The 56,950-nt window shown below is 72.0% G+C and carries 47 protein-coding genes and 5 pseudogenes (2 of these 52 only partly in view); 23 read left to right on the forward strand and 29 right to left on the reverse strand.

All coding sequences use genetic code 11. From position 1 onward, the window contains the following. A protein-coding gene (gene katG / locus P2424_RS00790; protein ID WP_276473873.1) for a catalase/peroxidase HPI crosses the window boundary here: on the reverse strand, nt 1-1,182 show its 5' portion. 1,032 nt of this gene lie to the left of the window's left edge; the window shows 1,182 of its 2,214 coding nt (coding positions 1-1,182); its start codon is at nt 1,180-1,182; its stop codon lies beyond the left edge, outside the window. Between the two features lie 189 nt (nt 1,183-1,371). On the opposite strand from katG, the gene P2424_RS00795 reads away from it, so the two are divergent. Further along, complete coding sequence (locus P2424_RS00795) at nt 1,372-1,791, forward strand: Fur family transcriptional regulator (RefSeq protein WP_078534806.1); 420 nt, start codon at nt 1,372-1,374, stop codon at nt 1,789-1,791. A 46-nt stretch (nt 1,792-1,837) separates the two neighbouring features. Here P2424_RS00795 and P2424_RS00800 read toward each other — a convergent pair whose 3' ends face one another. The 3 genes and pseudogenes from P2424_RS00800 to P2424_RS00810 all read right to left on the reverse strand — a co-directional run bounded on the left by P2424_RS00800 (nt 1,838) and on the right by P2424_RS00810 (nt 6,435). After that, nucleotides 1,838-4,138, reverse strand: coding sequence for a PI-PLC domain-containing protein (locus P2424_RS00800; protein ID WP_276473874.1), 2,301 nt, complete (start codon nt 4,136-4,138; stop codon nt 1,838-1,840). Nucleotides 4,139-4,463: 325 nt separating this feature from the next. Next, nucleotides 4,464-5,388 (reverse strand): annotated as a pseudogene (locus P2424_RS00805) (AraC family transcriptional regulator). Nucleotides 5,389-5,508: 120 nt separating this feature from the next. Further along, nucleotides 5,509-6,435, reverse strand: a complete 927-nt coding sequence (locus P2424_RS00810) for an NADP-dependent oxidoreductase (RefSeq protein WP_276478773.1) — start codon at nt 6,433-6,435, stop codon at nt 5,509-5,511. Between the two features lie 283 nt (nt 6,436-6,718). Between P2424_RS00810 and P2424_RS00815 the strand changes: the two genes are divergently transcribed. The 4 genes and pseudogenes from P2424_RS00815 to P2424_RS00830 all read left to right on the forward strand — a co-directional run. Beyond that, nucleotides 6,719-7,318, forward strand: a complete 600-nt coding sequence (locus P2424_RS00815) for a TetR/AcrR family transcriptional regulator (protein ID WP_276473875.1) — start codon at nt 6,719-6,721, stop codon at nt 7,316-7,318. Between the two features lie 110 nt (nt 7,319-7,428). Then, complete coding sequence (locus P2424_RS00820) at nt 7,429-9,666, forward strand: MMPL family transporter (protein WP_276473876.1); 2,238 nt, start codon at nt 7,429-7,431, stop codon at nt 9,664-9,666. 567 nt (nt 9,667-10,233) lie between these two features. Then, nucleotides 10,234-11,106: a glycoside hydrolase family 16 protein gene (locus tag P2424_RS00825; RefSeq protein WP_276473877.1), complete on the forward strand. Its 873-nt coding sequence runs from the start codon at nt 10,234-10,236 to the stop codon at nt 11,104-11,106. Nucleotides 11,107-11,173: 67 nt separating this feature from the next. After that, nucleotides 11,174-11,331 (forward strand): annotated as a pseudogene (locus P2424_RS00830) (IS5/IS1182 family transposase); the annotation flags it as partial. 74 nt (nt 11,332-11,405) lie between these two features. Here P2424_RS00830 and P2424_RS00835 read toward each other — a convergent pair. The 3 genes and pseudogenes from P2424_RS00835 to P2424_RS00850 all read right to left on the reverse strand — a co-directional run bounded on the left by P2424_RS00835 (nt 11,406) and on the right by P2424_RS00850 (nt 13,809). Next, nucleotides 11,406-11,717 carry a helix-turn-helix transcriptional regulator gene (locus P2424_RS00835; protein WP_276473878.1) on the reverse strand — a complete coding sequence of 104 codons (312 nt, stop codon included), beginning with the start codon at nt 11,715-11,717 and terminating at the stop codon, nt 11,406-11,408. Nucleotides 11,718-12,403: 686 nt separating this feature from the next. After that, nucleotides 12,404-12,574 (reverse strand): annotated as a pseudogene (locus P2424_RS00845) (alcohol dehydrogenase); the annotation flags it as partial. Then, nucleotides 12,565-13,809 (reverse strand): RNA-guided endonuclease TnpB family protein, encoded by a 1,245-nt coding sequence (locus P2424_RS00850; protein ID WP_276473880.1) that lies wholly within the window; start codon nt 13,807-13,809, stop codon nt 12,565-12,567. The gene P2424_RS00850 and the pseudogene P2424_RS00845, both read right to left, overlap by 10 nt. Before the next feature lie 23 nt (nt 13,810-13,832). Here P2424_RS00850 and tnpA point away from each other — a divergent pair, with 23 nt between their 5' ends. Further along, nucleotides 13,833-14,261 carry an IS200/IS605 family transposase gene (gene tnpA / locus P2424_RS00855; RefSeq protein ID WP_276473881.1) on the forward strand — a complete coding sequence of 143 codons (429 nt, stop codon included), beginning with the start codon at nt 13,833-13,835 and terminating at the stop codon, nt 14,259-14,261. 67 nt (nt 14,262-14,328) lie between these two features. On the opposite strand, the pseudogene P2424_RS00860 reads toward tnpA, so the two are convergent. Next, nucleotides 14,329-15,066, reverse strand: a pseudogene (locus P2424_RS00860) (zinc-binding dehydrogenase); the annotation flags it as partial. A gap of 477 nt (nt 15,067-15,543) precedes the next feature. On the opposite strand from P2424_RS00860, the gene P2424_RS00865 reads away from it, so the two are divergent. The 3 genes from P2424_RS00865 to P2424_RS00875 all read left to right on the forward strand — a co-directional run bounded on the left by P2424_RS00865 (nt 15,544) and on the right by P2424_RS00875 (nt 19,277). Next, the gene (locus P2424_RS00865) at nt 15,544-17,028 is read left to right on the forward strand and encodes a uracil-xanthine permease family protein (RefSeq protein ID WP_276473883.1); all 1,485 of its coding nucleotides are present in this window, start codon (nt 15,544-15,546) and stop codon (nt 17,026-17,028) included. A 102-nt stretch (nt 17,029-17,130) separates the two neighbouring features. Beyond that, nucleotides 17,131-18,570, forward strand: coding sequence for an amidohydrolase family protein (locus tag P2424_RS00870; RefSeq protein WP_276473884.1), 1,440 nt, complete (start codon nt 17,131-17,133; stop codon nt 18,568-18,570). Beyond that, nucleotides 18,567-19,277: a sulfite exporter TauE/SafE family protein gene (locus tag P2424_RS00875; RefSeq protein ID WP_276473885.1), complete on the forward strand. Its 711-nt coding sequence runs from the start codon at nt 18,567-18,569 to the stop codon at nt 19,275-19,277. Before P2424_RS00870 ends, P2424_RS00875 begins: the two co-directional genes overlap by 4 nt. Nucleotides 19,278-19,283: 6 nt before the next feature. On the opposite strand, the gene P2424_RS00880 is transcribed toward P2424_RS00875, so the two are convergent. Next, nucleotides 19,284-20,333 (reverse strand): LacI family DNA-binding transcriptional regulator, encoded by a 1,050-nt coding sequence (locus P2424_RS00880; protein WP_276473886.1) that lies wholly within the window; start codon nt 20,331-20,333, stop codon nt 19,284-19,286. Nucleotides 20,334-21,245: 912 nt separating this feature from the next. Between P2424_RS00880 and P2424_RS00885 the strand changes: the two genes are divergently transcribed. Next, the gene (locus P2424_RS00885) at nt 21,246-22,097 is read left to right on the forward strand and encodes an AfsR/SARP family transcriptional regulator (protein ID WP_276473887.1); all 852 of its coding nucleotides are present in this window, start codon (nt 21,246-21,248) and stop codon (nt 22,095-22,097) included. A 78-nt stretch (nt 22,098-22,175) separates the two neighbouring features. Here the strand turns inward: P2424_RS00885 and P2424_RS00890 are convergent, their stop codons facing one another. Further along, nucleotides 22,176-22,634, reverse strand: coding sequence for a nuclear transport factor 2 family protein (locus P2424_RS00890; RefSeq protein ID WP_276473888.1), 459 nt, complete (start codon nt 22,632-22,634; stop codon nt 22,176-22,178). Nucleotides 22,635-22,846: 212 nt separating this feature from the next. On the opposite strand from P2424_RS00890, the gene P2424_RS00895 reads away from it, so the two are divergent. Then, a complete protein-coding gene (locus P2424_RS00895) occupies nt 22,847-24,460 on the forward strand; it encodes an AMP-binding protein (protein ID WP_276473889.1) in 1,614 nt (537 codons plus the stop codon). Beyond that, complete coding sequence (locus tag P2424_RS00900; protein WP_276473890.1) at nt 24,457-25,233, forward strand: enoyl-CoA hydratase/isomerase family protein; 777 nt, start codon at nt 24,457-24,459, stop codon at nt 25,231-25,233. Before P2424_RS00895 ends, P2424_RS00900 begins: the two co-directional genes overlap by 4 nt. Nucleotides 25,234-25,312: 79 nt before the next feature. Here the strand turns inward: P2424_RS00900 and P2424_RS00905 are convergent, their stop codons facing one another. From P2424_RS00905 to P2424_RS00915, 3 genes are read right to left on the reverse strand one after another with little or no spacing between them, the layout of a single operon-like run. Next, nucleotides 25,313-26,512 carry a thiolase family protein gene (locus P2424_RS00905; RefSeq protein WP_276473891.1) on the reverse strand — a complete coding sequence of 400 codons (1,200 nt, stop codon included), beginning with the start codon at nt 26,510-26,512 and terminating at the stop codon, nt 25,313-25,315. Then, the gene (locus P2424_RS00910; protein ID WP_276473892.1) at nt 26,509-27,255 is read right to left on the reverse strand and encodes a class I SAM-dependent methyltransferase; all 747 of its coding nucleotides are present in this window, start codon (nt 27,253-27,255) and stop codon (nt 26,509-26,511) included. The genes P2424_RS00905 and P2424_RS00910 overlap by 4 nt, the downstream gene beginning before the upstream one ends. Nucleotides 27,256-27,290: 35 nt before the next feature. After that, a complete protein-coding gene (locus tag P2424_RS00915; RefSeq protein ID WP_276473893.1) occupies nt 27,291-28,091 on the reverse strand; it encodes an SDR family NAD(P)-dependent oxidoreductase in 801 nt (266 codons plus the stop codon). Between the two features lie 187 nt (nt 28,092-28,278). On the opposite strand from P2424_RS00915, the gene P2424_RS00920 reads away from it, so the two are divergent. The 6 genes from P2424_RS00920 to P2424_RS00945 all read left to right on the forward strand — a co-directional run bounded on the left by P2424_RS00920 (nt 28,279) and on the right by P2424_RS00945 (nt 35,387). Next, nucleotides 28,279-29,550 carry a beta-ketoacyl-[acyl-carrier-protein] synthase family protein gene (locus P2424_RS00920; protein ID WP_276473894.1) on the forward strand — a complete coding sequence of 424 codons (1,272 nt, stop codon included), beginning with the start codon at nt 28,279-28,281 and terminating at the stop codon, nt 29,548-29,550. Continuing rightward, nucleotides 29,547-30,785: a ketosynthase chain-length factor gene (locus P2424_RS00925; RefSeq protein ID WP_276473895.1), complete on the forward strand. Its 1,239-nt coding sequence runs from the start codon at nt 29,547-29,549 to the stop codon at nt 30,783-30,785. Before P2424_RS00920 ends, P2424_RS00925 begins: the two co-directional genes overlap by 4 nt. Nucleotides 30,786-30,885: 100 nt before the next feature. Then, entirely contained in the window at nt 30,886-31,134 is a 249-nt protein-coding gene (locus P2424_RS00930; RefSeq protein WP_276473896.1) for an acyl carrier protein, read from the forward strand. Between the two features lie 61 nt (nt 31,135-31,195). Further along, the gene (locus P2424_RS00935) at nt 31,196-32,224 is read left to right on the forward strand and encodes an acyltransferase domain-containing protein (RefSeq protein WP_276473897.1); all 1,029 of its coding nucleotides are present in this window, start codon (nt 31,196-31,198) and stop codon (nt 32,222-32,224) included. Between the two features lie 60 nt (nt 32,225-32,284). Next, nucleotides 32,285-33,676, forward strand: a complete 1,392-nt coding sequence (locus tag P2424_RS00940) for an FAD-binding oxidoreductase (RefSeq protein ID WP_276473898.1) — start codon at nt 32,285-32,287, stop codon at nt 33,674-33,676. A 124-nt stretch (nt 33,677-33,800) separates the two neighbouring features. Continuing rightward, nucleotides 33,801-35,387, forward strand: coding sequence for a benzoate-CoA ligase family protein (locus P2424_RS00945; protein ID WP_276473899.1), 1,587 nt, complete (start codon nt 33,801-33,803; stop codon nt 35,385-35,387). A gap of 49 nt (nt 35,388-35,436) precedes the next feature. Here the strand turns inward: P2424_RS00945 and P2424_RS00950 are convergent, their stop codons facing one another. The 5 genes from P2424_RS00950 to P2424_RS00970 all read right to left on the reverse strand — a co-directional run bounded on the left by P2424_RS00950 (nt 35,437) and on the right by P2424_RS00970 (nt 39,822). Then, entirely contained in the window at nt 35,437-35,829 is a 393-nt protein-coding gene (locus tag P2424_RS00950; protein ID WP_276473900.1) for a nuclear transport factor 2 family protein, read from the reverse strand. 22 nt (nt 35,830-35,851) lie between these two features. Further along, nucleotides 35,852-37,423, reverse strand: coding sequence for a phenylalanine aminomutase (D-beta-phenylalanine forming) (locus P2424_RS00955; protein ID WP_276473901.1), 1,572 nt, complete (start codon nt 37,421-37,423; stop codon nt 35,852-35,854). Between the two features lie 208 nt (nt 37,424-37,631). Further along, nucleotides 37,632-37,868, reverse strand: coding sequence for a ferredoxin (locus P2424_RS00960; protein ID WP_276473902.1), 237 nt, complete (start codon nt 37,866-37,868; stop codon nt 37,632-37,634). Further along, nucleotides 37,865-39,070 (reverse strand): cytochrome P450, encoded by a 1,206-nt coding sequence (locus P2424_RS00965; protein WP_276473903.1) that lies wholly within the window; start codon nt 39,068-39,070, stop codon nt 37,865-37,867. The genes P2424_RS00960 and P2424_RS00965 overlap by 4 nt, the downstream gene beginning before the upstream one ends. A gap of 134 nt (nt 39,071-39,204) precedes the next feature. Beyond that, nucleotides 39,205-39,822 (reverse strand): TetR/AcrR family transcriptional regulator, encoded by a 618-nt coding sequence (locus P2424_RS00970; RefSeq protein WP_276473904.1) that lies wholly within the window; start codon nt 39,820-39,822, stop codon nt 39,205-39,207. A gap of 75 nt (nt 39,823-39,897) precedes the next feature. Between P2424_RS00970 and P2424_RS00975 the strand changes: the two genes are divergently transcribed. After that, complete coding sequence (locus P2424_RS00975) at nt 39,898-41,379, forward strand: MFS transporter (RefSeq protein ID WP_276473905.1); 1,482 nt, start codon at nt 39,898-39,900, stop codon at nt 41,377-41,379. 70 nt (nt 41,380-41,449) lie between these two features. On the opposite strand, the gene P2424_RS00980 is transcribed toward P2424_RS00975, so the two are convergent. Continuing rightward, a complete protein-coding gene (locus tag P2424_RS00980) occupies nt 41,450-41,932 on the reverse strand; it encodes a hypothetical protein (protein ID WP_276473906.1) in 483 nt (160 codons plus the stop codon). 649 nt (nt 41,933-42,581) lie between these two features. On the opposite strand from P2424_RS00980, the gene P2424_RS00985 reads away from it, so the two are divergent. After that, the gene (locus P2424_RS00985) at nt 42,582-43,304 is read left to right on the forward strand and encodes a hypothetical protein (RefSeq protein ID WP_276473907.1); all 723 of its coding nucleotides are present in this window, start codon (nt 42,582-42,584) and stop codon (nt 43,302-43,304) included. A gap of 103 nt (nt 43,305-43,407) precedes the next feature. On the opposite strand, the gene P2424_RS00990 is transcribed toward P2424_RS00985, so the two are convergent. From P2424_RS00990 to P2424_RS01020, 7 genes are all read right to left on the reverse strand, one after another. Continuing rightward, the gene (locus P2424_RS00990; protein WP_276473908.1) at nt 43,408-43,830 is read right to left on the reverse strand and encodes an OsmC family protein; all 423 of its coding nucleotides are present in this window, start codon (nt 43,828-43,830) and stop codon (nt 43,408-43,410) included. Between the two features lie 357 nt (nt 43,831-44,187). Next, nucleotides 44,188-46,566 (reverse strand): glycosyl hydrolase family 18 protein, encoded by a 2,379-nt coding sequence (locus tag P2424_RS00995; RefSeq protein ID WP_276473909.1) that lies wholly within the window; start codon nt 46,564-46,566, stop codon nt 44,188-44,190. A gap of 174 nt (nt 46,567-46,740) precedes the next feature. Next, nucleotides 46,741-48,003, reverse strand: coding sequence for a cytochrome P450 (locus P2424_RS01000; protein ID WP_276473910.1), 1,263 nt, complete (start codon nt 48,001-48,003; stop codon nt 46,741-46,743). Continuing rightward, nucleotides 48,000-48,569 (reverse strand): ATP/GTP-binding protein, encoded by a 570-nt coding sequence (locus P2424_RS01005; protein ID WP_239501925.1) that lies wholly within the window; start codon nt 48,567-48,569, stop codon nt 48,000-48,002. The genes P2424_RS01000 and P2424_RS01005 overlap by 4 nt, the downstream gene beginning before the upstream one ends. Before the next feature lie 31 nt (nt 48,570-48,600). After that, a complete protein-coding gene (locus tag P2424_RS01010) occupies nt 48,601-48,966 on the reverse strand; it encodes a DUF742 domain-containing protein (protein ID WP_276473911.1) in 366 nt (121 codons plus the stop codon). Further along, on the reverse strand, nt 48,963-49,367 hold the full coding sequence (locus P2424_RS01015) for a roadblock/LC7 domain-containing protein (RefSeq protein ID WP_019359768.1): 405 nt from the start codon (nt 49,365-49,367) through the stop codon (nt 48,963-48,965). The genes P2424_RS01010 and P2424_RS01015 overlap by 4 nt, the downstream gene beginning before the upstream one ends. Nucleotides 49,368-49,371: 4 nt before the next feature. Beyond that, nucleotides 49,372-50,922 carry an ATP-binding protein gene (locus tag P2424_RS01020; protein ID WP_276473912.1) on the reverse strand — a complete coding sequence of 517 codons (1,551 nt, stop codon included), beginning with the start codon at nt 50,920-50,922 and terminating at the stop codon, nt 49,372-49,374. Nucleotides 50,923-51,725: 803 nt separating this feature from the next. Between P2424_RS01020 and P2424_RS01025 the strand changes: the two genes are divergently transcribed. Both P2424_RS01025 and P2424_RS01030 read left to right on the forward strand, forming a co-directional pair. Further along, the gene (locus P2424_RS01025; RefSeq protein ID WP_276473913.1) at nt 51,726-53,378 is read left to right on the forward strand and encodes a hypothetical protein; all 1,653 of its coding nucleotides are present in this window, start codon (nt 51,726-51,728) and stop codon (nt 53,376-53,378) included. Between the two features lie 518 nt (nt 53,379-53,896). After that, nucleotides 53,897-55,207: an MFS transporter gene (locus P2424_RS01030; RefSeq protein WP_276473914.1), complete on the forward strand. Its 1,311-nt coding sequence runs from the start codon at nt 53,897-53,899 to the stop codon at nt 55,205-55,207. Between the two features lie 131 nt (nt 55,208-55,338). On the opposite strand, the pseudogene P2424_RS01035 reads toward P2424_RS01030, so the two are convergent. Together P2424_RS01035 and P2424_RS01040 are read right to left on the reverse strand one after the other, a co-directional pair. Next, nucleotides 55,339-55,485, reverse strand: a pseudogene (locus P2424_RS01035) (SDR family NAD(P)-dependent oxidoreductase); the annotation flags it as partial. Nucleotides 55,486-55,669: 184 nt separating this feature from the next. Further along, nucleotides 55,670-56,230, reverse strand: a complete 561-nt coding sequence (locus P2424_RS01040; protein WP_276473915.1) for a carboxymuconolactone decarboxylase family protein — start codon at nt 56,228-56,230, stop codon at nt 55,670-55,672. A 79-nt stretch (nt 56,231-56,309) separates the two neighbouring features. On the opposite strand from P2424_RS01040, the gene P2424_RS01045 reads away from it, so the two are divergent. Then, nucleotides 56,310-56,645 (forward strand): helix-turn-helix domain-containing protein, encoded by a 336-nt coding sequence (locus tag P2424_RS01045; RefSeq protein WP_276478774.1) that lies wholly within the window; start codon nt 56,310-56,312, stop codon nt 56,643-56,645. A 128-nt stretch (nt 56,646-56,773) separates the two neighbouring features. Here P2424_RS01045 and P2424_RS01050 read toward each other — a convergent pair whose 3' ends face one another. Further along, on the reverse strand, nt 56,774-56,950 hold the final stretch of the coding sequence (locus tag P2424_RS01050) for a TIGR03086 family metal-binding protein (RefSeq protein ID WP_276473916.1). It continues 432 nt past the right edge of the window; 177 of the gene's 609 nt are visible here — the last part of the coding sequence; its start codon lies off the right edge, out of view; the stop codon is at nt 56,774-56,776.

The raw sequence follows: 56,950 nt of genomic DNA on the forward strand, positions 1-56,950 counted from the left end.
GGAGATCTGCTCGTAGACCGGGTCGAAGCGCAGCGCGAGGTCCGTGGTGAGCATGGACGGGGCGATCTTCTTCGACGTGTCGTGGGCGTGCGGAACGGTGCCGTCGCCGGCGCCGTCCTTGGGCCGCCACTGCTGGGCCCCGGCCGGGCTCTCGGTCAGCTCCCACTCGTAGCCGAAGAGGTTGTCGAAGAAGGCGTTGCTCCACCGGGTGGGCGTGGCGGTCCAGGTCACCTCCAGGCCGGAGGTGATGGCGTCCGCGCCCTTGCCGGTGCCGAAGGAGTTGCGCCAGCCCAGGCCCTGCTCCTCCAGCGAGGCGGCCTCGGGGTCGGCGCCGACGTGGTCGGCCGGGCCCGCACCGTGGGTCTTGCCGAAGGTGTGGCCCCCGGCGATCAGGGCGACGGTCTCCTCGTCGTTCATCGCCATCCGGCGGAACGTCTCCCGGATGTCCCGGGCCGCCGCGACCGGATCCGGGTTGCCGTTGGGGCCTTCCGGGTTGACGTAGATGAGGCCCATCTGGACCGCGCCGAGCGGGTTCTCCAGCTCCCGGTCGCCCGTGTAGCGCTCATCGCCCAGCCAGATCGTCTCCGGGCCCCAGTACACGTCCTCCTCGGGCTCCCAGACGTCCGCGCGGCCGCCGGCGAACCCGAAGGTCCTGGCCCCCATGGACTCCAGGGCGACGTTTCCGGCCAGGATCAGCAGGTCGGCCCAGGAGAGCCGGCTGCCGTACTTCTTCTTGACCGGCCACAGCAGCCGGCGGGCCTTGTCGAGGTTCGCGTTGTCCGGCCAGCTGTTGAGGGGGGCGAACCGCTGCTGGCCCGCCCCGGCGCCACCGCGCCCGTCGCTGATCCGGTAGGTGCCCGCGCTGTGCCAGGCCATCCTGATGATGAAGGGGCCGTAGTGGCCGAAGTCGGCCGGCCACCAGTCCTGCGAGGTGGTCAGCACCTCGGCGATGTCCTGCTTGACGGCCGGCAGGTCGAGGCCCGCGAAGGCTTCGGCGTAGTCGAACCCGTCGCCCAGCGGGTCGGCCACGGCGGGGTTCTTGGCGAGGATCTTCAGATTCAGCCGGTCGGGCCACCACTGGCGGTTCCCGCCGCCCTGTGTCGGGTGAGGGGCGCGCGCGACCGGACAGCCCGCGTCCTCCGCCTTCGCGTCCACGACGATCGCCTCATGATTGTCAGACATGGGATCCCTCCGGATTCGGCGGACCACGGCCCAGGAACTGCCCGACGACGACGGTCTTTTCCTGCTGTGTCCTGCCCCTTGGCTGTCGCTGGAGCCGATCCTACGATGGACGAATTCCAAGTCAATACGACAACCACTCCGGGAATTCCCTCCGGCGGCGGGCTGTCGGGTGATGAATGGACTGGTGGCATGAGTGACCTGCTGGAACGGCTTCGCCGACGCGGCTGGCGGATGACCGCCCAGCGCCGGGTTGTCGCCGAGGTACTCGACGGCGAACACGTCCACCTCACCGCGGACGAGGTACTGGCACGCGCGGCCGCCCGGCTGCCGGAGATCTCCCGCGCGACCGTCTACAACGCCCTGGGCGAGCTGGTGCTGCTCGGTGAGGTCCGCGAGGTGGCCACCGACGGCCGCGCCAAGCGCTACGACCCCAACGCGCACCGGTCACACCACCATCTGGTGTGCTCCGACTGCGGCACCATCCGGGACGTCCACCCCGATGGCGACCCGCTGGCCGACCTGCCGGCCTCCGAGCGGTTCGGGTTCACCGTCTCCGGTGCCGAGTTGACCTATCGGGGCCGGTGCCCCGACTGCGCCGCCCGGGCCTGAACCGGCGCCGCGCCGAGCGCAGCCGGCCGGCGCCGGATCGGGAAGCTCAGGGGCGCCGCCGCATGTTGAGGGTCTCGACGGCGGCTGCCGCGTCGCCGAGATTGGCGAAGTCGACGGCGACGAAGTTCACCGGGTGGTCGCGCTCGGCCTCGCAGCGCCGGGCCCGGTCGAGGACGAACCCCTTCGCGTTGACCTCCCGCGCGTCGATCCGGCTCCCCCCGCCGCTGGTGATGAAGTGGTTCATCAGGAAGAGCCGCTTGCCCGTCCCGCCCCGGTTGGGCGCGCACGACATCCTCTCCGGGGAGGAGAAGGCGTAGGGCGTCTCCATCCCGTACCGGTAGAAGTTCCGGTACCAGGGCGCGGGCCCGTCCGCATGCTCGGCGAAGACCACCAGGCGCTTGTCGTCCTCGATCATCTCGCCCAGTGTCGGCCACTCCGCCTTCGGGTCGTCGTCAGGGGTGAACAGCAGCTCCTCCAGACCGGCTTTCCGGAACGCGGACTCCGTCTGCTCTCCGGTGATGCCGTCCTGCACGATCAGCGTCACGACCTCCGCCGGATGCTCGTCGAGCCAGGCGCGGATGTCGCGGAGGGTGTCGACGAGCGGGATGGCACCGCCGCGGCAGACGGCATGGCACAGCCACAGGCCCGGTTGGGTGGGGGTGGCCTCGTCGATCAGCCCGGTGATCTTGTCGCGCATCTCCGGGGCGAACTCCGAGACCTTCAGCCGCTCGGCGATCTGGTCGGGACGCTCCCAGGTGTGGGTGTCCAGCAGCAGCGCCCGGGCGCCGTTGTCGAGCTGGGCGGTGATGTCGCCGTCCTGGAGGGGACTGATGAAACGGTCGGCGGTCGTCGACATCGAGTTGTGGGTGGCGACGTAGGCGGCCTGGTCGTAGCGCAGCTCGCAGGCACGGGCCGAGCCGTTGCACAGGTCCTGCTCGGAGCCGGAGCCGCTCGCGGCGGCCGGGACGAAGGTGACCCCCAGCACCACCGCGGTGGTGGTGACCGCGGACAGTCCGGCCAGCACCCCGGTGCGGCCCCGGGTGGACAGCGACTGCGCGGCCCGGGGCCGCCGCCGTACGTAGGAGAGCGCCGCCAGCAGCACCCCGACGGCGACCGGGGTGAGGGCCGCGGAGGCTCCGGCGGCGGTGAGGGTCTCCAGCGCGGTGCTCTCCAGGTCCTCCACCAGCACGGCCAGCGAGGGCGGCCACGAGCCGGGCGCCGTCCCCCACAGGCCGTCCGCCTTCCACTGCACCAGCCGGAAGAGGCCGGCCGTCAGCAGACCGCCCGCGACCATGCTCCAGCCGACCGCACGCAGCCTGCGCAGCCGGCGGCGCGGTCCGGTGAGCCACAGGAAGGCGACGGACAGTGCGCCGACGGCGACGGCAAGCGGGTAGACCCATCCCAGCGCGAGCCGGGTGAAGCCGCGCGCCTCCTCCAGCGGCCCGGTGTACACGCCTCCGCTGTCCAGGTCCTTGACGACGTCCCACCGCCCGCCCTCGGTGATGCGCAGCAGTTCCTGCTCACCCTCGTCGGCTCCGACGCCCGCGCGTCCGCCGATCACATGCGGGCCGACCGCGGCCAGCGCGGTGGCGACGTCCCCCACTCCGAGTGCGCCCTCCACCTGCGGGCGCAGGGCGGTGCGCTGTCCCTCCGGCACGCCGGAGAGCAGCAGCTTGCTGAGGTCCCGCACGGCCCGGTCGCTCAGGTCGACGGTGGGCAGGTCGGCGGGGCGCCGTCCGGCGGCGACGTCGTCCAGCGCCGCGTCGATGCGCTTCACGGCGGCCGGGAAGTCGGCCTTGTCGCGGCCCTGCGCCTGGGAGACCAGACCGCCGAGGTACACCTCGGCGAGCTTGTCCATGTTGGCAAGTACCGGAGAGAGGTCGACCGAGACCGAGAGGGTGTCCTTCTCACCCCGGAGATAGCTGGTGACCTCGGCGATCTGCTCGTCGGTGAGCTCGCGCACGGTCGCCGGGGGCAGGACGGTCTTGAGGTTCGCGGTCACCACGGACTCGGGCACCGGCAGGCGTGCCAGCAGGCTCCGGGTGACCGGCTGGGCCTCGGGGGCGACGAGCACTTCGTCGTAGAGCCGGTCGTAGGCCCGCTCCTCGTCCAGGACGTGCTGGTAGTAGCCGCGGTCCAGGACTGTGTTGCGCAGCGTGCCCACCGTCGCCAGCGCCGTCACGCACAGGGCCGCCAGCACCGCCGCCAGCGGTCGTACGACGCGCACCCAGCGCGCCCGGCGCCATGCGCCGGGTCGCGCGGCGGTCTTGGCCCGGCCGGTCGCCGAGTCCGGCTCCTCGTGGCCTCGTTGCGTGTCCGGGGCAGTGTCGTGCGTATTGCGCGGCACCCGTACTCCTGGGGTCGTGAGCTGTTCGTGCGGGCTCGGGCGCGGCCCGGGCGCGGTGCGCCGCCGCGGTGCGGGGCGGCGGCGCGGGGAGCCGCGAGCAGGCTATGCGCGGCGGAGGCGGGCGCGTTCCCCGGACCGTGCGGGGACCGGACGGGTCGTCGCGGGCGGTGGCTACGGGCGGGCTGCCGGAACGCGTCATGGCTGTCGTCTACCCCGGGGGCGCGGCGCCATGGCTCCGGCCACCCGGACGGTCCGCCGCAGGCACCGGTCTTCCGCGGCCGGGGCGCCCGGCCGCGGGAGTGACGGGTTGCTTCCCGGCAGTTCCTCAAGCCACGCACACCTCGCGGCGGTAGCGGCCGGGGGCCTGCCCGTAGGCCCGCTTGAACGCCTTGGCGAAGGCGTATTCGGAGCCGTATCCGGTACGGGCGGCGACCGTGGTCAGCGGTGCCGCCGAGTCGCGCAGCAGACGCGCCGCGGTCATCATGCGCCAACGGGTGAGGTAGGCCATGGGTGGTTCGCCGACCAGTGCGGAGAAGCGGCGGGCGAAGGCGGCGCGGGAGAGACCCGCGCCGGGCCAGCGTCTCCACGGTCCACGGCGCCGCCGGGTCCTGGTGGAGGGCGGAGAGGGCGGGGGCGACGGCGGGGTCGGCGAGCGCGGTGGCCCAACCGCCGGTGTCCGAGGGGGGCTGCTGCACCAGCCAGGCGCGCAGGATGTAGAGGAGGAGCGAGTCGATCAGTGCGGGCACGATGCCGGCCGAGCCGATGCGCGGGTTCTCCAGTTCGGCGCCGAGCAGCTGGACGGCGGCGGTCAGGTCGGGGTGCCGGCCGTGCCGGGTGGCGAGGTGGACGACCTCCGGGAGCCGGCCCACCAGCGGATGCGGGCGGTCCTGTTCCAGGTGGTAGTTGCCGCACAGCAGGCTCGTGCGGGGGCCGTCGCCGCCGATGGTGAGGGTTCCCAGTGGCGAACCGGGGCGGAACTGCTCGGGCCGCTCCGCCTCGGCGGGGGTGTCCGGCTGGTCGGCGAGGACGTGGCCCGGTCCGTCGCGGAGGAAGACCACGTCCCCGGCGCTGAGCGCGAGGGGGGCCAGGTGCGGGGCGTTCGCCAGCGGGACCAGCCAGCAGGAGCCGTAGAGCACCACGTGGAAGCCCACCGGGGGGAGGCGCAGGCCCCAGGGGGCGCGGCCGTTGGTCCGCACGGAGGTGGGCCGCCCGGTCCGCATCGAACCGAGCGCCTCGGTCAGGATGTCCATCCTCGCCTCCCCTCCCCGGGTCCCCCGGGTCCCCGGGCCTCCTCTGGGCCTCCCCTGATCGGTGCCCACGTGCCCGGCGTGGCCGGGCGTCCACCCTACGGCCTGCGCCGCGGCCCGCTGTCAGTCGACGGTCAGCACGACCTTGCCCTGGACCTGGCCGGATTCGACCAGTTCGTGTGCGGCAGCGGCCTCGGCCAGCGGGGAGGTGCGCGCGATCCGGGGCCGGACGCGACCGGCATCGATGAGTTGGGCGAGCGCTTCGAGCGAGGCCTGGTCGGGCTGCACCGAGATCCCGGCGAAGGTGCGGCCCGCCGCCTCGACCTTCGCGGCCAGTTCCCGGTTCCAGTGCTCCATGATGGTGATCAGGGTGCCGCCGGGCCGCAGGACGGACAGGGAGCGCAGTCCGTCGGCATTGGAGTCGAGGACGACGTCGAGGTCCCCGACCACGTCGGTGAAGTCGGTGGTGCGGTGGTCGATCACCTCGTCCGCGCCGAGACCGCGGACGAAGTCGTGCTTGGCCGCGCTCGCCAGGCCGATCACGTGGGCGCCGCGGGCCTTGGCCATCTGCACGGCGAGGTGGCCGACGCCGCCCGCCGCCCGGTGGATCAGCACCCGCTGCCCCTCCTCGATCCGGGCCGCGTCCGCCAGGCCCTGCCATGCGGTGAGGCCGGCGAGCGGGACGGCGGCGGCCTGCACGTGATCGAGGGTTGCGGGCTTGCGGGCGACCTGGCGGGAGGGCGCGACCGCGTACTGGGCGTAGCCGCCGGCCGCGCGGGGGAAGTACGGCATGCCGAAGACCTCGTCGCCGGGCTTGAACCGGGCGCCGGGGGCCGCTTCCTCGACGGTGCCGGAGAGGTCCCAGCCGACGCCGAACGACGGCTCGCCGAGCAGCGGGAGCGCGCCGGCTCGGACCGCGACGTCCACGGGGTTCACCCCGACCGCCCGGACGCGGACGAGGACTTCGCCGCCGAGCGGGACGGGGCGGTCGGTCTCGACGACCCGCAGGACCTCGGGGCCGCCGAGGGACTCCTGGATGACAGCACGAATGGGGGTCTCCCTGGGTTGTCCGGACGGTCTCCGGGTCTTTCTCCGGCCCGGCGCCCGGGGTTGATGTACTCGACGCCAGGGAGCGCGACGGAGCGGTTGAATATCCCCAGCTCTCCAGAAAATGTCCTGTCGTCTCGTTCTTCCGGAGGGTGAGCCATCCGCCGCGAGCGCGTGGCACACATGTGACCCAGCACACGTACGAAACCGTTTCGTTTCGCTAGCTGCCATGGCGTACCGTTCTCTGTACGAAACCGTTTCGTTCGGAGCGGGAAGAGAGGGAGGCATGACGGAGAGCACAGCGACACGCCGCAGCCGGATCACCCCCGAGCGCGAGGCCGAGCTGTACGAGGCCGTGCTCGACCTGCTCCGGGAAGTCGGCTACGACGCCCTCACCATGGACGCCGTGGCGGCCCGCACCCGCTCCAGCAAGGCGACCCTCTACCGGCAGTGGGGCGGCAAGCCGGAACTCGTGGCGAAAGCCGTCCGGCACAGCAAGCCGGGCCGGACCGGCGACCTCGACACCGGGTCCCTGCGGGGCGACTTCCACGCTCTGGTGGCCCGCGAGGACGACTGCGCCATGGAGCAGAACTCCGCTTTGATGCGAGGGCTGTTCATGGCGGTGCACCACAACCCGGACCTGCTGCAGGCATTCAAGGAACTGCTCATCGAGCCGGAGATGGCGGAGTTCCACCGGGTACTGCGGCGGGCCGTCGACCGGGGCGAGGTCGGGGCGGACAACCCCGCGCTCGAGTACGTGGTGCACATGCTGATCGGCGCCTTCGCCACCCGCGCACTGATCGACGACCAGCCGCCCACCCAGGCGTTCCTCGCCTCCTACATCGACGCCGTCGTGCTCCCCGCGCTCGGCGTGCCGGCTCGCTGACGAGCCCTGACCACCACCCCACCCGTTCCCTCCACCTGACGTCACCGCTCACGTCGTCGGGCTGATCGACCCTGCCCTCACACCGCACGACAGACCGGGAGTACGCCGTCGTGGCCACGTTCCTCCACAAAATCGGACGCCTCGCCTTCCGGCGCCGGCACCTCGTCGCCCTGTTCTGGGTGGCGCTGCTGGCGGTCGCCGGGATCGGCGCGGCTGGTGCGCCCGCCGCCGGGAGCACGTCGTTCTCGATCCCCGGCACCGAGGCCCAGAAGGCCTTCGACCTGCTGGAGCAGCGCTTCCCCGGGAGCAGCGCCGACGGCGCCACCGCGCGCGTCGTCTTCAAGGCCCCCGCGGGCGAGAAGATGACCGACCCCGACAACAGGGCGGCGGTCCAGCAGACGGTCAAGGAGCTCTCCGGCGGTCCGGAGGTCGCCTCCGTCGCCGACCCGTACCAGGCCAAGAGCGTCAGCCGGGACGGCACCACCGCCTACGCGTCGGTGGCGTACGAGTCCTCCGGCATGGAGCTGGCCGACTCCACGCGGGAGGACCTGCGGGAGGCCGCTGCCGACGCGCGCGACACCGGACTGACGGTCGAGGTCGGCGGGGACGCGCTCACCACGACGCCGGAGACGGGTGCGACGGAGGTCATCGGCATCGCCGTCGCCGCCGTGGTGCTGATCATCACCTTCGGTTCGCTGCTCGCGGCCGGACTGCCGCTGCTCACCGCGTTGATCGGGGTCGGTACCGGGGTCGCCACGATCACCGCGCTGGCCGGCACGCTGGAGCTGGGGTCCACGACCTCGACGCTGGCGATGATGATCGGACTCGCCGTCGGCATCGACTACGCGCTGTTCATCGTCTCCCGCTACCGCGCCGAGTTGGCCGAGGGCCGCGACCGCGAGGAGGCCGTCGGCCGGGCCGTGGGCACCGCCGGCTCGGCGGTGGTCTTCGCGGGCCTGACCGTGGTGATCGCGCTGGTGGGCCTGGCGGTCGTCAACATACCCATGCTGACCAAGATGGGTGTCGCGGCTGCGGGCACGGTGGTCGTCGCGGTCCTGATCGCCCTGACGATGGTCCCGGCCCTGCTCGGCTACGTCGGCCGCCGGGTGAAGCCGGCCGGCGAGAAGAGCCGGCTGCTGGGCGGCGGGCGGGCCGCGCGGAAGGCGGCATCCGGCGCGGAGCGGCCGAACGCGGGGACGCGCTGGGCCCGCTTCGTCGTGCGCCGGCCGGTGACCGTCCTGCTGCTGGGCGTGGTCGGCCTCGGAGCCGCGGCGATCCCGACCTCCGCGCTGGAGCTGGGACTGCCCGACGACGGTTCGCAGCCGACGTCGACGACCCAGCGCCGCGCCTACGACCTGCTGTCGGAGGGCTTCGGCCCCGGCTTCAACGGCCCGCTGACGGTGGTGGTCGACGCCGAGGCCGCTGACGATCCCAAGGGCGCCGTCGCCACCGTGACCGGGGACATCAAGGGCCTGGACGACATCGCGGCGGTCACCCCCGCGAAGTACAACCGGGCGGGCGACACCGCGATCATCACCGTGGTCCCCAGCTCCGAACCGTCCTCCGCGGCGACCGAGAACCTGGTCCACGGCATCCGCGGCACGGGCCCGGACCTGAAGTCCAGCACCGGCGCCGAAGTACTGGTGACCGGCTCGACCGCGATGAACATCGACGTCAGCCAGAAGCTCGACGACGCGCTGGTCCCGTATCTGACCCTGGTGGTGGGCCTGGCGTTCCTGCTGCTGATCGTGGTCTTCCGCTCGATCCTGGTCCCGCTGAAGGCGGCCCTCGGCTTCCTGCTGAGCGTGCTGGCGGCGCTGGGCGCGGTCGTCGCCGTCTTCCAGTGGGGCTGGCTGTCCGGCCTGATGGGCGTCGAGCAGACCGGCCCGGTCATGTCGATGATGCCGATCTTCATGGTCGGGGTCGTCTTCGGCCTGGCGATGGACTACGAGGTGTTCCTCGTGACGCGGATGCGGGAGGCGCATGTCCACGGCGAGGAGCCGAGCCAGGCGGTGGTGACCGGCTTCCGGCACGGCGCGCGGGTCGTCACGGCCGCGGCGGTGATCATGATGGCCGTCTTCGCCGGGTTCATCGGCTCCAGCGAGTCGATGGTGAAGATGATCGGCTTCGGCCTGGCCACCGCGGTCTTCTTCGACGCGTTCGTCGTCCGGATGGCGATCGTCCCGGCGGTCCTGGCCCTGCTGGGCAAGCGCGCCTGGTGGCTGCCCGGGTGGCTGGACCGGGCGCTGCCCGACGTCGACATCGAGGGCGAGGGGCTGCGTGCCGCTGCCGACGGCAGCGGTGAGGGCCCGGACGCCGACGACGACCGGGAGCTGGTGCGCACCTGAGCGGCCGCCGTGGCACCGGCCGGGAGGGCTCCGCTCGGCGGGGCCCTCCCGGCCTTTCGGGTGCGCGAGGAGCCCGGGCGGACGGTCCGCGCACCGAGGTGAATCCGTCCGCGAGTGCGGCATGTTCACGACTGCGGCACTTCGCACGCGCCCCGCTCACGGGGGCACGGCCACGGTTCGGCGTCCGTCCGGCGCGCCGGACACATGTCGAACAGATGACACCCACGCACCGTGCCGTGCCCCGCGGCGCGGCACCCGTGCGGTGCTCGGACGCCCGGCGCGGAATCCGCAGTTCGCGAGGGGTGCTCGACAGGTCCACACATGCCGCGGACCCGCCGGGAGGGGCGGCGGAGCAGGTCGCCCGCCGGGGCACGGGAAGCGCGCGGCGTCATTCCTTGAACACAATCCGGTCTGGACCAAAGCCTTGACGGGCAGATCCGACGCACTTACAACAAGTCATCAAGAAAGCCCGCGGCCTGCCGCACGCGAACGACTCCGCGGACACACTCCGCGAGCTTGTCATGCGCAGGTCCAACGTCCACTTCCCCCACGAAAGGACGGGCTGACGTGAGACTCTCCCGCCGAAGCCGCATCGCCGCGTGCGGCGCCTCCCTGCTGTGCTGCCTCAGCGCCGCACTGCTGCCCGGCACGGCATCCGCCGACGCCGTGGACACCCCGCGCCCCTCCGGCGGCACCCGCGCGGTCGCCTTCTCCGACGAGTTCGACGGCCCCGCCGGCGCCCCGGTCGACAGCGGCAAGTGGCAGACCGAGACCGGTGACAACGTCGACAACCACGAGCGGCAGTACTACACGGCGGGCACCGACAACGCCGCACTCGACGGCAACGGCCATCTGGTCATCACCGCCCGCAAGGAGAACCCCGGCAACTACCAGTGCTGGTACGGCAGGTGCGAGTACACCTCGGCCCGGCTGAACACCGCCGGCCGGTTCACCCAGACCCACGGCCACGTCGAGGCACGCATCAAGGTGCCGCGCGGCCAGGGCATGTGGCCGGCCTTCTGGATGCTCGGTGACGACATCGGCAGTGCCGGCTGGCCCGACTGCGGCGAGATCGACGTGATGGAGAACGTGGGCTTCGAGCCGGGCACCGTGCACGGCACCCTGCACGGCCCCGGCTACTCCGGATCGGGCGGCATCGGCGCCGGATACACCCTGCCCGGCGGCGAGGCGTTCGCCGACGGCTTCCACACCTTCGCCATCGACTGGTCGCCCGGCTCCGTGAGCTGGTCGGTGGACGGGAACGTCTACCAGACGCGCACGCCCGCCGATGTGGGCGGCAACCCCTGGGTGTTCGACAAGCCGTTCTTCCTGATCCTCAACCTCGCCGTGGGCGGCTACTGGCCGGGCGACCCGGACGGCTCCACGAACTTCCCGCAGCAGATGACCGTCGACTACGTGCGGGTGACCACGGGCGAGTAGAGCGTGCCTCTTGGACCGGTTGGTCAGTTGATCCGAGGCGTCCGTCCGATGAGTGATCATTGACGCGATGTGGGACCGGATCGAGCCGCCGATGCCGGCCGATCCGGTCCGCGGTCGGCGACGGGCTGATCACCGCCGAACCCTGGAGGCCATCGCGTGGAAGTGCTGGGAGACAGGCCCTGGCCCGCATGCCCCCACCCGGTGCCCGCGTCTGCGCACAGACGCGGGCAGTTCGGGCCGGGCCGGGTGGAGCGGCGGTCGATCGAGGCCGGGCCGTTCGCGTCGTCGCGGACTCCGTATCACTTGCGAAGCCGGGAACGGTATGCGCCCGGGGCCGTGCCTCGGGCACGTCTGAAGGCACGGCTGAAGGCGTGCGGAGAGCCGTATCCGACCGCGGCGGAGATCGACTCGACCGGCTCGTCGGTGTCGCGGAGCCGGACGGACGCCAGGTCGATGCGCCACTGCGTCACGTACGCGCCCGGCGTCTGTCCGAGAGCGGACCGGAAACGTCTGGACAGCGTCGCCCGGGAGACGCTCGTCGCGGCGGCCAGGGTCTCCGTGGTCCAGGGGTGTTCCAGCTGGGCGTGGACACGTTCCAGAGCGTCACGCACGACCGGATCACGCATCGCTCCCAGCCATGAGCCGGACCGCTCCGGCGGGTGGCGGGCGCCCAGGCGCGTACGAACTGGACGAGCAGAAGGTCGACGATGCTGTTGATGGCGGCGGTGGTGCCGATCTGCGGCTGCGCGAGTTCGGCAGCGAGAAGTTCGACGGTCCTTCTGAACTGCGCGTTCTCCCGAGCTGTGATGTGCATCGGCCGAGTGAGCGAGGCGAGCACCGAGGTGCGCACCTCCGGATCCTGCTCATAGTGCAGGACGATCGCTTCCGTCTGCACCGGCGCCGAGCCCAGCCGCAGGGCTCGGCCCTCGCCGAAGGCCCGGGCCGCCGCTTCACGGTCGCAGGAACCCATTGCCGCTCCGGCGCCGCCGGCTGTCCCGTGGGCGGTGCCCGGCGGCACCAGGACGGCGTCTCCGGCCTGCACCTGAAGAGGTTTCGCGCCAGGGACGTGGAGCCACACGGTGCCGCGGGACACACGTGAAGTGCCGCTCCCGAAGCGGAGTCCAGCCACAGACCCCAGGTTCCTCCGGCCTTCAGCATGACCCCGAGCGCCCCACGCGCACCCGAAACACGCAAGACCTCCGCCAGCACATCCATGGGTTCATTCTCGTCCACCGCCGCGCGCCGCCCACCGCCGGTCCACGGCGGACGGCCGACGTATGTGTCCTGCTCCGCGGCTTCAGGCCACGTCAAGAACGGCCTTTCCGTGCACCTTCCGCGCGAACAGCGCCCGGACGGCGTCGTCCACGCCCTGCCAGTCGCCTCGCAGCCCGACCGGCGCCGAGAGCCTCCCGGCGGCCATGAGGCCCAGCAGGTCCGTCATCTCCCCGCCGGTCGGCGTCATGTCGCCTTGACATCCTCCCGGCCCTGAAGGACCGGGATTCCTACTGCCCGCGTCTGCGGGCCTCGGTGGGTTCCTGCTTCAACGCGCTGCGCCGGTACGGGTACCGGTCTTACCTGCGCTCCACAGGCCGTAACGGCCAGTCCGGCCGCCTTCGCGACGTTGACCGCCGCGTTCACGTCTCGGTCGAGGACGGCCCAGCACTCCCTGCACGTCCACTCCCGGACGTGCAGGGGCTTGGGGGCGTCCTTGACACCGCACTGCGAGCACACCTGACTGGTGGGCTCGAACCGTCCGGTCCTCACGAAGGTGCGCCCGTACCGTGCGGCCTTGTACTCCAGCATGTTCACGAACGCCGACCATCCGGCGTCGTGCACGGACTTGGCCAGGCGCGTACGGGCGAGTCCCTTCACTGCCAGGTCTTCCACTGCGACCGCTTGGTTCTCGCGGATCAGCCGGGTGGAGAGCTGGTGGTGGAACTCGCGGCGCGCGTCGGCGACCCGCGCGTGAGCGCGAGCGACCTTCACTCTGGCCTTGCCCCGGTTCGCGGAGCCCTTCTGCTTGCGGGACAGGTCCCGCTGTGCCTTCTTCAGCCGCTTCTCGGCCCGGCGCAGGAAGCGCGGGCTGTCGACCTTCGTGCCGTCGGAGAGGATCGCGAAGTGCCCGAGCCCGAGGTCGATGCCGACTTCAGGCGACGTCTCCGGCAGCACCTCAGAGGCGTCCGTCTCGACGACGAAGCTCGCGAAGTACCGGCCTGTGGCGTCCATCAAGACCGTCACGGTGGACGGCGTGGACGGCAGGGCGCGGGACCAGCGAACGGGCACGTCGCCGACCTTCGGCAGGCGCAGCTTCCCGCCCGCCGTGATCCGCCACGACGCGTTCGCGGTGAAGCGGACGGTCTGCCGGTTGTCCTTGCGGGACTTGTACCGGGGCGGCCCCATCTTGGGGCGCTTGCCCTTGAGGCCGTCGAAGAAGTTCTTGTACGCGGTGTCCAGGTCCCGGAGGGACTGCTGAAGGATCACCGAGGACACCTCGCCGAGCCAGGCCCGCTCCGGTGTCTTCTTCGACGCGGTGAGCCGCTTCGACAGCTCGCCCGAGGAGACGAACGGCAGCCCCGCCGTGCGGGCCTCCTCCCGGACGCGCAACGCGTCGTTGAAGACGACCCGCGCACACCCGAACGCCCGTGCCAACGCGCTGCGCTGACCGGCGCCCGGGTACAGGCGGAAGCTGTACCGCAGCTGCATGACCCCTACCATACCATTGGTCTATGTCACCTCGATGGGAACCAAACCCCGATATCCGCAGGGGCCGTACGGTCGTCTACAACCTGCACGCACACTTGGTGTTCGTCACGAGGTACCGGCGGGGCGCCATGGACGACGAGATGCTGACACGCTGCGAAGAGACCATGCGCAAGGTGTGCGACGACTTCGGCGCCACGCTCACCGAGTTCAACGGCGAAGCCGACCACGTGCACCTCCTCGTGCACTACCCGCCGAAGATCGCCCTGTCCGGACTGGTGAACTCACTCAAGGGCGTCTCTGCCCGGCGTCTGCGCGCCGAGTTCACCGGCCGGGTCAACCGCGCCGTCATGCACGGACACTTCTGGTCGCCCTCATACTTCGCCGGATCGGTCGGCGGCGCACCGCTCCAGGTGGTCAAGGACTACATCGAACAGCAGAAGCGGCCCCACTGAGCGGGCCGCCGCCGTGGGGCGATTCACCCCCGCCCTGAAGGACGGGGCACTCTCGCTAAGCGCCTCGGTAGGTGGCGATGCTGCGGGGTTCGCCGAAGCCGAACAGGGCCCCTGACGGGAACGTGGATTCCTGTCCCGAGGAGTAGCCGACCAGGTGGAGGGTGCCGCCCTCGGCGAGAGAACTCCACGCCCGGGCCACCAGCGGCCCGCCGACCGTGTCCAGGACGAGGTCGAACCGGTCCCCGGTCCCGGCCAGCTCGGTCAGGACTCTGTCGGCGCCGAGCTCACGGAGTCCGGCAGCCCGCTCCGGCGAACCGACGAGGGCCGTCACCCGCGCGCCTGCCAGGGCCGCCAACTGCACGGCGAAGTGCCCCACTCCCCCGCTGGCGCCGGTGATCAGCACGTTGCACGCCAGCAAGGACCGCTTGCGCAGCACCCGGAGTGCGGTGACTCCGGCGATCCACAGCGCGGCGGCGTCGGCCAGGTCCACGCCCTCGGGGACGGTGCCGAGCGAGGCAGGGCTGACCGCCACCCGCTCCGCCCACGCGTGGGGAGCCATTCCCACTGCGACGCGCGTACCTTCGAGCGGCCCCGAGCCGTCGGCCGCGGCGCGCACCACTACGCCGGCCGCGTCATGACCGTGCACAGCGCCGGCCGGCCATCGGTGCACGTAGTTCAGCTCTCCGAAGTTGAGGCAGATGTGCCGTATCTCGACCAACGCCTCACCGGTGGACGGTACGGGCTCATCGACATCGGCGAACCGGACGGGTCCGGCCTCACTGTGATCGACCACAAGGGCGCGCATAGGGGGTTTCCTTCTCTCGTGTAGGTGCCTGAACACTCGGCACGGCAACTGATCGAGTGCGCGGATGCCGCACTGCTGCCTTCTCGGAACCCTTACGCAGGACCGGGACAGCGGCCAGCCCCGCGAGGATCAACCAGTTGACGATCTGTGTCAGGGCGACTCGCGGCGCGTCGAGCTCTGCGCCCCTCCGGGGATGACGCGGTGACGGGTACAGAACCGCCCGGCACTGCAGTGGTCTTGAGGCGTCAGCCCTTCCCTCGGGCGGCGGGATCGCGCTGGGCGAGGTGCCGGTCGACGACGTCGGCCCGGAAGCGGGACACAGGGAGCCGCACCGAAGTCCGAGGCGATGTGTTGACGCACCGTGACGCGCCGCCCATACTGGCGGCCAAATCGATTTGGCCCCTGTGTTCCGGCCACCGTCCGGGCCCGGATACGCAGGTGGAACCGAGCGAGCCGAATCCGGAACGGAGCCCAACCGTGTCGCTACGCAACGCTCTTCACCCTGGCCCGGACCCCGCCGCGGCAGGCGCCGCCGGCCCACCGAAACACCCCGTCGACGACCCCCGCCCGGTGCACCGGATGCTGCTGTTCGGCGTCCAGCACGTGCTGGTCATGGCCGCCACGCCCATCTCCAGCGTCTTCCTGGTCAGCTCCACCCTCCATCTGACCCCGGCCCTCACGGCCAACCTGCTGTCCGCCGCCTTCGTGCTCTCCGGGCTCGGTTCGCTCCTCCAGTCACTGGGCCCCTGGGGCATCGGGGCACGACTGCCGTTCGTGATGCTGCCCGGCGGCGCCCCGCTGATCCTCTTCCTCTCCATCGCCGACCAGCACGGCCTGCGTACGGCCAGCGGTGCGGTCATCATCACCGCCGTCTTCTACTTCGTGGTCCTGCCGGTCTTCTCCCGGCTGCTGCGCTTCTTCCCCACGCTGGTCATCGGGACGATGATCGTCATCGTCGGTGTGAACCTCGTGAAGGTCGGCGCGCTGCTGGTCACCGGGCGCCCCGGAAGCAGCGACTTCGGCGAACCGCGCGCCCTGCTGCTCGGCCTGGCCACGGTCGGCTGCACCGCCGCGGCCTACGGGCTGTTGCGCGGCACGCTGCGTCAGCTCTCCGTCATGCTCGGGCTACTGGCCGGAACCGGGCTGGCAGCGCTGCTGGGCCGGGTGGATCCGACCGCGACCGGCGGCGGCGCGCTGCTGCACGCACCGGAACTGATGCCGTTCGGAGCACCGCAGTTCAGCCTGCTCGCCTCGTTGCCACTGCTGGTCTACAGCCTCGCCTCGATGGCAGAGGCCACCGGCCAGACCGTGATCAACAGCGAGGCCGTCGGCAAGGACCCGGACGCCCGTCGCGACGCGCCGCGGACCATCCGCGGGGACGCCGTCATCTCACTGGCCGGCGGCTTTTTCGGGCTGCCGCTGATGGTCACCAGCGGAGAGAACATCGGCATCGTGCGGATCACCGGGGTCCGCAGCCGCTTCGTCACCGTCGCCGCGGGCCTCGTCCTGATCACGATCGGCTTCCTCGCACCCGTGGCCTGGATCGTCAACGCCATCCCCGCACCGGTCGTGGGCGGCACCGCCCTGGTCGTCTTCGGGGTGATCACCGTGCTGGGGGTGCACATGCTCGGCCGCAGCGGCCTGGACGACCACACCAACACGTTCATCGTCGCCGTCGCCCTGGCGCTCGGGCTGCTGCCCATCCTGGTACCCGGTGTGTACGACCACCTGCCCCCGAACCTGCGAATCCTGCTGGAGAGCGGGGTCGCGGTCGGCGCCTTCAGCGCGGCCCTGCTGCACGCGCTCTTCCACCGCGTGCCCTGGCGCGCCCGTCCCGCCGCGGAGCCGGCGGAGGCCACGGAGACGGCCGGGACCACGGAGACGGCGGAGACGCCGGAGGCCGCGGAGCCGGCGGACACCGACGCCACCGCCGCTGCAGAGGGCAGGTCCCCCACCCGTTGACCGCACGTTCCTCTCCGCGCCCCGACGCCTCCGGTCCAGCACCACGAACACCACGAACGCCACGAATATCCTGAACACGAACATCTCTACGGCAAGGACACCATGCATCCCCTGCACCTGCCCGCGCCCGGCTCCCTCGCGCGGAGCGACGACGAGCCCCTGCTGCTGGCCCCCGAAACCGTACTGCTGCCCGGCGGACCTGCCGCCGAGCACGCGGTCCTCGTGCACGGTGGTGAGTTCACCGCCGTGGGCCCGGTCGCCCGCCTGATCCGGGACTACCCGCACCTGACGCCGGTCCGGCTGCCCGGCACCGCCCTGCTGCCCGGCTTCGTCGACGCCCACCACCACCTCACCCAGAGCTTCGGCGCCGCACTGGCTTTCGGTGAACCCTCGGAGATCTTCCGCCGGGTGTGGGTGCCGCTGGAGGGCGCCCTGGACGAGGAGTCGGCGTACGTGGCGGCGAAACTCGCCGCCCTGGAGGCGCTGCGCGGCGGGTTCACCACCGTCGCCGAAGCCGGGACCCGCGCCCCGGTGGACGTGGACGTCGTGGCGGACGCCGCCCGCGACGCGGGACTGCGCTGTGTGCTCGGGCAGATCTGCAACGACGCCGACCAGGGCGCGGGCAACGGCGCCACCGGCGCGGCCCGGGAGGTGCGGGTCCGGGCGGAGAAGCACCTCGCGCGCTACGCGGACGACCCGCTGGTGCATCCCTCGCTCGCCGTCTCCATACCGGAGGCGGCGAGCGAGCCGACCCTGCGCGCCATGGCGCACCTGGCCGCCGAGGCCGGAGCGGTCCTGCAGATCCACGTCAACGAGCATCTCGCCGCAGTCGAACGCTCGCTGCTGCGGCACGGTTCGCGGCCGCTGGAGCATCTGCACGAACTGGGCGTGCTCGGCCCGCACCTGCTCGCCGCGCACGCCACCCTGCTCACCCCGCACGAACTCGCCCTCCTGCGCGACACCGGAACCGCCGTCAGCTACAACCCGGTGGCCAGCGCCTGGAAGGGCAACGCCGTGGCACCGGCACTCACCATGGCCGAGGAGGGGATCCGGTTCGGGCTGGGGACCGACGGCACCCGCGGGGACGCCTTCCGGCTGCTCGACGCCGCCGAGACCGCCCAGCGCCTCACCCACGGCATGGCCACCGGGGACTCCTCCTGCGGCGGCGGCCGGACCTGGCTGGAGCACGGCACCCGGCTCGGCGCCGACGCCGTCGGGCTGGGCGGCGGACCGGGGCCGGGAGCCGGCGGCGTACGGACGGGCCTGGTGGCCGTGGGCGCCGCCGCCGACTTCCTCCTCGTCGACCTCACCGGGCCGGAGATGTGCCCCTCGCACGACCTTCCGTGGGAACTGGTGCGGCGCGGCAACCGCGACCAGATCACCGCGGTCTACACCGCCGGGCGGCTGCGCCTGTGGTACGGCCGCCCCGTGGACTGGGACGGGCCGGAACTGGTCGCGCGGGCCCGGGAGTCGGCCCGCGCCGTGGTGGACCGGGCGCCGGTGGTCCGGGTCCACCGGCCCTCCACGGAGGCCGCCCGATGAGCGGCGAACTCCTCGCGCTGCTGGCGGCGACGGTGGCCGTGGCGGCCTTCGTGCAGGGCGCCAGCGGCCTCGGCTTCGCGCTCATCGTGGCCCCGGTGGCCGGTCTGGTGGACCCGGGACTGCTGCCGGTCTTCCTGCTGGCGTCGATGATTCCGCTCAACCTGTACGTGGCCTGGCGGGAGCGGTCCAGCGTCGATCTGCGCGGGGCCGGCTGGATCACCGGTGCCCGGTTGGCGGCCACCCCGGCGGGGCTGCTGCTGCTCACCGCGATCCCGGAACGCGACCTCGGTCTGTTCGTCGGGGCCGCGACCGTGCTCGCCGCCCTGGTCAGCCTGGCGGCACCGGAGTTCGCCCCCGGCCGCGGCGCCTATCTGGGCGCCGGGCTGGTCACCGGAGTCACCGAGACGGCCACGGGGGTGGGCGGGCCGCCGCTCGCGCTGGTGTACCAGCATCGGCCGCCCGCCGAGCTGCGCTCCACGGTCGCTGTCTGCTTCCTGGTCGGCGAGATCGCCTCCCTGGCGCTGCTGTTCGCGACCGGGCGTGGCGGGGCGGACCATCTCGGCACCGTGCTCTGGGTGCTGCCCGCGCTGGCGGCCGGCGCCGCCCTGAGCCGGTTCGTGCACCACCGGCTGGACGCGCGCCGGCTGCGGCTGGCCGTGCTGGCCTTCGCGCTGGTGTCCGGGGTGGTGCTGATGCTGGGAATCTGAGCTGTCCTACGTGTCGGCGACTCCGGGCCCGCGACTGGAGGACGCACGCGCCACCAGCGTCGGGTCCGGCGCCCGCACGGAGGAGTACGGCGGTTCGTCGCGCAGTCGGCGCAGCAGCAGTTCGACCGCGGCCGCGGCGGCCTGTTCGAGATGGAGGTCGACGGCCGTCAGCGCGGGGGTGCAGGTCCGGGCCCGCAGGCCGTCGTAGCGGGTGACGACCATGACGTCGTCCGGGACGGTGCGCCCGCTCTCGCGCACCGCCCGTACCGCGCCGACCGCGAAGGCGTCGACCAGTACGCACAGCGCGTCGGTACGCGGATGGTCGCGCAGCAGCGCCGCGACCGCCTCGTAGCCCGCCTGTTCGCCGCCGGACTCTTCGGCGACCGCCGCCACCGGTCGCCATCCGTACCGCTCGGCGGCCCGCGCGTAGGCCGCCCGCGCGTCCAGCGCGGAGGACCGGGCTCCGGCAGCCGTGACCAGGGCGGGGTGCCGGGCTCCTTGCCGCGCGAGGTGGTCCAGCAGCAGTGCGGCGACCGCCTCGGCGTTGAGGTCGACACTGGGCTCGCCGTCGGGGCCCGGCGGGCGGCCCAGCGCCACGCAGGGCAGCCCCCGCCGGGTCAGCTCGGCGACGACCGGATCGGCCTCCCCGGGTTCCACGACGATCGCCCCGTCCACGTCCACCGTCGCCAGTCCGGCGCCCGACTCACCCGGCGGCAGCAGCACCAGGGCGAAACCGTGCGCCAGGGCGTGCTCGGCGGCGGCCGCTGCCACCTCCATGTAGAACCCGAGCCGGGAGGGTCCCCCGGCCACCGCCAGCGGCATCGAGGACAGCAGCGCGATGGCCCTGGCCTCTCCGCGCCGCAGCCGCTGGGCCCGCAGATTCGGGCGGTAGCCCAGTTCCTCGGCCACGCGTTTGACCCGCTCACGGGTGCGGGGATCGACCTTGCCCAGCCCGTTGAGCGCGTGCGAGACGGTGGTGCGGGAGACGGCGGCGGCCCGCGCGACATCGGCGATCGTCGGCTGCCGCGGTGCGGAACCCGGGCGGGGGCTGGGCATCGGTGCGAGAACTCCTCACGGTCTGGGTGGCCTCAGTCTCCCCGATCGGCTCTTGCGGTGGTAAGCGCTCCCGGCCGGAACCGCACGGTGTGCCGCGGGCCACGGGGAGCTTTGCGCTGCCGAGGAGGCCGTGGGCGACGGGGCGTCAGGGGCTCGGGGGTGCAGTGTGCGTGGACGGGTGCGCGAGGACGGAGGGACCAGCCACCCTGACGGAACCTCATTCCGGATGTAACGAAACACACAGGCCGCGACATCAGTAATCAGACAAGCTGCCTGCTTCTTTGGGCCGCCTCGGCCCCGCCCTTGGACCCCGCCGGGCAGCGCACCGGCACGGTCCGGCCACCCCTCGGCACACGGCCCTGACCTCCGGCGACACCGCGCCCCGGGAGCGGCTGGGCCCGGCCGGCCGCCGGATCCCGCGAGTCACTCCCGAGGCGGCGGAGCGCAGGAACCCGGCCAACCCCGCGCACCGGATGCCGCCGCCCGCGGCCGCGGCCCGGAGCGCGGCCGTGCCGCGGCGGGGCAGGAAGGGAACCGGACTCTACCCTTACGAGAAGGGAAGAACGGCCCGGACGGCTCAGATCCGACCCGCCCCGCCCGGATGCGGGAGGCGGCTTCCTGATGACCATGCATGTGACAACCAAATAGGAAAACCGAATATGGCCGGATTCGCCTCCCGAGTCCTTGACCATGAAATTGTCACCCGGATACGTTTCCGTCACATACATAGACTCCAAACGACCCCCGCTGCGGCAAAGGCGCCTCGGCGGCGGGGAATAGCGGTGTCATTCCGCGCGTAACACGAAGCGCCCGGCAGGGCCGCACGCGGGGCGAGCGCCCCAGGAATCGCACCCGAAATCGCTTCGGTGCCCACTGTGTCGTTTTTCAAACCGCGGACGGGGTGATGGAACTGTGGACGTTGAAGTTCTCGGGCATGTTGCACTGAGGACCTGGGACAGCACCAGGACGCCGAGCGCACCCAAAGCCAGGCAGGTGCTCGCCCTCCTATTGGTCAACGCGAACCGGCTGGTCAGCACCGATGCGTTGATCGAGGAGCTGTGGGCCGAGCGGCCTCCCCGAAGTGCGTTGAGTGCCCTGCAGACGTACATATTTCAACTTCGCCAAATGCTGGGCGACCTCCTCGGAAACACATCCCCGAAGGATGTACTCGTCACCACACCGAATGGTTACGAATTCCGCGTCGCACCGGAGAAGATAGACCTCCAGCGCTACGAAAAGTATCGCCTCGCCGGGCAGCACGCCTTTCAATCGGGCGATCATCCGACGGCCGTGGAACAGTTCCGCGCGGCGCTGAACATCTTTGCCGCGCCGCCGCTGGCGAACGTACGGCGGGGATTACATCTCGAGGCGGAGATCGTGCGACTGGAGGAGAGCCGCAGCGGTGTCCAGCAAACCCGGATCGAGGCGGAACTCGAACTCGGCAGGCATCACGAGGTGCTCAGTGAATTGAGCGGTCTCGCGTCCCAGTACCCGCAGCACGAGGGATTCCACCGCCAACTGATGCTGGCGCTCTACCGCTGCGGGCGGCGGCCCCAGGCACTCAAGATCTTCAACCAGCTCCGGCAGTCTTTGGTGACCGAGCTCGGCCTGGAACCGTCCCGGGAGCTGCAGACGCTGCAGCAGGCGATCCTCTCCGCGGACCCGCGGCTGGACAGCGCACGCTCGACCCCGTTCCCCGGACGGACCACCGATCCCCCGCCGCTGCGGCTGAAGTGGCCGGCAGCCAACCCCTGGAAGGCGTGACCGGCCGCGGCGGCCGGCACTCGCGCCGCCGCCCGCGGGCCGGGCGCGTCTCCCGGCTCGCGGACTCCGGCCGGAGGGTCAGATCCGGGGCAGGTCGTCCCGGTAGACCTGCCGGTGCCTGATGAACAGCCGTCCGGACTGCCGCACCAGCTCGTCCTGGCAGGTGCAGACGAACTCCAGCTCCGGGGCGCCACCGACGACGGTCTTGCTGATCAGGGCGTACATCCGGGCCACGAACACCCCCGAGGAGTCCTCGTCGACCTCCAGCGTGCTGACGCAGTGGCGGCGCAGGACGCCCTTCTCCTCCAGTTGCCGCGCGGCCGCCGCCGCGTTCCGGGCGATCTCGTCCCGGCCGCGCTGCGGTTCGGCCCGCGCGTTGGTGGCGAACACCGCGTCCGGGGTGAAGTCGCCCGTCCAGTCCGCCACCCGGCCCTCGTCCATGGCGCGCATGTGCCGACCGTAGAACTGCTGTACTTCGACGAACAGCGCACCGGCCACCGGGCTCTCCTCCACCTCATGCGGGACATGGGTCGTCAATGCTTCCTCCTCCGCCTCGGCTTGCACTGCTCCTGCTCGCAGCGACGGTTCCAGGCCGCTCTCCACGCCCGGTAAAGCGCGGGGCTCGCCCCGGGCAACAGCCGAGACCGCGCGGTGACGCCGCGTTGCTTCGCTCGCGAGCCGCCGCTGGTGCCCTGTCCCACGACGAGCGGTGGCGCAGGCCACCACCTGACGCGACGGAGGCCAGCAGCATGGAACCGGCCCCTCGGGCCCAGCCCGCATCGATTCCCGCCGCTTGGGGTTCCCGGACGGGGCCGCGGTGGCAGAACCTCGCCGAACTCGTCCGGGACGCGGCCCGGCTGCACGGGGACAGGGAGTTCCTGCGCTGCGGCGACGACACGCTCACCTTCCGCGAGGCCGACGAGCGCACCGACCGGTTGGCCGGGGCACTGCTCGCCCACGGGGTGGTGCCCGGGGACCGGATCGCGCTCCAGATGGAGAACTCCGCCGACTGGCCGCTGTGCTGGCTCGCCGCCGTCAAGGCCGGTGCCGTCACGGTGCCGGTGAACAGCCGCTGCGGCGCGTCCGACCTGGCCCACCTGCTCACCGACTCCGGTGCCACGCTGCTGCTGTCCTCGGAGAGCTGCGCGGACCTGGCCCGCCGGGTCGGCGGCCCCCTCCGGCAGCGCTGCGCGGTCCGTACGGTGCGGGAGCTGGCCGCCGCAGCGGTGCACGGCCCCGGCGGCCGGGTGCCGGGCGCGGAGCGGTGGCATCCCGACGACACGGTCAACTTCCAGTACACCTCAGGCACCACCGGCTTCCCCAAGGCGTGCGTGCTCAGCCACGACTACTGGCTGCGCACGGCCTGGGGGATCGCCGCCGCGTCCGGTCTCGGCGCGGACGATGTGGTCCTCACCGCGCAGGCGTTCTCCTACGTGGATCCCCAGTGGAAGGCCGTGATGTGCCTGATGCACGGCATCCCGCTGGTGGTGCTCGAACGGTTCTCCGCGTCGGGCTTCTGGCCCGCGGTGCGGAAGCACCGGGCCACCGTCACCTATGTACTGGGCAGCATGCCGATGCTGCTGTACAAGCAGCCGCCCGCCTCCGGCGAACGGGACCACGCCATGCGCCTGGTGCTGTGCTCCGGCATTCCGCGCGAGCTGCACCGGCCCTTCGAGGAGCGCTGGGGCGCGGCCTGGCGCGAGGTGTACGGCTCCACGGAGAGCGGACTGGACCTGATCGTGCCGCCCGACGACGCGGCCTGTACGGGCACCGGCAGACTGGGCGGTCCGCCGCCCGGCAAGGAAGTCGTCGTCGCCGACGAGCAGGGCAACCCGGTACGGCCGGGCCGGACCGGCGAGATCCTGGTCCGCGGCAGGCCCCTGATGCGCGAGTACTGGAACAGCCCGCAGAGCACCGGGCGCGCCTTCCGCGGCGGTTGGTACCGCACCGGCGACCTGGGCTGTACCGACCCGGACGGGGGCATCCGCCATGCCGGACGGCTGAAGGACGTGATCCGGCGCGGGGGTGAGAACATCGCGGCGGCGGAGGTGGAGAGCGTCCTCGAAGCGCATCCGGCCGTCCTGGGAGCCGCCGTCGTCGGCATCCCCGACGAGCTGTTCGGCGAACTGCCCAAAGCCTTCCTCCTGCTGCGCGACGGCTACCGCCCCAGCGTCGACACGGTCCGCAGCGTCCTGGCGCACACCCGGCGCCAGCTCGCGAAGTTCAAGGTGCCTGCCTACCTGGAGTGCGTCGAGAGCTTCCCGATGACGCCCTCGGCGCGGGTCCGCAAGAGCCGGCTGCTGCGCCCCGGCACGGACCAGCGCAGCGGTACGTTCGACGCGGCGAAGGACCGCTGGGCATGAGCGGTGTGCTGCGGCGGCGCAGCCCGGAGGAGCTGACGGTCGCCGTCCGGGACGACGTCGCCGTGCTCACCCTGAGCCGTCCGGGGAAGCTCAACGCCCTCTCCCGGGACATGCGCCGCGACCTGGCCGGGCTGCTGCGGCACTACGGCGACGGCCGTCTGGTGCGCGGAGTGGTGGTCACCGGCCGGGGGCGGGCCTTCTCGGCCGGGATGGACCTGCGCGAGGCGACCGCCGGGCAGCTCGACCTGCCGGCCGAGATGGATCTGTTCAACGATGTCTCGCGGGCCGCGCTCGGCTCCGAGGTTCCGGTGGTGGCCGCCGTCAACGGCCTGGCCGTGGGCGGCGCGGGCGAGCTGGCGCTCAGCTTCGACGCCCGCGTCGCCGCGCCCTCGGCGGGCTTCGCGTGGCCGGAGAACGGCGTCGGACTCACCGTCTCCAACGCCGCCAGCCTCTTCCTGCCCCGGCTCGCCGGCCCGTCACGCGCCCTGGACCTGGTGCTGAGCGGTGCTCGCGTCGACGCCCGGCAGGGACGCGACCTGGGGCTCTTCGACGAGGTCGTGGAGCCGGACGCGCTGGTGCCCGCCGCTGTCGGGCTGATCCACCGGTGGACCCCGCCGGGCTCGTCCACCGCCGCCCATCTGCGGCTGCTGCGGCCCTCCCCGCACCAGGTGGAGGAGGCGATGGCCCGCGAGAGTGCAGCCGTCCGGCAGGTGCAGGCGAGCGGGATCGCCCGTGCGGGTCTCGCCAGGGCGCTGGCGGGTCCCGCGGGATGAACCGCGGCCACGGCGAAGCCCGGGGACGGCGGAGGGCCGCAGGCACGGTGCCTGCGGCCCTCCGGTCCGTGCGGCCGCGTCAGTCGGACACTTCGACGATGAGCGCCGCCGCGGTGTCGCCCGCCGCGCAGCCGGTGAACAGCCCCAGGCCGCCGCCGCGCGCCCGCAGGACGTGTGCGAGCTCGGTGATCGTCCGCAGGCCGGTCGGGCCCTGCGGGTGTCCGAAGACGAGGCTGCTGCCGGTCGTGTTCATGGCCTCCGGCGGTACCCCGGTCTCCCGGGCGAAGTAGAGGTCGTTCACCGCGAAGGGGTTGTGCGTGTGGACGGCGTCCATCGATGCGGTCTTCAATCCGGCGGCGTCCAGCGCCGCGCGGGCGGCCGGTACGAGCGCCTTGGGCATGCGGGCCGGTTCCACCCGGGCGTAGCCGGACGCCACCAGCCGCACGACCGGGCCCCGGTCGGCGAGTTCGCGGGCGCGCGCCATTGTGGTCACCAGCGCGCCCGCGGTGCCGTCCGCGGGGTGGGTCTGCGCGGCGGCGGTGTGCGCGCCGTCAGCACGGACGGGCGGCAGTTCGCCGGCGGCCTCGGCGGAGACGGCCCGTATCCCCTCGTCGGCCGTCAGCCGTACCGGGCCGTGCTCGGGGTCCTCGGCCTCGACGGCGACCATCCAGGGGCGCTGGAAGGCGCGGTCGTCGGCGAGCGCGGCGGTGTACTGCTCCGAGCGCAGCACGGCCAGGGTGTCCAGCTCCCCGCGGGTGAATCCGCACTCGGCCGCGACGGCCTCGGCGGTGGCCAGCATGCTGCGGCCGGTGACCGGATCGCGGGAGAAGCTCTCACGCACCCAGTTCTCCCGCGCCGGACCGCGCTCGGATCCGGCCGCCGGCCAGGACAGCTCCGGGCCGTTGCTCGTCCGGTCCGCGGTGACGACAAGTTGCGGACCGGCTCCGGTGGACACCGAGGCGGCGGCCTGGTGGAGGGCCGCGACGGAGGTGGCACACGCCTGGCTGAGCATCGGGCCGAAGACACCCGGCATGTCCAACCGGGCCGCGAGCGTCGTGGCCCCGTAGAAGATCGCGGGCTGCGGCACCGTCCAGCCGAGCACCAGGCCCTCGACGGCGTCGCGGTCCACGCCGCGTTCCGACAGCGCCCGGTCGGTGACGGCCACCGCCGCGTCCAGGCCGGAGATCCGGGAGAGTGCGCCGCCCCAGCGGGCGAAGGGAGAGGACCACAGCGCCCGCAGCGGGACGGCCGCATCCCGGTAGACGGCTGCCGAGGTCATACGCCCGGCCTCTCGGGCGGGAGGTCGGCCGGGGCTTCCGCACCGGCCCGTGCGCTGTCCGCCGGCGCGCGGGCCGCGAACAGCGCCACGCTGCCGCGCACTTCGATCCAGTGGCTGGTGAAGTTCTCCTCCAGCGCCCGGTGCAGCCAGCGCACGCTGTCGTGCTGGTTGTGGAAGGAGCCCTGGCGCTGGTACAGGAGGTTGAAGCGGCGGGAGAGGGCGGTGTGCCTGACGCCCCCGGACAGCACAGTGCTGCCGAACAGCACGCCGTCGGGCGCGAGTTCCCGGCTGAGGTGCTTGAGGACGAGTTGCTTGCCACCGGGCGGCCGGGGCAGGCAGTGCAGCACGTAGTTGCAGGCGATGGATGTGAACTTGCCTGCCCCGAGTCCGGACAGCGGCTCCAGCAGATCGGCCTGCACGCACCGCGGGGTGTAGCGGCGCAGGCGGTGGGCGGCGAACCGCAGCGGGTCCGGGTTGAGGTCGAGCAGGGTCAGTTCGGGGTCACCGCCCGGGGGAAAGCGGCAGTGGTCCAGGTAGTAGCCCGAGCCCGGGCCGACCTCCAGGTGGCGGGAGGTGATCCACTCGTTGTAATGGTCGAGCAGCCGGTCCTTGGGGCAGCGCCAGAGCACCCGGTTCGAGGCGTGCACCACGACGGCGTCGTACAGTCGCAGCCGCCGGTGCTCGTAGTAGGGCTGGCCCTCGAACCCGAACGCGGCGGACTCGGGGGATACATCGATGGTCATACGGGGATTCCCTCTCCGGATGGCGGATCGAGGCGTCAGTGGCTTCCCAGCCCGCCGCAGACGTTGAGCGCCTGCGCGGTCACCGACGCGGCGGCCGGGCCTGCCAGGTAGCGCACCATGCCCGCCACCTCCTCGGGCGTGCAGTAGCGGCCGATGGGGATCTTGGACCGGAACTCGGTGAGGACCTGCTCCTCGCTGATCCGGTTGAGCTCGGCGTAGCTGGTGCGTACCTCCTGGGCCATGGGTGTCTCCACATAGCCGGGGCACACCGCGTTCACGGTCGGTCCGCCGGCCAGGGCCAGCTCCTTGGCCAGCGCCTTGGTGAAGCCGATGACACCGGCCTTGGCGGCCGAGTACGGGGCTCCGTAGGGCACCCCCTGCTTGCCGCCCGTGGAGGCGATGTTGATGATCCGCCCGGTCGGCTGCTTGATGGCCTCGCTGGCCCGGACGACCTCGCGCGTCACCCAGAACACACTGTTGAGATTGGTGTCCATGACATCCAGCCACAGCTCGTCGGGGATCGCGGCCGTCGCGCCGCCGCCACTGCGGCCGGCGTTGTTGACCAGGATCCTCGGCTCACCGTGCTCCTTGGCGCACTGCTCCACCATGTCGTGGACCGCGCCGCGGTCCCGTACGTCGCAGGCGTAGCCGGCCACGTCGAACCAGTCGTCCTCCATCTTCAGCGACCTGACGGCCGTGTCCAGCTTGCCGGTGTCGCGGCCGGTGATGACGACCTTGAGCCCATCCTGCAGCAGAGCCTGCGCGATGGCCAGACCTATGCCGCTGGTGCCCCCCGTGACCAGGGCGACGCTCGGGGACTCGGTGTGTGCGGGCATGGCGAAGCCCTCTCCCTTCGTCGGGGCGGCCGGAGTGTGCCGACCCGACAGCGAGACTCCAGGCACTTGATGCAGCGCCGGTCCAGGCCCGCGCAACAGGGCCACCGGGGTGCGGCAAGCCGCGCTGGAGCGGCGCGGGAGCGGCGGTTGCCCACTGCTGGAGCGGCGCCCCGCAGGGTCTCGGAGTGTGAGCCGACACATTGTCATTACTGGCCTGAGCGTCCTTGCGCCCGGTTCGACGGACACCGAGGGCTTCTGGGAGATGATCACTGCGGGGCGCAGCGCCATCCGCAGGACCACAGCCTTCGATCCGACCGCGTTCCGCTCGCAGGCGGCGGGAGAGATCGACCTGGACCCCCTGGCATGCGGGTTCGGCCACCGGGAGATCCGGCGGCTGGACCGGGCCGGGCTGCTGGCGGTGACCTGCGCCAGGCGGGCGGCCGCGGAAGCCGGAATCGCCTCGGTCACCGACCTGGACCCCACGCGTCTGGGGGTGAGTGTGGGGAACGCGGTGGGATCCGCCACGAGCATCGAGAACGAGTACGTCGTCCTCTCCGACGAGGGGCGCGAGTGGCTGGTCGACCAGAGCTACCAGTCCCCGCATCTGTTCGACTACTTCGTGCCGGGATCTCTCGCCCGCGAGACGGCCTGGGCGGTCGGCGCGGAGGGCCCGGTCTCCGTCGTCTCGGCCGGCTGCACCTCCGGCATCGACGCCCTCGGTCACGCCTGCCGGCTCATCCAGGAAGGCAGGGCCGAGGTGATGGTCGCCGGCGCCACCGACGCCCCCGTCACCCCGATCGCCGTGGCATGCTTCGACGCGATCAAGGCCACTACCCGCCGCAACGACGACCCCGAGCGCGCCACCCGGCCCTTCGACCGGACCCGGGACGGATTCGCCATCGCCGAGGGCGCGGCCATGCTGGTCCTGGAGGACAGCGAGCACGCGCGGCGGCGGGGCGCCGAGATCTACGGGACGATCACCGGGTACGCCGCGCAGTCCAACGCGTACCACATGACCGGGCTGGCCCGGGACGGCGACGAGATGACGCGCGCCATCGGCCTGGCGCTGGACGAGGCCCGCGCCGATCCCAGGTCGGTCGACTACGTCAACGCGCACGGCTCGGGAACCAAGCAGAACGACCTGCACGAGACCGAGGCGTTCAAGAAGGCGCTGGGCGAGCACGCCTACGACATCCCCGTCAGCTCCATCAAGTCGATGATCGGGCACTCTCTGGGTGCGATCGGCGCGATCGAGGTGGCCACCTGCGCGCTCGCCATCCGCGACAGCGTGGTGCCGCCCACCGCGAATCTGCACGAGCCGGACCCCGAGTGCGATCTGGACTACGTACCGCTGGAGGCACGCGAACGCGCTCTCGACACGGTGCTCACGGTCGGCAGCGGCTTCGGCGGGTTCCAGAGCGCCATGGTGCTGGAGAAGTGGCGAGGAGGCCGCGGATGAGCAGGAGTGCGAGCACCGACGTGCTGGTCACCGGGCTGGGTGTGACCGCCCCCACCGGGCTGGGGCCCAAGGAGTACTGGAACACCACGCTGGCGGGCGGCCAGGGCATCGCGCCACTGCAGGAGTTCGACGCGGAGCCGTACACGGCACGGCTGGCCGGGCAGATCACCGGCTTCGACGCCGCTGCGCATCTGCCCGGGCGGCTGCTGCCGCAGACCGACCGGGTCACCCGGCTCGCGCTGGTCGCCGCCGACCAGGCGCTGGAGGACGCGCAGGCGGACGTCGGCGAACTCGGCACCTACGAGTGCGGCGTGGTCACCTCGAACGCGACCGGCGGCTTCGAGTTCTCGCACCGCGAGATGCGGAAGCTGTGGTCCAAGGGGCCTCAGCACGTCAGCGTCTACCAGTGCTTCGCCTGGTTCTACGCCGTGAACACCGGCCAGATCTCCATCCGGCACAAGATGCGCGGCCCCGGAGGGGTGGTCGTGGCCGAGCAGGCGGGCGGTCTCGACGCGATCGGGCTGGCTCGCCGCACCATCAACCGCGGCCGCGGACGGCTCATGCTCACCGGAGGGGTCGAGTCCTCCTTCGACCCCTGGGGGTGGGTCTCGCATCTGGCCTCCGGCGCGGTCAGCACGGCCACCGATCCGGCCACCGCCTACCTGCCGTTCGACCGGCGGGCGGGGGGCTATGTACCCGGTGAGGGCGGCGCCGTACTCGTCCTGGAGGAAGCGGATTCGGCGCGCGCACGGTCGGGCCGAGCCCCGTACGGAAGGATCACCGGCCACGCCTCGACCTTCGACCCGGCCCCCGGGGTGCCGCGGCCGCCCGGACTGCAGCGGGCCGCCGAACTCGCGCTCGCCGACGCGGGCCTGCAGCCGGACGCCGTCGACCTGGTGGTCGCCGACGCGGCCGGAGTACCCGAACTCGACGCCCAGGAGGCCGCGGCCCTGCGTGCCGTCTTCGGCCCCTTCGGCGTCCCCGTCTGCGCACCCAAGACCATGGTGGGCCGCCTGATGGCCGGCGGCGGGCCGCTCGACGTGGTGTGCGCCCTGCTCGCGCTGCGCGACGGAGTCATCCCGCCGGCGGTCAACATCGGCGAGCTCGCCGAGGACCACCGGATCGATCTCGTCCGCGACGAACCGCGCTTCGGCCCGCTGTCCACCGCGCTCGTCCTCGCACGCGGTGCGGGCGGCTTCAACTCCGCGGTCGTCGTCGAGCGCCCGCTGCCCTGATGCCCGCCCCGCCTCCCGGGGCGTGCACCGATGCACCCTGACGTCCGCTGAAGTGATCTCCCCCGTACGCCGATCCGCCGCCGAGAAGGGACCCGCACTCATGCTCAGCCTCGACCAGCTCATGGAGATCCTCACCGAGTGCTCCGGCGACCAGCAGGCCGCCGCGCACGGCGAGGAGGTCCTCGACCGCGAGTTCGACATGCTCGGCTACGACTCGCTGGTGCTGCTGGAGACCTCGGCCCAGCTCAAGCACCGCCACGACATCGACATCCCCGAGGACGTCATCCGCGACCTGCGCACGCCGCGCGCCGTCCTGGACTACGCCAACGTGCCCGCCGAACGGGACTGAGGCGGCGTCCGGTATCGCCTCAGCGCCCCTCAGCCCACCCCAGCGCCGCAGGAGCCAGCAGATGGACGCGCCGACACCGCACCCGATCACCTCGCGCCCGCGGGTCGTCTTCGCCTTCCCGGGCCAGGGCGCCCAGCATCCCCGGATGGCCGCCGGACTCTACGGCGTCTCACCGTCCTTCACCGCCACCATGGACCACGCCTTCGACACGCTGGGACCCGCCGGACGGACCCTGCGCGCGGGCTGGCTGGCGGCCGAGGCACCCGCCGCGTTCGACGACATCTCCTACGCCCAGCCGCTGCTGTACGCCGTCGGCTGCGCGCTGGGAAAAATGCTCGCGGAGGCGGGGCTGCACCCGGACGCGGTGCTGGGGCACAGCGTGGGAGAACTGGCGGCCGCCACCCTGGCGGGCGTCTTCACCTTCGACTGCGGGCTGCGCTACCTCTCCGAGTACATCGGGATCTACCGGCACGCGCCCCCCGGCGGCATGCTGGCGGTGGCCGCCGGTCCCGAGGAGGTCGAGCCCCATCTGCTGCCGGATGTGGTCATCGGAGCAGTCAACGGCCCCCGGCAGGTGTTGCTCTCCGCACCGGAACCGGCGCTGAGCCAGGTGGAGACCGCACTGCGCCGGGCCGGTGTCACCTGCTCCCGAGCACGCGCCCTGCAGCCGTTCCACCATCCGGTGATGCGCCGGGTCGCCGCCGCGCACGCCGGAGCGCTCACCCGCCCACCGCTGCGCCCGCCGCACACCACCGTGCTGTCGGCCTACACGGGTCACCCGCTCGACGAGGCGACCGCCACCGACTGGCGGTTCTGGACCAGCCAGCCGGCCGAGCCCGTGCTCTTCGGCCCCACGCTCCAGCGTCTGCTGAGCAGGGGCCGGCACCTGCTGGTGGAAGCCGGGCCCGGGCAGAGTCTGACCGCCCTGGCCCGGCGCACCCCGGCGGTCGCCAACGGCGACGCGGAGGCCCTCGCCCTGCTGCCGGCCCGGACCGGCGCCCCCGACGACGACGTGAAGGCGGTGCGGGCCGCGCTGGAGCAACTGGCGGCCGGACCCGGCGCCCCCTCGGAACTGTCGCCGGACTTCTGAACTCCCGGCCACCGCCCGGGACCACGCCCCGCAGCAGCAGCGCTGCAGAAAGGGACACCTATGCACTTCCCAGAGCTCGACCCGGCCGACGTGGCAGCGTTCCGCGCCGCATTCCGCGGTGAGTTGGTGTGGCCCGGAGACGCCGACTACGACGAGGCGCGGCGCATCTGGAACGGCACCATCGACCGCCGTCCCGCACTGATCGCCCGCTGCTCCGGCACCCAGGATGTGGTGACGGCGGTGGGGTTCGCCCGCCGCAGCGGACTGGTCGTCGCGGTACGCGGCGGAGGCCACAGCATGGCCGGGCACTCCACATGCGAGGGCGGGATCGTCATCGACCTCTCGCCGATGAACGGCGTCCGGGTCAGCCGACGGCGGCAGCGCGCCCGGACACAGGGCGGCTGCCTGCTGGGCGCGTTCGACACGGCGACCCAGGCGCACATGCTCGCCACACCGGCCGGCGTCGTCTCGCACACCGGCCTGGGCGGACTCGTACTGGGCGGCGGCTTCGGCTGGCTGAGCCGCAAGTACGGGCTCTCGATCGACAATCTGGTCTCCGCGCAGGTCGTCACCGCGGACGGCAGCGTCCTGACGGCGAGCGAGGAGGAGAACCCGGATCTGTTCTGGGCGGTGCGGGGCGGCGGCGGCAACTTCGGGGTGGTCACGGAGTTCGAGTTCGGCCTCCACCAGGTGGGCCCCGTCCGGTTCGCCAGCACCTACTACTCGCTGGACGAGGGGCCGCAGGTCATCCGGGCCTGGCGGGACCATATGGCGACGGCACCGGACGAGCTGACCTGGGCCCTGTATCTGCGCCTGGCGCCGCCGCTGCCCGAACTGCCGGCCGAGATGCACGGCAAGCCGGTGATCTGCGCGATGAGCTGCTGGATCGGCGATCCGCACGAGGGCGAGCGGCAGCTGGAGGCGATCCTGCCGGTCGGCAAGCCGCACGGGCTGACGAAGGCCACGCTGCCCTACCGGGCCCTGCAGGCGTACTCCTTCCCCGGCGCGGTCGTGCCCGACCGGGTCTACACCAAGAGCGGATACCTGGCCGAGCTGGACGACGAGGCCCTCGATACGGTGCTGGAGCACGCCGCCGGCATCGCCTCCCCGTTCACCCAGCTCGAACTGCTGTACCTGGGAGGAGCCGTGGCGCGCGTCCCCGACGAGGCGACCGCCTTCCCCAACCGCCGCACGCCCTTCGTGGTCAACCTGGCCTCCGCGTGGCGGGACCCGACCGAGGACGCCCGCCACACCGCCTGGGCCAGGGACGGCTACCGGAAGCTGGCCGACAAGCTCTCCGGCGGCTACGTCAACTTCCTCAACCCCGGGGAGGCCGACCGCACGCGGGACTCCTACGGCGAGAAGTACCAGCGGCTGCGGACCGTCAAGACCCGCTACGACCCGGACAACCTCTTCCGGCTCAACCAGAACATCCCCCCGCACTCCCCCTGACCGGCGTGCCGCATGCGCCCTTCTCCGCGCTGCCCCTGCCCCTGCCCCGGATCCGGTTCCGCCGGACCCGGGGCAGGGGCGCACCCAGCCGCGTTCCGCCCGACGCACTCGAACAGGAGCCGCCATGACCGCCGACCGCTGGAACCTCTCGTCGCTGGTCGACCGCAACCTGGAAGCCGGTCTCGGTGCCAAACCCGCCCTCCTCGGGCCGCAGGGTGCGGTCAGCTACGCCGAGCTGCACCGGAGGATGTGCGCGATGGGGCGGGCCCTGCGCGCGCTCGGAGTGGAGCGCGAGCAGCGGGTGCTGCTCGCGCTGGACGACTCACCGGCGTTCTTCACGGCCTTCCTGGGTGCCGCACGGATCGGCGCTGTGCCGGTGCCGGTGCCGCTCACCTCCCATACCGTCGCCGAGCAGATCCGCTTCTACGCCGCGGACAGCTACGCACGGGCGGCCGTCGTGGAGGCGGACCGGTACGGGGAACTGGCCCCGGCGCTACGGGAGACCGGCGTGACGGTGATCAGCGGCGGACCGTCCGAGCCGGCGGTCAGGCTCTGCCTGCCGGACCTGATCGAGGCCCACGACGGCGCGCTGGATCCGGCTGCGACGCACTCCGAGGATCCGGCGCTGTGGCTCTACAGCTCGGGCTCCACGGGCAGCCCGAAGGGGGTGGTCCACCTTCAGCGGGACATCGCGCCCGTCTGCCGGCAGTACGCGGGCAAGGTCCTCGGCCTGACCCAGGACGACGTGCACCTGTCCACCACGAAGCTCTTCCACGCCTACGGCCTGGGCAACAGCCTGCTGTTTCCGCTGTGGTCCGGAGCCGCCAGCGTGCTGCTGCCCGGCTTCCCCGCCCCTCACCTGGTGCTGGAGTCGATCGAGCGGCTCCGCCCCACGGTGCTCTTCTCCGTACCGGCCCTGTACAACGCCATGCCGCGCTCGCCCGAGGCCGGCCGCCGGGAGTTGGGCTCGCTGCGGCTGTGCGTCTCGGCGGCAGAGACGCTGCCGGTCCACGTCTGGCAGCGGTGGCGGGACCTGTCCGGCCTCGACGTGCTGGACGGGGTCGGCTCCACCGAGATGCTGCACGTCTATTGCAGCAACTCCCCGCGGGCGCTGCGCCCCGGGTCGTCCGGCAAGGCCGTGCCCGGCTACCGGATCCGGCTCGTCCGCCCCGAGGGCGGCGAGATCGAGGGACCGGGCAGCGGGGAGATGTACGTGCAGGGCGGCAGCATGATGGACCGGTACTGGCATCGGGCCGACCGGACCCGTTCGGTGCTGCACGGCACCTGGTACCGCACCGGTGACCGCTACCGCCGCGACGAGGACGGGTACTACTGGTTCGAGGGCCGCGCCGACGACATGCTGAAGGTCTCCGGGCTATGGGTCGCGCCCACCGAGATCGAGGCCGTCCTCCAGCAGCATCCCGAGGTCGCCGAGGCGGGCGTGGTCGGTGTGGACACCGACCGGCTGACCCGGATCAAAGCCTTCATCGTGCTGCACCACGGCGAGCGGGGCTCCGAGGAGCTGGCGCGGCAGCTGCGGCAGTGGTGCAAGCACCGGCTGCCCGGCCACCAGTTCCCGCACCTGGTGGAGTTCGTCGCCGCCCTCCCCCGCACGACGACCGGCAAGCTCCAGCGCTTCGCCCTCCGGGCCCGGGAGGACACCGCGGCGGACGGCGGGGCCGGGGACGCGGAAGCCGTCCGCGCCGGATGACCGGCGCGGACGGCCGCCGGGCCGGGAGCCGGGCCGAGTGGCCGGCGGCTCAGCCGGAGGCCGCCGCGGCCCGCGGACTCAGGTGCAGGCCCGCGAGGCGCAGCCGCCCGGCCTCGCCGGTGACGATCAGTGTGAAACGGAAGGCTCCGCTGGCGTCGGCGTCCCCGTTGACGCTCTCCTGAGTCTGCGCGGCGACCACCACGGCCGTCCCGCCCAGGATGCGGATGCGCAGATCACTCACCTCGAAGGAGGAATTGCGCACGGTCTTCGACCGGTAGCGCTCCAGCCACTGCTCGCGGCTGCGGATGAATCCGCGGGGTCCGACTCCCACGAAGTCGTCCGCGAGCAGTCCGTCCAGCGCGGTGTGATCGCCGCGTTCCTCGGCCGTGCTCCAGTCCCGGACGAAATTCGCGACCGCGTGTTCGGACAGTGTCGTACTCATGGCTCTCCTTCCTGCCCGGGGCTCAGCGCACCGGCGCGGTATCGGCGGCGAACCCGTCGCCGGTCAGCTCCGCGGCCAGTTGCTCGACGTAGTCGGTCAGCGTGACGTCCCGGTCGAGGAACGGCACGATCGCGCGGGTGCGCTCGTAGAGCGGCCTGGTCCAGGACGACAGCCCCTCCGCGCCCCGGATGTCGACCGCCTGGCAGGCGCAGAGCAGTTCGAAGGCCACGACGTAGGCGGTGTTGGCCACCACTTCGCGGGCCCGGCGGGCGGCGACGAACCCGAAGGAGACGATGTCCTGGAAGTCGGCGGTGGTCGTGAGGGACTGCACGGACATGGGCATGGTCAGGGTGCGGGTCTCGGCGGTGAGCGAGGCCGTCATGAACTGGCCGCCCATCAGCCCCAGCCGCAGGCCCGGGTCCTCCCGGCACAGGAAGGCGGGCAGCCCGTTGCTGTTGCTCTTGTCCAGGAAGCGGTCGACGCGCCGGTTGGCGAGATTGGTCACGGTGGCCAGCGCCAGCGTCAGGTGGTCCATCGCCATCGCCACGTACTGGCCGTGGAAGTGCCCGTTGTGGAACACCTCCGACTCCTCGGGCAGCACGATCGGGTTGTCGTTGGAGGAGTTCAGCTCGTCCTGCAGGGTCGTGCCGATCCGCTCCAGCACGTCCACCACGGGACCGAGGATCTGGGGCGTGCACCGGATGGAGTAGGCGTCCTCGATCGCCAGCGAGCCCGCCTTGGCCTCCGCGCCCATCTCCCCGACCAGAGTCTGCTCGGTCTCCAGTTCGTTGACCGCCAGCCGCGAGTCGGCGAGCCCCTCCCACAGCCGCGCGGCCACCGCATGCTGGCCCCGGTGCGGTTTGACGCTGTGCACGCGCGGGTCGAAGGGCTTGGTCATCCCCGCCAGGCCCTCCGCGGAGAGCGCTGACACCTGCTGGTACGTCGTTACCAGCCGGTCGGCGGCCCGCAGCACCATGGTGCCCAGGCCGACCATGCCGGAGGTGCCGTTGATCAGCGCGAGGCCGTCCTTGTACCCCAGCTCCATGGGCTCCAGACCCGCCTCGGCGAGGGCCTCCTGTCCGGAGAGCGTCCGGCCCCGGTGGCGGGCCTTCCACTGGCCGGCGCAGACGAGGGCGATCGCCGCCAGCGGGCCCAGGTCGCCGCTGGTCCCCAGCGAACCCTTCTCCGGGACGCAGGGCACGATCCCGGCGTTGAAGACCGCGACCAGCTTCTCCAGGTTCGCCGGTGTGATCGCGGAGTTGCCCCGCGCGAGGGAGACGATGCGGGAGAGCATGATGGACCGCACGGCGGTGTCGTCCAGGTACGCGCCCACGTTGGTGGCCACGGCGTTGATCAGGTTCTCCTGGAGCTGCCGCGCTCGGGAGACCGGGACCAGATGGTCGACGAAGCCCCCCATACTGGTGTTGACGCCGTAGATGACGCGCTCGTCCTGGACGAACTTCTCCAGGACCTGCCGCGAGGCGCCGACCCGGTCGCGGACGGGCGCGGACAGCCGAACGGGAGTCCGCTGCCGCGCCACGTCCTCGAGCTGGTCGAGCGTGACGTCCGTGTCGAGCTCTATGAGGAAGGTCATGAAGTTCCCTTAGCGGCCGGAAGATCGGTAGGCCCTGCGCACGAGCTGCCGGCCCGTACGACGGGACACGTGCCGCGGCACGCGGGCGGCCTCTCCTGGACGCGGCCAAGCGGGTCCGCACGCGGTGCGCCGCACTGCCTTCACTCAAGCGCCCTGCGCTCCACGCGGGAGCAAGGCGGTCTTGAGCCCCGTCCAAGGCCGTCGCCGGCTACGGGGCGACGGGGGCTCCGGTGTCCGCGTCGGTCACCGTGATGGCCTCCACCGGGCAGCACTCCGCGGCGTCCCGTACCGCTTCCTCGGCGTCGACAATTTCGGCCACCGGCTCGGCGCGGCCGTCGGCCGTCATCCGGAAGCGGGCGCAGGCACCCGCGCAGGCGGCCGATCCGATGCACTGCCCCGCGTCGACCGCCAGTCGCCAGCGCGGGGCCGCGGGCTCCCCCGTCACCAGCGCACCGGCAGCGTCTTGGGGCCGCGGATCTGCATTCCCGTCTTCCACTCGATCTCCGCTTCGCCAGCCGCCGGCCGCAGCCCCGGCAGCCGGTCCAGCAGCACGCCCAGGGCGACCTGGAGCTCCATCCTGGCCAACTGGGCACCCAGGCAGTGGTGTACGCCGTGTCCGAAGGCCAGGTGCGGGTTCGGGGACCGCTCCCAGTCCAGCGTGCCGGGGTCGCGGAACACCTCGGGGTCCCGGTTGGCCGCCACGGTGGGCGCGAACACCGTCTCGCCGGGCCGCACCCGCCGACCGCACAGCTCCACCTCCTCGGTGGCCACCCGTGCCCGGAAACCACCCGACCCCAGCGGGATGAACCTCAGCAGTTCCTCCACCGCGGACACCGGCATCCGGGCGTCCGCGTCCGGCCGCACCGCGCCGTCCGGCTGCTGGAGCAGCAGGTAGGTGCAGTTGGCGATCTGGCTCGCCGTGGTCTCGTGACCGGCGATGAGCAGATCGCGCGTGAGGAGCACCAGTTCCCCCTCGTCGAGCCGCCCCTCCTGGCTGTCGCAGATGTCCACCAGCGCTCCCAGCAGGTCGTCGGCCGGCTCCTGCCGCCGCTGCCGTACCAGTGTCGCGAAGTAGTCGGCCAGCGCCTCGGTGGACGCCGCCGTCTCGGCCGGGGTGCACGCCGTGGTGGACAGCAACGCGTCGGACCAGCCCCGCAGCTTCTCACGGTCCGCCCGCGGCACGCCGAGCAGGTCGCAGATCACGGTGACGGACAGCGGCAGCGCGAAGGACGTGACCAGGTCCGCGGGCGGACCGACGGCCTCCATGGCGTCCAGCAACTCCCGGGCGATCCGTTCCGTGCGGGGCCGCAGCTCCTCCACCCGGCGTTTGGTGAACACTCCGGCGACTGTCTTGCGCAGCCGGGTGTGATCCGGCGGGTCCAGCGACATCAGGACGCCTTCGCCTGCCGGGTCGGGCTGGATCCGCGGAGCCTGCTCGTGCAGTGTCGCGGCTCTGCCGAACCGGGGGTCGCCCAGCACCGTCCTGATGTCCTCGTAGCGCGTCACCAGCCACGCTTCGCCGCCGTACGGGAGGCGCACGCGGCTGAGGGGTTCGGTTTCGCGCAGCGTCGCGAAGAGCGGCTCCATGGACAGGCGTGCGGGGGTCCCGAAGGGAAAGTCCCGTACCTGCCGGCTGTGGGTGGTCACTGACTCCTCCTGTGCGTCGAGGGGAAGTGCTCGCCGTCCACCCGGCCGGTCCGCGGCCGGCGCGAAGCCCGGCGGGAGGCCGTGGTCCCGGCGGCCCGCGGTCGGGGTCCGCCCGTCGGACGGCGGGCGGCGGCTCAGGGGTGGACGGAGGCGGCGCTGAACAGTCGGGCCAGGTGGTAGCGCAGCACGTCGCGGGCCTGTTCCGGGGTGCGCTGTCCGACCAGGACGCTGGTTCCGACGCCGTGGCTGAGGCTCAGCAGCCGGGCGGCCTCCGCGTCGGGGTCGAGGTCGCTCGCGATCTCTCCGGCGGACTGCGCCGCGGTGAGGATCCCGGCGAGTTGGCGCTCGAGCCGGTCGGGGCCTGCGACGAAGGGCTGGGCGGCCAGTTCGGGGTCGGTCATGGCGAGCACGGCGTAGGACATCCAGACGAGGCGGAAGGTGTGGCGGGCCTCGTCGGCCGGCAGCGCCTCGTCGACGAAGGCCTCCAGACAGGCCCGTGCCGAGTCGGGATCGTCCAGTGCCGCGAGCCGCGCGGCCCACCGCTCGTGGCTCAGGCGTTCCAGACGCAATAGCGCGGCGTGCAGCAACTCGGCTTTGGTGTCGAAGTAGTACTGCACCAGGTTCAGGGACATTCCCGCTTCCGCGGCGACCGCGCGCAGCGTCACCGCGTGCAGCCCGTCGCGCGCGGCCACCCGGACCAGGGCGTCGGCGATGTGCGCCCGGCGCTGGGTGTGGTCGACGCGTTTCGGCACGGTGACCCCTTTCCGGTCGGCGCGTTTTCATAGTACCGCTGTACTATAAAGGTCGGGCGACGATGGGGAAAAGACATGGGACGACGTGAAAGCCGGGCCCCCGGCGGCCCGTTGGAGGGCGCGGCGCGAGCCGGCGTCCTGACGAGCCGCCAGACGGCGCTGCTGTGGCTGGCCTGCGCGGCGCAGTTCATGGTGGTTCTGGACGTATCGGTGGTCAACGTCGCACTGCCGTCCATTCGGACCGCCCTCGGCTTCGACGCCGCGGGGCTGCAGTGGGTCGTGGGGAGCTACGCGCTGGTCTTCGCCGGATTCCTGCTCCTGGGCGGCCGACTGGCCGATGTCTTCGGCCGCCGAAGGGTGTTCCTGTGGGGGCTCGTGCTGTTCTCCGCCGCCAGTCTGGTGGGCGGCCTCGCCGTGGCGCCGGGCCTGCTCATCGCGATGCGGGCCGTCCAGGGACTGGGAGCCGCGGTGCTCGCCCCGGCCACGCTGACGGTGCTGACCACCACGTTCGCCGAAGGCGCGCGCCGCACCAAGGCGTTGGCGATCTGGACGGCCGTCAGCTCGGCCGGCGGCGCGGCGGGCAACCTGATCGGCGGCGTGCTGACCGACACGCTGTCCTGGCGCTGGATCCTGCTCATCAACGTGCCCATCGGGGCAGCGGCCGTGCTGGCGGCCGTGCGTCTGCTCCCCGCCGACACCGAACGCAACGGCTCCGGACGGCTCGACATCCCGGGCGCGGTGCTGGCCACCCTGGGTGTCACCGCGCTCGTCTACGGCGTCAACCAGGCCGGGAAGCACAGTTGGGGCGACCCGACCACACTGGCGGGACTGGGACTGGGTGCCACCGCACTGACCGCCTTCGTGTACGCGGAGGCCCGGTTCGCGGCTGCTCCGCTGATGCCGCCGCGGCTGGTGCGGCTGCGGCCGATCTGGGCGGGCAATGTCACCATGCTGCTGGCCGGGGCCTGCTTCATCCCCATGTGGTATTTCCTCTCGCTCTACATGCAGGACGTCCTCGGCTACGGAGCCCTCGCCACCGGGGTCGGCTTCCTGCCGCACACCCTCGTCGGCATCACGGCAGCGCGGCTGGCACCCGTGGCCATGCGCCGCACCGGCGCCCGCGCGCTGATCGTGCTCAGCGCCCTGCTCGCCGCGGTCGGCTTCCTGTGGCAGAGCCGCATCGGGGAGCACAGCGGCTACTGGGACGGCCTGCTGGGACCCGCGATCGTGATGTCCGCCGGGATGGGCCTGCTGATCACCCCGATCACCACGACCGTCACCTCCGGGGTCGAGGAGCAGGACGCGGGCGCGGCCTCCGGACTGATGAACACCACCCGCCAGCTCGGCGGGGTCGTGGGACTGGCCGCCCTCGTCACCCTCGCCACCGCACACGCCGGTGCGGACCTGGCGTACCGCTCGGTGTTCGCGGCGAGCGCGGCGGTATGCGCGGCCGTTGCGCTGATGGCCTGCGCCCTGCCGGCGGCGCACGCGCCGGAGTCGGCACCGGTCGGCCCGTCGGCCGCACCCGACGAACCGGCGGACGAACCGGCCAGGTGAGACGGGCGCCGGGCGTACTCCGGGCCCCGGCCGTTCCCCGCGGTGCGCGGGGAACGGCCGGGCAAAGGCGTCAGTCGCCGGTGTTGGTCGCCCAGACCGGCCGTCGGGCGCTGTTGTAGATGACGACGTTGCCGTCGTCCTGAATGGCGAGGTAGGCACCCTTGTGCCAGGTGCCGGCCGCCCAGACAGGCTTTCCGGCGCTGTCGTAGACGACGAAGTTGCCGTCCTCCTGGAAGACGGCACAGTTGCCGCGGCTCCAGGTGTGCGGCGCCTGCCAGACGGCGCGGCCGTCCTTGTACAGGACGAAGTTGCCGTCCTGCTGCATCCGCAGCACGGCCCGGCCGTTCCCCGAGGTCCACGCCTGGTTCTTGCAGATGGTCGCCCGCGGCCGGATGATGTGGTCACTCATGATCCGCCCGACCGCGGCCCGTTCGGCCGCTCGGACCGGTGCGGCGGAGACCCCCGGACTCGACGGGGTGGCCGCCTGCGCACTTCCCGCGCCCACGAAGGCCAGCGCCGCCGCCGCCGCGCACACTGCTCCGCGCATCTTCATCACACACTGCTCCTTCACCGAAATGCGCCGTAATCCCGACGCAAGGTGGAACTGATGCGCAGATCATTGCTTTTGCGTGACAACGGCGTCGAGAGCCTGCCCCCGGGTGCCATCCCAATGAGCTATCGCGGCGTCCCAAACCCGGAATCCCCCAGCGCATCGCGGCACACACCGGTCCGGCACCAGCCACTTCCGCTGCTGCGGAGAGGGCTCCGCCCGCCCGCGCCGGCCGGGAAGGCGCACCCGCCACGCTCCGTGCGGGTCCCGGCGCACAGCGGTGCGGTGCCGTGCGGTGTGACACAGAGCGCACGGTACGGGCGGGGTGTCATGGCATACTCCACCAAAAGTGCTCTTACCGCTCCGGCAGCCACCCGTTGCGGACCCGGAATCCGGCACATGGTGGAACGCCGGTCCGGAGGGCCCGGCGCTCCGGCGCCCGGCCGGGCCGTACCTCAGGCGCCCCGGCGGGACCTCGGTCCGGAAGCCCGACGCCGACACCGACGACGCGGTCGGCCACCACCGCCATCCCCCACACGTAACCGCCGGGCACCCGCCCGGTGCGCACCGCTCGAGGCCCCGTCCCCGGGCCCGGGCGGTGCCCGGCGCCACCCTCCCGGCGCCGCGTCCCAGACAGGGAGTACCACCCTCGATGAAGACCCGCCGTATCGTTCTCGTCACCGTCTCCGCGCTCGCTGCCGTCGTCGCCGCGGGCGGGGGTGCCAACGCGTTCGTCGAACACGAGGCGCAGCAGCGCGCCACCGACGCCGTCCGGTCCGAGTTCGGCGACTCCGCCAGCGGCGTGCACGCCGAGCTCACGGACCCGCTGGCCGGGTTGAAGACCCTGACCGGCCGGGTGGGGACCGTGCACATCAGCGCGGACGAGGTCCGGCGCGAGGGGACGTCCTTCGCCGTGGACGCGGCCCTGCACGGCGTGTCCACCGACGGCAGCGCGCACTCGGGGTCGGCCACCGTCACGGTGGGTTATGACGAACTGGCCGAGCGGCTGCCCGAGCCGGTGCGGGACATGAAGCCCGGCACGGACGGCAGCCACCTCACGCTCTCGGGCCCCGTGGGCGGTCTCGGAATCCCGGTCACCGTGCTGAACACGGTCTCCGCCTCCCCGGACGGGGGCCTGACCATCACCCCGAAGAGCGTGCGCGTCATGGGTCAGCAGCTGCGGATCGACACCCTGACCTCGCTGCCCGGCATGGACGGGTTCGCCGACCAGCTCGGTCAGCGCACCGTGAACCTCGAGGACGAGCTGCCCGAGGGCGTCCGGCTCACCGGCGCCGAGGCCGCCGAGAAGGGCCTCGCGCTCAGCTTCGACCTCTCCCCCGGCATGCTGCGGTCCTCCGGCGGCGCGAAGGCGTAGCCGGCCGGGCCCACGCCCCGGGACCGGGGCGACGGAACGCCGCAGCGTCCGGATGCGGCGGCGAGACAGCGGGCCGTCGGCACCCCGGCCGGGGTCGCGGATGTCAGGGGTCGACGAGTTCGACCTCCGCCGACACCGGGCAGGAGCGCATCGCCTCCCGCACGATGCCGTTCCGCGCACGCGGATCGACGTTCGGCAGCGCGACCGCGGCGCGGGTGGTGAAGGAGTAGCGCAGCGCACCCTCGTGGCTGAGGGCCACCTCGGCGCGCACCCGGCTGCCGCTCAGGTCGGCGCCCGTCTCGCTGCCGACCACGCCCAGTGTCTGGTGCAGGCAGGACGCCACGGCGGCGGCGTAGAGCTGCTCCGGGCTCCATTCCGTCCCGTCGTGGGGCGCCTGCGGGCCGGGAGGGGCGGCCACCGGCAGTTCCCTCCCGCCCTCTTCCACACCCACCCGGTCGCCGTCCGGCGAGGAAGCATCACCCTTCACCGAGTAGGCCGCGGTGGTGTGGAGCGTGTGGTGCGACATCGGGATCTCCTTCCGCGGCGGATCGGGCCTCCTCCGCGTCCGGCGGGCCGCTCCGACGGCGGGCGGACGGCCCGCAGCCGGCGGCGGAGAGCGGAGGGCGTTCGTCCGCTGCTTCCCGCGGTCCTCCCGTGGCCGCCGGGCGAAAGTCACACGCCCGGTGTCCGGGCCGTGTGTCCGCCGCCTTCCGGGGTCACCAGGACGTGGCGCGCGAAACCTCGGCGCGCCCGGCCCGGGCTCCCGCCACGCGGCGGTCCGTACCGCCGGGCGGCGCCCCGGCACAGCGGCGGGCGCCGGAGTCGCCGTCGGGCGGCGGACGGAGGCCGTGCGCCGCCCGACGGCCGGGGAGCAGTGTCCGGCTCAGCAGGCGCCGAGGTCCTCCCAGACGCCTCCTCCCTGGGTGGTGCCGGGCTCGTCGCCCTGCGTCCACCACTTGGCCTTCCAGGTGTGGCCGTCGTGCGCCACCACGTCACCGCCGTGGTAGACGGTGGCGGCCGCCCACGCGTCGCCGGAGCACTCACCGGGCTCCCCGGGATCGCCCGGATCGCCGGAGCCGGGTTCCACCACGGTCGTACCGCGCCTCAGGTCCCCGGCGAGCCCGTAGGTCGTGCCGTCGATGGTCACCGTCCAGTTGGACGGGGTCGAGACGGGCAGGTAGTAGACGAAGTCGAGCGAGATCGAGCCGCCGGGCGGCACGGACTGCCAGCCCGGCACCTTCAGTGAGACGCGCTGGAAGTCGCCGTCGAGTCCGCCCTTGTTGGGCCCGCTGTGGCCGCTCTTGATCACCTTCGCGCCGAAGCCGGACTGGTCCTTGGCGTTGTCCGGGGCGGAGGTTCCGTAGTCGAACTGGAACTCGGTACCGCCCGGCAGCGTGGTCCCGGTGTTGTTGGTGATCGTCAGCTTCGGGCCGATGGGGTAGTTGGAGTCGCCCAGCGGGAAGTCCCCGAAGGAGACGTCGATGTCGACGGCGTCGGTGGGCAGGTCGGTGCCCGCCCGCCGCGCACCGTACGGGGAGGCGGACTTGAAGGCGTCGTACATGACGGTCGTGAGCGTGTCACCGCTCTCGTACTGGCCCTTCTCGCCGTTCCAGCCGTAGTCGCCCGCCAGTTCCCAGACCATCGTCCCGCCCAGGCCGCGGTCCACCACGTAGTCGGCCTTCGCCGCGACCGACTGCTCGTCCTCGGTGGACAGGAAGACCTTCTTCTTCTCGTTCCACAGCCAGGGCGCCACGAGCGTCGAGTCGTAGTGCCGGGTGTAGGTGCCCTCCAGGGAGGTGTCGGCGGGGAAGCCGTAGTCGGTCACATAGTCACCGACGACGCCCTTCTCCAGGTTCTTGGCGTGCCACATCGGGTTCGACCCCGCGGGGGACTCCTCCCCGTTCGCGTCCTTGTCGTGCCACAGGTTGTCGATGCCGACGGCGCCGTCTCCGCACGTGCTGAGCCCGGACCCGGCGGGGCAGTCGGACGAGGGCGCGGTGCCCCAGAGCCCGTCGGTGCCGCCCTGCACGTTCCTGTGCCCGCGGGTGTAGTAGGGCAGTCCGATGTTGATGCGGCCGGCGGGCATCGATCCGCGGAAGTAGTGGTACGCCCAGTCGGCGTTCAGGTAGCCGATGCCGCCGTACTGCGAGGTGTTGTAGACGCCTGCGGCGGCCAGTTCGCCGTCCTTCCCGTCGTCGAAGAGCGAGGCGTTCGGCCCGACGTACTTGTTCCAGGCGCCGTGCAGGTCGTAGGACATGATGTTGACGTAGTCCAGGTACTTCTGCATCTGGTACGTCTCCATACCGCGCAGCAGCCATCCGGAGGCCGGTGCGGCGGCCGTGAGCAGGTAGTGCCGCCCGTCCTCGGCCCCGGCCCGGTCGAGCTTCTGGCGCAGCGTCTTCATCAGCGCGTCGTAGCCCTTCACCAGGCCCGCGCGCCGCGGGTCGGCCAGCGACCAGTCCAGCGGATTGCCCGCGTCCTTCATGCTGGTGGCGTACTCGTAGTCGATGTCGACGCCGTTGAAGCCGTAGGTGCGCACGAAGTCCACCGCGGAGTCGGCGAACGTCTCGATGCCGGTGCGGTTCACCGAGCCGTCGGAGTTGGTGGCCATCGAGTAGAACCCGCCGGAGGCCACCCGCTCCCCGTCGTCGCCGAGGTAGCCGCCGCTCTCCGCCCAACCGCCGACGGAGATCATGGTCTTCACGTTCGGGTGCTGCTTCTTGAACTTGTTGAGCAGATTGAAGTGGCCCTTGTAGGCGTACGCGGGGTCCATCTCGGCTCCCGGGACACCGGGCCAGGTCATTCCGGTGGCCGGGGTGTCCGCGCCGTCGGCGCCGACCGAGATCCGGTCGTCGGCGCCGACGTGCGCGAAGGCGTAGTTGAGGTGGGTGACCTTGTCCCACGGGATGTCGTCGACGAGGTACGCCGGGTTGCCGTCCTTGCCGGTGCGCCAACTGCTGAAGTAGCCGATGACGCGGCGCTGATGGTCGCTGCCCATCTTCTCGCGCCCGTTGTCGTCGTAGACCGAGCAGTAGGGGACGTCGACGCCCGGCGTGGAGTAGAGGCCGTCGGGACGGCAGGACTCGTCCGCGCCGCCCGGCGCGGACGCGGAGTTCGTACCGGAGGGGGGTGCGGCGTGCGGTGCGGCTGCCGCGGGGGCGGTGAGACCGCCGAGCAGCAGCGCCGCGGTCGCGGCCGCGACCGCGGAGAGCGCGGCTCTCCCGCGTCTGAGCGGGTTTCTCCCGCGTCTGGGGGACACCATCTGATTCCTCCTGGGGGGTCGGTGTCGCACCGGGCGGCGGCCCCGCGACGTGCCGCCTCCGCGAGGCCGCCACAGATGAAGGTGACGCAGACCTTAAGTGGACTAGACCAGTAGGTCAATAGGTCTGTACCAAAGAACCGGCCCCTCGAACCCGCTCCGCCCCCGACTCCGGCGCTACACCGGGAAGGTGACGGGAAGGCGGTCCAATCGGGTCTCCCAGGTGGAGGCCGTGTCGGTGAGCTCGGCGGGATCGACGGCGGGCCGCAGACCGGGCAGCCGGTGCACCAGTACTTCCACCGCCGTCTCGATGACGGCCTGCCCGATGGCCTGCCCCGGGCACTCGTGCGGGCCGCTGCTGAACGCCAGATGGGCCTGGTTTCCGCGGACGGCCGTGCCGGTGCGCGGCCGGATCTCCGGGTCCAGGTTCCCCGGACCCAGTCCGAGGATCAGCAGATCGCCCGCCTTGACCTGCTGGCCGCCCAGTTCGCAGTCGGCGGTGGCGAACCGGCCCGGCAGCACGGCCAGCGGCGGCGAGTTCCACATCATCTCCTCGACGATGGCCGTGACGGTCAGCTGCCCGCTCACCAGGTCGGCGAGATGGGAACTGCTGCTGAGCACCGCCTGGAGCACCCGGGCCAGCAGATTGCTGGTGGTGGTGTGAGCGGCGATGAGGACGAGGCGGAGGTGATTCTGCACCTCGTCGTCGTCCAGGCAGGCGGGGTGCTCGATCAGTCCGGTGGCGAAATCGGGGCCGGGCTCGGCCCGCTTGTGCGCCGTCAGACCGGCGAGGACCCGCATGATCCGCTCGTTGTGCTCGACGGCGCCGTCACCGCCCCGCATCATTCTGGCGCAGGACGCCACCAGCTGCTCCCCTTCCGACTCGGGCAGCCCGAAGAGCCGGGTGAGCACCAGCATCGGCAGGTGATCGGAGTACTGCGGGACGAGGTCGGCGCGGCCGGTGTGCGCGAAGGCGTCGATCTGCTTGTGCGCGAAGTGCACGACGTGGCGGCGTATCCCGCGGTTCGCGACCGTCGCCATGCTGTCGGTGACCGCGCCGCGCAGCCGCTGGTGGGGCTCCCCGTCCTGGGAGAGGCAGTCGGGCCGCCAGCCCAGCATCGGGATGAGCGGGGACATCTCCTCGATCCGGCCCTCCTGCCAGTCCCGCCACCGTCGCGAGTCCCGGCTGAACTGGCCCGGGTTGTCCAGCGCCCGCCGGTTCTCCCGGTAGCCGAGCACCAGCCAGGCACGCACATCCCCCTCCAGCAGGACCGGCGCCACCGGTCCGTACTGCTTGCGCAGCCGCGAGTAGGTCGCGTACGGATCGGCCGTGGACTCCGCCGCGTACAGCCGGGTCGCCGCACCGGCGTGCCCCACCGGGCAGCCGGCGGGCGGGAGCGGCGCCTCCAGGCGCGTACCGTCGGAGGGCTGGGCGTTCATCGGGACTCCAATACGGCGGCGGAGCGTTCCTTGACGTGGCGGATGAGCGTGATCAGCACATCGCGGCTCGACACCCGATCGCGTGCGTCGCAGTCGACGATCGGGGTGGCGGGCGAGACGGCCAGGGCCTCCCGCACCTCCTCGGCCGGGTGGCGGCGGGCGTCCGGGAAGACGTTGACGGCGATGACGAACGGGACCTCCAGGCGCTCCATCTCCTCGATGGCACGGAAGCTGGACTGCAAGCGACGGGTGTCCACCAGGACGACCGCACCGAGCGCGCCCTTGAACAGCCCGTTCCACAGGAACCAGAACCGCTCCTGGCCCGGGGTGCCGAACAGGTACAGCACGAGCTGCTCGTTCAGGCTGATCCGGCCGAAGTCGAGGCTTACCGTGGTGCTCTTCTTGTCCGCCACACCGACCAGATCGTCGACTCCGGCGCTGGCCTGCGTGAGGGTCTCCTCCGTGGTGAGCGGCACGATGTCGCTCACCGAGCCGACCATGGTCGTCTTCCCCGTGCCGAAGCCGCCGGCGACCATCACCTTGACCGACCGGCTCCCCTGGTTCAGCGCGTCCGCCCGCTGCGGGAACGCCGGCTGGTCAAAGCCGTTGAAGTCCACTGAGTACCTCCTCGAGAAGCGCGAGGTCGGGGCCGGGGTCGCCCGTACCTGCGATCGGATCACGGGCTTCCACCCGGCCTGCGCCCAGCAGATCGGCCACCAGCACCGCGAGGATGTTGAAGGGCAGCCGCAGGTGCGCGCCCAGTTCGGCCACCGACAGCGGGTCGCGGCACCAGCGGAGGATGGCGTCGTGCTCGGGCTGGACCCCGGGCTCCGGCGCGGAGCGGGCGACGAGCAGGGTGGCCACGTCGAGGGTCGCCGCTCCCCCGGGGGTACTGCGGCCACCGGTGAGTACGTAGTAGCGCTCCAGCCCGCCCGGGCCCGAGCCCTGCCGCGGCTGGGTCATCCAGGCTGCCCCTGCCGCGGCACGGTCCCGAGGAGATCCCCCATCCTGCGGGCGCAGTCCCTCATCTGGTGCCCGAGCAGGCCCTGGTCGAGTCCGGACCTGGCGAGCACGCCCAGGTATGTCTCGGTTCCCGCGCGGACGACGAACAGGTGCCCGCCGTCCACCTCGATCCCGGCGAGCCGGAGCCGGCCGTTCTCCTTGGGGAACTGCTCGGCGACCGGCTGGGCGAGCGACTGCAGGCCCGCGACGATGGCGGCGAACCGGTCGGCGTCGTCCGGGTCCGCGCCGTAGGACGTGATGGCCTTCCCGTCGGAGGAGGCCACCAGCGCGAAGCGGATCTCCTGGATGCTCTCCGCCAGTTCGCGGAGCGCCCAGCTCAGGTCGGTCTGGTGCTGCGTCATGTGGCTAGTCACCCTCTTGTCGGTCATCGAGGCGGTCGTGCGTGTCGGGGGCGGAGGAGGGGCCGCTGCCGGAGACGAAGGCGGCCAGTCCGGCGAACGACTCCTCCGGCGGTACGCCCGGGTCCTCGCCGGCCGGGGCGCGCATGCCGTGGCGGACGCCGGGTCCGTCCGCGGACTGCTTGCTCCGCTTGGGCAGACCACCCGGCGTGGTGCCGCCCGGCAGCGGCTCCTCGTCCGGTACCTCGTCCGTCGGCGGGCTCACCGGGACCGGATCGGGCCGCCGCCGGGGGATGGCGGCCCGCACCGAGGACGGGTCGGGATAGCGGGGCTGGTCGAGAGGCTTGAAGTACTTGTGCGGCACGACGACCACGACGGCGGTGCCGAGCCACGGCGAGTGGTCGAAGGTGACCGTGATGCCGTACTTGCGCGCGAGGTTTCCCACGACCCGGAGGCCCAGCTGGGCGTCCTCGGCCAGTCCGCCCGGGCCCGAGCCGACGGCCACCCCGTCCAGCAGCCGCAGCGCCTGGCGCCGCTTCTCCTCCTTGAGCCCGGTCCCGGCGTCCTGGATCTCGATGCCCAGCCCGTTGGGGACCTCCCGGCCGGAGACGATCACCGTCTCGGCCGGGGGCGAGTACCGCGTCGCGTTGTCCATCAGGTGGGCGAGGATCAGCGTGAGATGGTCGACCAGGCTGCCGTCCACGCCCAGTTCCGGGAGGCTGCGCAGCTGCACACGCTTGTACTCCTTGATGCGCGCCATGCCGCCCCGGGCGACGCTGATCAGCGGCTGGTGGGTCTGCCACTGCCTGCCCGGCCGGTCCGCTCCCCCCAGCACGACGATGCTGGCGGCCAGGCAGTCGGCGGGACCGATCTCCTGGTCGAGCTGCATCAGGTCGCGCGCCACCGTCGGCAGATTGCCGTGCACGCCCTGCATCTCGTGCAGCTGGGCCCGGATCTTGCTGGTGTAGACCTGCATCCGGCTGCCGATGCTGACCACCGACTGGCGAGCCGAGGTGCTGCGGTCGAACTCCTCCTCGATCGCGATCATCGCGGACCGCAGGATCTTCCGGAAGGTGCCGCGGAACTCCTCGGGCACCTCGGGGTCCTCGGCCAGCGGCCGCAGCAGGTCGTCCATCGCCTCGCCCTGGCGCAGCGCGTCGATGGCGGCAGGCAGGAACTCCTCCGGCAGCCGCAGCAGTTGCACCCGGTGCCGCTCGGTGACGTCGGTCAGGCGCGCCTGCAGGGCCGACAGCTCGGCGGTGTACTTCTCCTCGACCGAGGCCAGCCACCGCTCCCACTGCTCCTTTTCCCGCATCGTCTGGTCCCGGTGGCTGCCGGCCGCGTGGCGGAACCGGCGTTCGCAGTTCAGCAGGCGCTCGACACACACGGCGGTGGCCGCGGTGGCCACCGCTCCGGCGATGAGGACCGCCGGCTGTGCCCCGGCCGACCCCGCGACCACCGCGACGGCCGTGGCCACGCATATCGCTACGGGAAGTGCCCACCACGCGTACCAGGCAGCGGGCAGCCGGGCTGCGGGTGGGGTCGTGGCAAGTTCCATCTGGGTCCTCAACCAATTGCTCGGGCGGGGCGGGTCGGAATCGCTCTCGGGCGGCCGGATCCATGGCCGGAGGCGGCTCTCGCCGAGTGGTCCGCCGACACTTCCACTTCCTTTCGCAAAGTGCTCCAGAAGCGGTGTGACGGCAGGCCACAGCTCCCGTGAGCGCGCCAACCCGCCGGGAGTCGGGGAGTTTAGCCAGGCGCGGGGCCGCCCCGCAGGAGATGCCATGTTCCGCCATACATCCCGGATTTCCGTTCGAACAACCCTGGGTGAAATCCGGCTCCCTTCGGCCGCGGCGGCCCCGGCCCCGGAATCCCGCGGCATCCGACGGTCGATCCACCCCGACCTGCGGGCGGGGCTCATTACCCCGCGCACTGCGGTCGTCATATGCCACCCGCAGTCGCCGGCGGAACGGCCGGGACTGTTCGAACAGTTCCCCGCAGTAACTTGTTGATGATTCTTGAACATCTACTCACGTAGGAGTTCTTTTTCTGGTCTACTTTGATCGTCCTGGATCAGTCACATGAGCCAGGCACATACCGCGTACACACCCCGGATGCATCCGTCGATTATGGGGAGACTCTTCTGGTACCGGCAGGACGTCCCGCCGGCCTCGCGGCCCACCCCACGAAGCGCGTGACCGGAAGGGCCCTTCTGCCTGCCGACCTGCTGCGGACAGGTCATCGGCGAGCGTCCGGATCGGCACCCCACCCGGGTAGTGCGCTGAGCCGCCGCAACCGCGCGCGCTTGTCATGCGCGCAGCACCACCCGTGGGCGACCCCACGAGCAGGAGGGACTCACCGATGGAACGAAGCGCGACCAGTGGCGAACTGGCAAACATGATCAAGAATGTGATCAGGAGTTCTACAGACGACTTCAAACAACGCGAGAAAGCCGGCATCGCGCGTCGCGACACGGCAGTCCGCCGGGAAGAGCGGCATCGCGCCACATTCCCCGTGGAGGGCGCGCTGCGCCGGACGCCCCGGGAATTCACCACACTCGACGAGCCCGGAGCGGAGCGCCTGCGGCGGCTGGAGGCGGGCCTCGCCGTCATACAGAAGGACTTCCCCGGGATGGAGACCGGCGTCGATCTGTGCCGGCTCTCGTGCGCATTACTGGAGGGCGCCTGGCGCGAGCGCGCCGCAGGCCCGGACGCACCCGCATACGACGACATGTGCGGCTGTGCGCTCTGCGCCCACTTGCCCGAACCGCTCCCCCGCGGGCTGGAGGACTACGACTGGCGCAGGAGCGACGGACGCCCGCTGAGGGTCAAGACCTGGCCCGAGCGTAAGGAACTCGACAGCGTGCTGACCGGCGGCTGGGTGTGGACCCGGAAGATGAACGACTCCGAACGGGACCTCGGCCTCCGCTTCCGGCACCAGGACGACATCCTGGTACTCCACGAGTACAAGCGCGTCGAGGCGGCGATCGAGGTGTCCGAGAGCGCCCGGCGCGTGCGGCGGGGGCTCGCGCGGGACCGCACGAGCAACGGGGCACGCGCTCTGCTGTGCGGACTCTACGCCGCCTACAAAAGGTCGGTCGACGAGTACTGGCTCGACCGGCATGTGGCGGGCACGGTCGCACTCCCCCAACGCACGCCGCTCGACAAGCCGTCCTACTCCCTGCTCCAGCTCATGGACTGCCTGTTCTGGCACGTCTCGCCGGACGAGGAGCTGTGGCAGGAGGAGCACCTGGCGGCGCTGGTCCTGTGCCGTGTGCTCAACGACATGACCGACGTACGCGCCGACGCGGTCACCGGCGAGGCCAGCAACTTCTGGCTGAGCTCCATGTCCACCCACGACAAGGCGCTCTACGGCGCCTGCGTCCTCGCGCTCCTCAAATACGGATGCCTGCCGGAATCCCACGACCTGCGCTGGAACTCCTGGCTGATGAACACCACCGTCGTCTGGGAAGGGCTGACGGGCCGGCACGCCCTGTGGTTCGACGGGATCACCGACGGCCTCCGCACACGGGAGGACTGCCTCCTGTGCGGCATCGAGCCCAACGCCTGCACCGGCCTGCTGACCGAGGGGGTTGCGCTGGAGGTCGGCGACATCCCGCTGGTGGAGCACCTCGGTGCCGCGGCGGCCGCCCTCTCGGCGCGCTGCCGCCGGGAGCAGCCCGCCGTCTGGCGGCTCTTCGACCGTGAACTGGCCGCGTTCGAGGCGCTGCACGGGGAGTGGCGCGGCAACGTCGGTTCGGTCTGGGAGATCCTGCGCCGCACCTACATCGCCGGAGTCCGGGCGTGTCTGGCCGGTGGCCGGGGTGCCCGCGCGGTCCAGACCGATTCCGGGGAGGTGGGTGCGGACCTGTTCCACACCCTGCACCGGCCGCCCGCCTGCAAGGAGGACACGGCTCTGCTCTCCTACATGTTCGGCTGCGCCCATCCGCACTTCCTGTGGAACGCCCAGGGCTACGCGCCGTCCGCGGTCGCCGGCGACTGGCTGGACGGCTGAGCCCCGGCCTGCGGCCACCGGGCAGCGCGCAGGCCGCGGTGCCGGTGGACGCGGGTGCCGCACCCGTCGCCGGTCCGGCGGCGCACCCGGTCGCCACCCCGTGCCGGGCCTCGGAGACCAGCCGGGCACAGCTGATCTCCTCGGTCTCGTCGCGGAGCGCGACGGCGTCCGGACACCTCTCGGCGGCATCGAGCATCGCGCTCCATACGTCGCCGGGCGGTTCGCCCTGCGCGGGAACCATTCCACACCTCCACGCCCGCGGAATTCCCGGGCTCGCTCCTTGTGAGATGCCCGCTCCGTCTCCGGGAAAAGCAGAGCGGAGAAGCAAGCGGAAAGACGTGAAATAGAGCTGGGAACACTCTGCTCCGTTTCCGGGCGCAGCGCGCCCGGTCCGGGAAACCTCCGGAGTTCACCGAGCCGAGGCAGCTCGGCGACCCGGCCCACTATCGCGGCGGCACCGAGCAGCGTGGTGTAAGAATTTTCGATCCGGACCCAGCACCGAAGGAGCGACCGGACACATGGCGAGCCGCCCGCGGCACTCCCTGCGCCAGGCATTACGGCATCTGGCTGTCCTACGGGAGCGGAATTTCCGCATCTTCTTCATTGGTTACACCACCTCGATGCTCGGCACCGCCATGGCGACGGTCGCGCTCGCGTTCGCCGTCCTGGAGGCCACCGGCTCGCTCTCCGACCTCAGCTTCGTGATGGCGGCGCGCATCGTGCCGCTCGTCGCCCTCCTGCTGGGCGGAGGAGTCCTCGGCGACCGGCTGCCCCGCCGCCTGATCATGCTGTGCTCCGACTGGCTGCGCGCATTGACCCAGGGTGCGTTGGCAGTACTGCTCCTGACCGGCTCGGTCCGGCTGTGGCAACTCCTCCTGCTGGCCGCGCTCGGCGGCGTCGGCGAAGCCTTCTTCAAGCCCTCCTTCGACGGACTGGTGCCGCACGTGGTCTCCCCCGCGCGGCTGCCGGACGCCAACACCATGATCGGCCTGGGCAACTCGGTGGCCGGCGTGGCGGGCCCCGCACTCGCGGGGGTACTGGTGACGCTGGCCTCCCCCGCCACGGTGCTGATGGTGGACGCCGGAACCTACGCCTTGTGCGCCCTGTTCCTGATGCGGCTGCACGTCCCTCCGTCGCGGGCGGCGGTCGTCGGCACCGGCGTGCTGCGCGAACTGCGCGACGGCTGGGGGGTGTTCACCGCGCACCGGTGGCTGTGGACGGTGACGCTGCAGTTCACCATGTTCAACTTCGTGGTCTGGGCGCCGTATCTGGTGCTCGGACCGGCCGCCGCGGACGAGAGTTACACCGGAGCCGGCTCGTGGGGCGCGATCGTGGCGGTCTACGGCCTCGGCTCCGTCCTCGGCGGGCTGCTCCTGCTCGGCCGGCGGCCCTCGCGACCACTACTGGTCACCACCCTGGTCACAGTGCTGTGGGCGGCCCCCTCCGCCGCGCTGACCGCCGGGGCGCCGCTCGGCGTGGTGTGCGCCGGTGCGCTGTGCGCGGGGGTGGCCAACTCGGTCTTCAACGCCTTGTGGATGACGACCATTCAGCAGTACGTGCCGCGTGAGGCGCTCTCCCGGGTGATGTCGTACGTGTCGTTCGGTGCCTACTCCATCGGCCCGCTCGGCCTTGCACTGGCCGGACCACTGGCGGAGCGTACGAGCATCTCGACAGTGCTGGCCGTCGGGGTCTGCTGGCAGGTGGCCGCCAATGCCTTCGTCCTCTCCCTGCCGTCCGTGCGCGGAGTGCGGCTGATCAGCGCGAAAGGTGGCGCACCGCCCGCAAAGCCCGCCCGGGAGCCCACACCCCAGGGCGGACCCCCGGCCTGACCGTGCGCTTCCGGGCGGCCGGACGAAGTCCGCCTCCCCTCCCGCGGGGGGGGCGCGGTCGGAGGCTGGAGCAACTCCGTGCCGCCGTCGACGGCGAGCACCTGCCCGGTGATGTAGCGGGCGCCGGGAAGTTCTTCGGCCAGTTTCTCACCGGCCCCGGTCGAGCTGCTCGAATTGACGACGACACGCATCCCGCTTTCCGTCAGACGGCGGGCCACGGCAGCGCCGATCCCGGAGGAAGAGCCGGTGACCAAGGCGATTCGACGTTCCTTCTCCATCTGCTGCCAGTCTCCTCCGCCGCGCGCCGCATGGAATGTGCGCAGGACCCTGACAGGGCTCCGGGGAAAGGAAGGGTGGAATTCCGGCCCCCTCGGGAACGCGACGGGGGCCGCTGCGGGCGCGGGAGCCGTCTCAGGAGGTGCGGCCGATGGTGCCCGGCCGCAGCCCCCGAGGTGCGGGGGCTCACCGGGAAGAGAACGGCTGCGCCCAGGGCTCGTCCTCCAGCAGCAGTCCGTTGGCCAGGCAGCTGATGGTCCGGTACCAGCCGATCAGCACGAGGAGCTCCAGCAGTTGCACGTCCTCGTAGTGGGCCCGCAGCGCGGTCCAGGCGGGCTCGGTCAGCCGTGCCGTCTCGTGCAGTTCGTCGACGGCGTCCAACAGCGCCGCCTGCCGGGGTGTGAAGACCGGATCGGCCGCCGCGCCGGGGTCGACGGTGGCACGCAACTGCTCGGGGCCGAGTCCGGCCTGCCGGGCGAGGGTTGCGGCGTGCACACCCCACTCGTAACCGCAATCCGCACGTGCCGTCACCCGCGCGATGACGAGCTCGCGGTCGACGGCGGGCAGGGAGCCGTGGCCGAGCAGACCGGCGCCCAGCGCGAACATCCGGGAGGCGAGCGCGGGGTTGCGGTGCAGCACCCGGAAGAGCACGAGGGGCTCGTGCGGCACTCCCGGGGGCATCCAGCGATCCAGTGCCCCGGCGACGTCGGCGGGGTACGGAGGAGTGAGCGGTTCGATACGCGGCACAGCGCCTCCCTGCTTCGATTTTCGAACCACTATGCTGCTTCGAAAGGCGAAGCACAAGAGAAGGGAGCCAGGAGTGGACATCGGAGCCGCAGCACCCCGGCCCGGCACACCGGTCCGCGGATCCGCATCGGGCCGCCCGATCATGGCAGCCCTCGACCTGCTCGGACGCCGCTGGACCATGCGCATCGTCTGGGAACTCAGCCAGGGCCCGGCCGGCTTCCGGGAGCTCCAGCGCCGGTGCGAGCGGATGTCCTCCAGCGTGCTGAGCACCCGGCTGGAGGAGCTGGCCCGGGCCCGGCTGCTCACCCTGCGGGACGACGGCTACCACTTGACGCCGCTCGGCGAGGAACTCGTCGACGCCCTCAGCCCGCTCGGCGACTGGAGCCGCCGGTGGGCGGCGGCAGCCGACGCCTGAGGCCGCGCCCCGCACGGCCGATGAGGCCACGGTCGGTCGCCCTGGCCCGGCAGCCGGCACCGCCGCGGAGCCGCCCGCGGCACAGCTCCCGGGGCGGTGACGGCGGCGGGGGCGCCGGTACCGCGCGCTCAGACCGCCGGCGACCAGTCGGGGCGGCGCCCCAGGTAGCGGAGCAGTTCGCCGCTCGGCCCCTCGGCGGCCGAGGCGCCCGCCGGGTCGGTGCCGGGCTCCAGCGCCGGTGCGTAGGCGCCGAAGTTCCGGAGCGGTTCGACGATCTGCCGGGCGGTCGGCAGCACGGCCGCGGC

It is taken from the genome of Streptomyces sp. WMMB303 (genome assembly GCF_029351045.1).
GTDB lineage: Bacteria > Actinomycetota > Actinomycetes > Streptomycetales > Streptomycetaceae > Streptomyces.

What these genes read in the sequence shown, in the direction of transcription:
- P2424_RS00795 (WP_078534806.1), top strand. Translation starts at nt 1,372, where the DNA reads ATGAGTGACCTGCTGGAACGGCTTCGCCGACGCGGCTGGCGGATGACC.
- P2424_RS00815 (WP_276473875.1), top strand. Translation starts at nt 6,719, where the DNA reads ATGACGGAGAGCACAGCGACACGCCGCAGCCGGATCACCCCCGAGCGC.
- P2424_RS00850 (WP_276473880.1), bottom strand. Translation starts at nt 13,809, where the DNA reads ATGCAGCTGCGGTACAGCTTCCGCCTGTACCCGGGCGCCGGTCAGCGC.
- tnpA (WP_276473881.1), top strand. Translation starts at nt 13,833, where the DNA reads ATGTCACCTCGATGGGAACCAAACCCCGATATCCGCAGGGGCCGTACG.
- P2424_RS00870 (WP_276473884.1), top strand. Translation starts at nt 17,131, where the DNA reads ATGCATCCCCTGCACCTGCCCGCGCCCGGCTCCCTCGCGCGGAGCGAC.
- P2424_RS00875 (WP_276473885.1), top strand. Translation starts at nt 18,567, where the DNA reads ATGAGCGGCGAACTCCTCGCGCTGCTGGCGGCGACGGTGGCCGTGGCG.
- P2424_RS00880 (WP_276473886.1), bottom strand. Translation starts at nt 20,333, where the DNA reads ATGCCCAGCCCCCGCCCGGGTTCCGCACCGCGGCAGCCGACGATCGCC.
- P2424_RS00895 (WP_276473889.1), top strand. Translation starts at nt 22,847, where the DNA reads ATGGAACCGGCCCCTCGGGCCCAGCCCGCATCGATTCCCGCCGCTTGG.
- P2424_RS00900 (WP_276473890.1), top strand. Translation starts at nt 24,457, where the DNA reads ATGAGCGGTGTGCTGCGGCGGCGCAGCCCGGAGGAGCTGACGGTCGCC.
- P2424_RS00905 (WP_276473891.1), bottom strand. Translation starts at nt 26,512, where the DNA reads ATGACCTCGGCAGCCGTCTACCGGGATGCGGCCGTCCCGCTGCGGGCG.
- P2424_RS00910 (WP_276473892.1), bottom strand. Translation starts at nt 27,255, where the DNA reads ATGACCATCGATGTATCCCCCGAGTCCGCCGCGTTCGGGTTCGAGGGC.
- P2424_RS00915 (WP_276473893.1), bottom strand. Translation starts at nt 28,091, where the DNA reads ATGCCCGCACACACCGAGTCCCCGAGCGTCGCCCTGGTCACGGGGGGC.
- P2424_RS00925 (WP_276473895.1), top strand. Translation starts at nt 29,547, where the DNA reads ATGAGCAGGAGTGCGAGCACCGACGTGCTGGTCACCGGGCTGGGTGTG.
- P2424_RS00930 (WP_276473896.1), top strand. Translation starts at nt 30,886, where the DNA reads ATGCTCAGCCTCGACCAGCTCATGGAGATCCTCACCGAGTGCTCCGGC.
- P2424_RS00935 (WP_276473897.1), top strand. Translation starts at nt 31,196, where the DNA reads ATGGACGCGCCGACACCGCACCCGATCACCTCGCGCCCGCGGGTCGTC.
- P2424_RS00940 (WP_276473898.1), top strand. Translation starts at nt 32,285, where the DNA reads ATGCACTTCCCAGAGCTCGACCCGGCCGACGTGGCAGCGTTCCGCGCC.
- P2424_RS00945 (WP_276473899.1), top strand. Translation starts at nt 33,801, where the DNA reads ATGACCGCCGACCGCTGGAACCTCTCGTCGCTGGTCGACCGCAACCTG.
- P2424_RS00950 (WP_276473900.1), bottom strand. Translation starts at nt 35,829, where the DNA reads ATGAGTACGACACTGTCCGAACACGCGGTCGCGAATTTCGTCCGGGAC.
- P2424_RS00955 (WP_276473901.1), bottom strand. Translation starts at nt 37,423, where the DNA reads ATGACCTTCCTCATAGAGCTCGACACGGACGTCACGCTCGACCAGCTC.
- P2424_RS00975 (WP_276473905.1), top strand. Translation starts at nt 39,898, where the DNA reads ATGGGACGACGTGAAAGCCGGGCCCCCGGCGGCCCGTTGGAGGGCGCG.
- P2424_RS00980 (WP_276473906.1), bottom strand. Translation starts at nt 41,932, where the DNA reads ATGAAGATGCGCGGAGCAGTGTGCGCGGCGGCGGCGGCGCTGGCCTTC.
- P2424_RS00985 (WP_276473907.1), top strand. Translation starts at nt 42,582, where the DNA reads ATGAAGACCCGCCGTATCGTTCTCGTCACCGTCTCCGCGCTCGCTGCC.
- P2424_RS00990 (WP_276473908.1), bottom strand. Translation starts at nt 43,830, where the DNA reads ATGTCGCACCACACGCTCCACACCACCGCGGCCTACTCGGTGAAGGGT.
- P2424_RS00995 (WP_276473909.1), bottom strand. Translation starts at nt 46,566, where the DNA reads ATGGTGTCCCCCAGACGCGGGAGAAACCCGCTCAGACGCGGGAGAGCC.
- P2424_RS01000 (WP_276473910.1), bottom strand. Translation starts at nt 48,003, where the DNA reads ATGAACGCCCAGCCCTCCGACGGTACGCGCCTGGAGGCGCCGCTCCCG.
- P2424_RS01010 (WP_276473911.1), bottom strand. Translation starts at nt 48,966, where the DNA reads ATGACCCAGCCGCGGCAGGGCTCGGGCCCGGGCGGGCTGGAGCGCTAC.
- P2424_RS01015 (WP_019359768.1), bottom strand. Translation starts at nt 49,367, where the DNA reads ATGACGCAGCACCAGACCGACCTGAGCTGGGCGCTCCGCGAACTGGCG.
- P2424_RS01020 (WP_276473912.1), bottom strand. Translation starts at nt 50,922, where the DNA reads ATGGAACTTGCCACGACCCCACCCGCAGCCCGGCTGCCCGCTGCCTGG.
- P2424_RS01025 (WP_276473913.1), top strand. Translation starts at nt 51,726, where the DNA reads ATGGAACGAAGCGCGACCAGTGGCGAACTGGCAAACATGATCAAGAAT.
- P2424_RS01030 (WP_276473914.1), top strand. Translation starts at nt 53,897, where the DNA reads ATGGCGAGCCGCCCGCGGCACTCCCTGCGCCAGGCATTACGGCATCTG.